The sequence below is a fragment of the Streptomyces sp. NPDC031100 genome, assembly GCF_055570785.1.
Genome location: NZ_JBVIGN010000011.1, coordinates 192,419 through 247,576, shown reverse-complemented (window position 1 = coordinate 247,576; position 55,158 = coordinate 192,419). Strand labels below are relative to the sequence as shown.

Sequence of the window (55,158 nt, the reverse complement as noted above, 5' to 3'; positions counted from 1 at the left end):
GTCTTCGACGTGGTGAGCGCCCCCGCGATCTTCGGGCGCCGGATGCTGGACCGGTTATGGGGCGAGGGGCCGGGATCCGGTCCGGTCGCGATGTTCCGTGGCCGGATGCTGCTGTTCGCCGCCCCGGGCACGGCCCAGCGCCTGCCCTCGCTGCTGGCCTGGGAGGAGTGGGGGTCCCACCGCGCGGAGGCGGTACCGCCCCTGCTCTGCCACGGCACCGGGGACGCGGTGACCGTCCCGGCACCGTCCAGCGGCGACCCCTCGATCCCCGGTGGCTCCCGCTGGCTGGTCGCCCCCGACACCCGTCACCCCTGGCTGCCGGGCCCCGAGGTGGTGCTCTGGGCGGCGGTACGGGCGGCCCGAGCGGCCGTGCGGATATCGATTTTTCCTCCCGCCGACCAGGATGCTAAGGTCTACGACGTCAGCAGGCGCCGCTAGCTCAGTTGGTTAGAGCAGCTGACTCTTAATCAGCGGGTCCGGGGTTCGAGTCCCTGGCGGCGCACGATGACGATGGCGAGGCGTGTTCGCGGAAAGCGCGAACCTCCTCGCCATCTCTGTTTTTGCGCGGCTTCGCCGCGCCCCGTGGGGGCTCCGCCACCCACACCCCCGCACGACGGCGGGTCGATTCGAAAGAATCCGGCCCGCCGTTTTCGTATACCTGGCCGTTTTGTATACCTGGCCGTTTTCGAATACCTCGCCGTTTTCGTGTACCCGGAGCCTGCGCCGCGCGCTCAGCCGGCCGTCCCTGGCGTGATCTTCACGGTCCACGCCCCGGACACCGTCCGGTCCTCCACCTCCACCTTCACGCCCTCCCCGGGCACCGTGAAACTCTCCCCGAGGGCGACGGGAGCATCGGCCAGGGGCGGGTAGACCGAGTTCTCCCAGCACGCCTCGGCGTGCGGGTGGGCGTCCACCACCTCGACCGGGCCGGCGCCGGACTCCGCGCTGCCGCGCACCCGGTACACCAGGATCCCCTGCCGGCAGCCCGCGCGGTCGTTGCCCGCCGGGCCGCGCGCCTCGAAGGCCAGGACGCTGTCGGTGCCGGTGCGCACCACCGCCAGCTTCGCGCCATGGCCGAGGCCGAAGGCCGGGGCGCCGGCCGTGCCCTGCGCCGGGATGCCCGGCCCGGCGGCCAGCGGTTCCAGGGTCAGCCGGGTCGGGCCGGCGCCCCGTACGCACACCACCTGGCGCGGGTCCAGCCAGCCCAGCTTCCACTTGTGCCAGGCGAACAGGTCCGGGGACAGCCCGAACTGGCTGCCCATCAGGTCCCAGTCGCCGACGTAGGTGTCCCAGTCGCCCTTGCCGTCGACCGGACGGTGGTAGAGGTCGGGCAGATCGAAGACATGGCCGGTCTCATGGGCGAGAACCAGCCGGTCCGGCGGATGCCGCTCGAAGACCGTGACGACCCGCTGCACATCGGTGCCGTCCACGTGCACGGGGGTGTCGAGGTTGACGACCTTCGTCGCGTCCGAGTCGACGCCGGGCGCGTCCGGGTCGGCGACGAAGTAGACGACGTCGTAGCGGGAGAAGTCGACCTCCCTGTCGGCCACGGCGAACGCGTCGCGCAGATAGGCGGCGCGGTCGTCGGCGCTCCAGTCGCGCCTCATGGCGTACGAGGCCGACGACCGGGGCATGCGCAGCCAGTGCGCGAGCGGGTGCGGGCGCAGCCTGAACCGGCCGTAGGAGGCCTGTTCGAAGAAGCGGCTGGTGGCCGGGAAGTGGTCGGCGGCCAGCTCGGCGGGGGTGGTGTGCGGGGTGGCGTCCGGGAAGGACAGGAAGATCATGACGGCGTCGCGGGTGCCGGTCGGGCGGGTGTAGTCGGGGTTCCAGGTGTCCACGCCCTCCGAGTGGTGGGCCTCGCTGCGGTGCAGGGCGCAGGGGACCGGCGAGAAGGGCTCGGCGACCGACGGGCCGGTGAGGATCGAGGTCGCGGCGAGCGCCGACATCGTGGTGAACACGGCGGCGGTGCTGCGCAGCTTGGGCACGGAAGGACCTCCGGATGCGGTTCGCGGGACACCGCATCCAGATTGTGGTAGTTCATTACCGTTCGTCCTGTTTGCCTGAACCAGAAGGGTGAGTACGCCCGTTTGGGCGCCGGCGTGCACCAATGGCCGACACCCCGAAACACTCACGGAACGTCACAACTGGTCGGGGGCCTGAAGAAGCCGCCCAGGTGCGGGCAGAAACGATCTGTCAGAACCTGTGGTCTGTCCGGGACACTGGAGAGTGGCTGGAAGGCCTCCGGGCCAGCCTCTATGATCGGCACACTTTCCGGCACGGACAGAGATCGAGTGCACTGCGGGAGCGAGCGGTGAGCGGAACGTCCGAAGGGCCGACGCCCGCGGCAGACCTCGACCGGTCAGCCGTCACAGACAGTGATCACAACACCTATCACCGTGTCTTCGCGGCTGCCCCGCTCGCCATGGCCGTCGTGGACCGCGAGGGTCTCTGTGTCAGCGCCAACGCCGCCTTCGGCGAGCTGCTCGGCGCCGCCCCGGACAGGCTGACCGGACGGGTCGCCGCCGATCTGGTGGACCTGGCCTCGGACGCTCGCACCTGGCACGCCTACTGCGAGGTCCTGCGCGGCCGGCAGGCGCGGCTGCGCTGCACCCGCCGGCTCAAGCACCCCGACGGGCACTCGGTGTGGGTGCAGGTGAGCGTCGGCCCCCTGTCAGGCGGCGGACCCGGGGTCCTGCTCTCGGTCGCGGACATCAGCGCCCGCCGCGAACTGCAGGCCCGGCTGCGGCACTTGCAGATGCACGACCCGGTGACCCGGCTGCCCAACCGCACCCTGTTCTTCGAGCGCCTGACGGCCGCGCTGGAGGCGGAGTCGTACGAGCAGAGCGGTACCGGCCGGATCGGCCTGTGCTATCTGGACCTGGACGGCTTCAAGGCCGTCAACGACACCCTCGGGCACCGGGTCGGCGACCGGCTGCTCGCGGCCGTCGCCGAGCGGCTGACCCGGGTGGCCGACGAGGCCGGGTACGCCCGCGCCGGCACGCCCCTGGTGGCCCGGCTCGGCGGCGACGAATTCGCGCTGCTGGTCGAGGACTCCACCGGCACCGAGCAGCTCGCCGACCTCGCCGAGTCCGCGCTGCAGGCCCTGGAGGCACCCTTCGACCTGGCCGGGCAGCGGCTGTCGCTGACCGCGTCCATCGGTGTCGTGGAACGGCATGCGTCCGGTACGACCGCCACGGGCCTGATGCAGGCGGCCGACACCACGCTGTACTGGGCGAAGGCGGACGGCAAGGCCCGCTGGACCCTGTTCGACCCCGAGCGCAACGCGCATCTGATGACCCGCCAGGCCCTCTCCTCCACCCTCCGCCCCGCCATCGAGCGGGGCGAGTTCGCGCTCGAGTACCAGCCGTTGGTGGGCATGGAGGACGGCCGGCTGAGCGGGGTCGAGGCGTTGATCCGCTGGAATCATCCTCAGTTCGGCACACTGACGCCGAATCGGTTCATCGGACTGGCCGAGGAGGACGGCTCGATCGTGCAGCTCGGCCGCTGGATCCTGGCGACCGCCTGCCGGCAGGCCCGCCGCTGGCAGCTGGACCACCCGGGCGAGCCGCCCATCTTCGTCAGCGTGAACGTGGCCGTACGCCAGGTGTGGGACTCCGACCTGGTGGCGGACGTGGCGGAGACCCTGGCCGAGACGGGGCTCGCCCCGCATCTGCTCCAGCTGGAGCTGACCGAGTCCGCCGTGATGGGCTCCGCGGGCCGCCCGCTCCAGGCCCTGCAGGCCCTCAGCGACATGGGCGTGCGCATCGCGATCGACGACTTCGGCACCGGCTACTCGAACCTGGCCTATCTGAGCCGGCTGCCGGTGTCGGTGCTGAAGCTGGACGGCGCCTTCGTGCGCGGCTTCCAGTACGAGGTGGACACGAGCACGGTGGCCGCGCCGCCCAACCCGGCCGACGAGGTGATCGTGGAGGCGATGATCCAGCTGGCCCACCGGCTCGGCCTGACGGTCACCGCGGAGTGCGTGGAGACCTCGGCGCAGGCCACGCGGCTGCGCCGGATCGGCTGCGACACCGGGCAGGGCTGGCTGTACTCCCGTCCGGTGCCGCCGGATCGTATCTCCGAGCTGCTGGGCGAGCAGGAGGCCTACGCGGTGGGCAAGCCGTAGGCGTCGGCGATCAGTTCGTAGGAGCGCAGCCGTAGCTCGCCGCGGTGGGCGTGCGAGGTGAGCATCAACTCGTCGGCGCCGGTGCGCTTGTGCAGGTCGTCCAAGCCGGAGCGGACCTCGTCCGCCGTGCCGTGCACGATGTTGCCGGTCCAGGAGGCGACGAAGTCCTCCTCCGTCGGGCCGAACGCGTAGCTCTCGGCGTCGGCCGGGTCCGGGAACAGGCCCGGGCGGCCGGTGCGCAGCCGGAGCATGTTCAGCGCGGCGGCCCGCACCTGGCGGCGGGCCTCTCGTTCGTCGTCCGTGGCGAGGGCGGACACGCCGATGAGGGCGTACGGCTCGGCCAGCACCTTTGAGGGCCGGAAGGTCTGCCGGTACAGGTCGAGGGCCGGGATGGTGTTCTGCGCGGAGAAGTGGTGCGCGAAGGCGAAGGGCAGCCCGAGCAGGCCGGCCAGGCGGGCGCTGAAGCCGGAGGAGCCGAGCAGCCAGATCGGCGGGCGGTGCGGGGACTGGACGCCGCCCGGCGTGCCGGCCTGCACCGGTCCGGGAATCGCGTGGATCCGCCGGTACGGGTGCCCGTCGGGGAAGTCGTCGTCCAGGAAGCGGGTGAGTTCGGCCAGCTGCTGCGGGAAGTCGTCGGCGCCCTCGTTCAGGGTGTCGGTGCGGCGCAGGGCGGCGGCGGTGGCCCCGTCCGTGCCGGGCGCCCGCCCGAGCCCCAGGTCGATCCGCCCCGGCGCCATCGCCTCCAGCGTGCCGAACTGCTCGGCGATCACCAGGGGCGCGTGGTTGGGCAGCATGACACCGCCCGAGCCGAGCCGGATGCGGTCGGTGTGGGCGGCGAGGTGGGCGAGGATGACGGCGGGCGAGGAGGAGGCGACGCCGGGCATGGAGTGGTGCTCGGCCACCCAGTACCGGTGGAAGCCGCGCGACTCGGCGAACCGGGACAGCTGCACGCTGGTCCGCAGCGCGTCGGTGGCGGTACTGCCCGCGCCGACGGTCACCAGGTCCAGTACGGAGAGGGGGGCGGGGGCGGTGCCCTGCGCCGTGCCCCGGATCTCGTCTGCCGACACGGTGTGTGCCTCCTGTTTTCGGCCGTGAGCTGTCGTTCCCGGCGATAACAGGAGGCTGTCTCCGCTTATTCCGGCCGCCCCTCAGACCTGCACGATCGGCTCACGGGTGAACAACACGCCCAGTGCAGGAGCGTTCACCCGCCGGTCGGCGAGCCTGAGGCCCTCCCACACCGACACCTGGTTCGCCGTGAGCACCGGCTTGGACAGCGCCCTCTCCAGCAGGAGGATGTGCGCGGCCGTGTGCAACGCCGTGTCCGGCAGCAGCACGGCCTCCGCGCCGGAGACGTCCGCGGCCCTGGCCAGCGTCAGCACCTCCTCCTCGCCCCACGTCCCGACCTCCGCCGCCGTGATGATCCCGGACGACCGCACCGCGACCACCTCCAGACCCCCGGCCCGCAGGAAGTCCGCGAACAGGTCGGCCACGTCCTGCGGGTAGGTCGCGCCCACGGCGACCCGTCGTACCCCGATCTCCCGGGCCGCGTGCACGAAGGCGAACGACGTCGAGGAGGCCGGCATCCCGGCCACCCGGGCCAGCGCCCGCACCTGCTCCTGGGCACCCTCCCAGCCGTACACGAAGCTGCCGCTGGTGCACGCCCACACCACCGTCTCGGCGCCGGTCAGCCGCAGCTCCTCCACGCCGGCGGCGAGCCGCTCGACCGAGCCCATCTCGCGCAGCGCGTCCACCCGGTGTGCGTCCACGCCGATGTCGGTGTGCACCAGGTCCACCCGGATGTCGCTGCCCAGGAGCTGCTCGATGCGCGGATAGTCGTCCTCGCCGGAGTGGCCGGGGTAGAGGAGTCCGAGTGCAGTCATGTCAGCCCTTCTCCGTGTCCCTGGTGGTCCTTCGTCTCTTCCGGCATCGCGGGCCAGCCACGCGCGGCCTCGTCCAGCAGCGCCTGATAAGGCCCCACGGCTCGGGTACCCAGCCGGCGCAGCGCAGCCCACATCGTGACCTGGTTGGCCGACAGGACGGGGATGCGCAGCTCGGCCTCCAGCTGGGGGATGACGTCGTACGTCGGCAGGTTGGTGCAGGAGATGAAGAGCGCGTCGGCGCTGCCGGGGCGGACCGCCTCGCGGGCCATCGTGACCACGTCCCGGTACGGCACCTGCCAGATGTGCCGGGTCAGCCCCATGAAGGCGCGGCCGGTGACCCGTACGCCGGCCTCGGCGACGTACTCCTCCAGGGCCCGGGTGACGGACACCGTGTACGGGGTGACGAGGGCGACGCGGCGGACCCGCAGCTCCGCCAGGGCCTCCAGCAGGGCGCCGGAGGTGGTCACGGACGGCAGGGCGCCGGCGCTGCCCATCGCCTCGCACATCGCCCGCTCGCCCGCGATCCCGCCGACGAAGCTGCCGGAGGTGCAGGCGTAGGCGACGACCTCGGGGGAGACGGCGGTCAGCGCGCGCACCGCCTCGCCGAGGGTCTCGTGCTCGCTGACCAGCCGGGCCAGGTCCAGGCTCACCTCGACCGGCACGAACGGGGTCCGGGTCAGGTGCAGCGACACCTCGTCGGGCACCCAGCGCCACAGCTCGCGGTCGAGGGCGAAGTCGAAGGGAGCCACGACGCCGACACCGCGCTGCGGGCGGGGGCCGCCGAGAAAGGAGATGTCCATGGCAAGACACCCGCCCTCATGCTGGGAGGATACGAACGGCAACGGTCGGTGGGGACGCCCGTGTTGACGAAGGTAGATTCGGGTGCGAGCGTGGTCAATCCGCGCATGTCAGACGCCCGGAGCGGCCCGAATGACGCTGACCCTGCCCACTCTCCTGGTCCTCGACGCCGACCCGCCGCCGCGGCTGGGCCGCCTCACCGGCCGGGCCCGGATCGTGCGCACCGACGCGGCCGGCCTCGCCGAGCGGCTGCCGGAGGCGGACGTGCTGCTGGTGTGGGACTTCACCTCGCACGCCGTACGGGAGGCCTGGCCCGGGGCGGGGCCGCGGCCGCGCTGGGTGCACACGGCGAGCGCGGGCGTGGACCATCTGATGTGCCCGGAGCTCGCGGCGTCGGACACGGTGGTGACCAACGCGCGCGGGATCTTCGACCAGCCGATCGCCGAGTACGTGGCCGCCCTGGTGCTGGCGGTCGCCAAGGATCTGCCGCGCACACTGCAGCTGCAGCGGGAGCGGACCTGGCGGCACCGGGAGACCCGGCGGGTGGCGGGCACGCGCGCGTGCGTGGTCGGCTCCGGGCCGATCGGCCGGGCGATCGCGCGCACGCTGAAGGCCCTGGACGTGACGACGGCGCTGGTCGGGCGGGTCCCGAGGACCGGAGTGCACGGCCCGGGCGATCTCGACCGGCTGATCGCCCGCGCGGACTGGGTGATCGCCGCCGCCCCGCTGACCGAGCAGACGAACGGCATGTTCGACGCGCACCGGTTCGGCGTGATGCAGCCCTCGGCGGTCTTCGTGAACGTCGGCCGCGGGCAGCTGGTCGACGAGGCCGCGCTCGCCCGGGCGCTCGACCGGCGCTGGATCGCGGGCGCGGCCCTGGACGTGTTCGCCGCCGAACCGCTGCCCGAGGACAGCCCGTTGTGGGGAGTTCCGGGACTGATCGTTTCTCCGCACATGAGCGGTGACACGGTCGGATGGCGGGATGAACTCGGCCTCCAGTTCGTGGAGTTGTACGAGCGGTGGGCGGCGGGCAGATCCCTGGTGAACGTGGTCGACAAGAAACGCGGCTACGTCCCCGGTCACTGATCCACCAGGAGGGTGCATGCAGCTCACCGACCTGACCGCCGTACAGCTCCTCGACGGCTACCGCAAGGGCGAGTTCAGTCCTGTGGAGGCGACCGAACAGGCCCTGGAGCGGGCGCGGCGGATCCAGCCGGAGGTGAACGCGTTCGTGCGGTTCACCGAGGAGGACGCGCTCGCGCGGGCGCGGGAGTCGACGGAGCGCTGGCGGCGCGGCGAGCCGGCCGGGCTGCTGGACGGGGTGCCGGTGACGGTGAAGGACATCCTGCTGCTGCGCGGCCACCCCACCCTGCGCGGCTCGAAGACCGTCTCCGAGCAGGGCGGTTGGGACGAGGACGCGCCGTCCGTGGCCCGGCTGCGCGAGCACGGCGCGGTCTTCGTCGGCAAGACCACGACACCCGAATTCGGCTGGAAGGGCGTCACCGACTCCCCGTTGACCGGCGTGACCCGCAATCCCTACGACCCCTCGCGCACCGCGGGCGGCTCCAGCGGCGGCAGCGCGGCGGCCGTCGCGCTCGGGGCGGGCCCGCTGTCGCTGGGCTCGGACGGCGGCGGCAGCATCCGCATCCCGGCCGCGTTCTGCGGGATCTTCGGGCTGAAGCCGACGTACGGCAGGGTGCCCTTGTACCCGGCGAGCCCGTTCGGCACGCTGGCGCACGTCGGCCCGATGACCCGGGACGCGGCGGACGCGGCGCTGATGCTGGACGTCATCGCCGGCCCCGACGCCCGCGACTGGTCGGCGCTGGCCCCGCCGCAGGAGTCGTTCACCGCGGGCCTGGACCAGGGCGTGCGCGGGCTCCGGGTGGCGTACTCGCCGTCCCTGGGCGGGCAGGTGGCCGTCCGCCCGGCGGTCGCGGCGGCCGTACGGCGGGCGGTGGCCCACCTCGCCGACCTCGGCGCCTACGTCGAGGAGACCGACCCGGACTTCAGCGACCCGGTGGACGCCTTCCACACCCTGTGGTTCAGCGGCGCCGCCCGGCTCACCCAGAGCTTCTCGCCGCGCCGGCGGCAGCTGCTCGACCCCGGCCTGCGGGAGATCTGCGCCCAGGGCGCGAGGTCGAGCGCGCTGGACTATCTGGCCGCGGCGGACGTCCGCATGGACCTCGGCCGCCGGATGGGCCGCTTCCACGAGCGGTACGACCTGCTGGTCACGCCCACCGTGCCGGTCACCGCGTTCGAGGCGGGCGAGGAGGTGCCCAAGGGGTCCGGACTGCGGCGCTGGACCGGCTGGACGCCCTTCACCTACCCGTTCAACCTCACCCAGCAGCCCGCGGCAACGGTCCCCGTGGGCACCGACGGCGACGGACTGCCGGTCGGCATGCAGATCGTCGCGGCCCGGCACCGGGACGATCTCGTGCTGCGCGCGGCGCATGCGTTGTACGAGGCCGAGGTGGTCTAGTCACCGCTCGCAGTGCTTCCTTTGCTTCTTCCCGCCCCCCTCGTTGCGCTGGCCCCACCCTCCGGTCGTGCGAACAATCCCCTTGGTTGGCTTTTGAGTAGGGGAGGTACGTCATCGTGCGGCATGGGATGAATCGACAGAGACGCGCTGGTCTCGGAGCACGGATCGGTGTAGGCGTGGCCGTGCTGGTCGGCGGACTGCTGCCACCGATCGTGGGCGCTGACAGCGCGGCTGCGCAGCCGGACCCGCAGTTCACGTTCACGACTCCCGGCAGGTTCACCTTCACGGTTCCCGGCAACCCGGCCGTGGACCCGGTCAAGCTCCTGACCATCCGCGTCTGGGGCGCCGGGGCCGGCGGAGGCGGGGGAGCCGGTGCCGGCGGCGGGGGCGGCGGAGGGGGCGGTGGCAACGCCCTTCTGGCGGCGGGCGGCGGAGGCGGGGGCGGGGGCGGCGGAGGAGGCGGCGGTGCCGGCGGCGGGGGAGGCGGCTCCGGCAGCTTCGTGGAGTGCACCGAGGTGGCTCTCGCGGGCGAGACCCTGACGGTCGTGGTGGGAGCGGGGGGAGGTGCCGGCGGCGGGGGCGGCGGCGGCAGCGGTGGGGCCGGTGGCAGCGGCGGCAGCCCGTTCGGCGGCAGTCCCGGGGGCGCAGGCACCTCCGCCTCCCTCGGCGGAAGCGGCGCGGACAGCAGGGTGGCCCTCGCCACCGCGGTGGACCTGGCCTTCGCCTCGGGCGGCTCAGCCGGCAGCAGGGCCGCGACCGGCGGCAGCGGCGGCAGGGGCGGCGCTCCCGGCCTGCTCGGCGGGGCCGGCGGGACCGGCGGCGGCGGTGGTGCCGGCGGTGCCCTCACCGGTTCCGGCGGTACCGGTGGCCGAGTATCACGGTGCCTGGGTGTCCCCATCGACGCAGCCAACGGCAATGACGGCAGCGCCGGCAGCACGGGCAGCCCCGGTGCGGCCGGCGGCAGCGGCGCGAGCCAACAGAGCGGCACGGGTGGGGCCGGCGGCAACGGTGGGTCCGGCGGCAGCGGCGGCGGTGGCGGGGCCGGCGGTGCCGCCGTCACAGCCGCCGGGTTCACCTTCGGCGCCGGCGGTGGTGGCGGCAGCGGTGGCACGGGTGGGTCGGGCGGCAATGGTGGCGCCGGTGCCACCAGCGGCGGCTCCGCAAGCGCCAACGGGTCGGCCGGCAGCCCCGGAGGGAACGGCGCGACCGGAAACACCGGCGGAAACGGGGGCGTCGTCATCGACGTGACGCCCGTTCCCTGACAGCGACGAGCCCCAGGTCGTCACGGATCCGGGGCTCAATTCAGCTGTGGCCCACGGGTCCTCACGCCCTCCGGAAACTGAGCCTCTCCCCCGCCGCACCCGTCCGCCACAGGTCGTTGCACGCCTCGGCCATCGCCTCCAGCCCCTCCACCACCTGACCCCAGACGATCCCGGGCACCCAGCCGACATCGCCGTTGAGCAGCAGGTTGTTGCGCTCGTAGAACAGGGCCAGGTCGACGACGGTGGCATCGGGGCGGACCTCGCGGTCGTAGCCGTAGGCCTTCGTGCCCAGTTCGGTGCCGGCGAAGGAGAAGTAGCAGAGGTCGCCGGGGATCGGGGTGACCGTCGGGTGCTCCAGTGGGGGTTCCGTGGAGGCGAAGGGCGGAAAGAGCGCGTAGATCTCGTTGCGCGCGTACTTGGCGTGGAAGACGTCCCCGGCGAGCGGCAGCGCCTCCCACACTGCCGCGCAGGTCAGGGGCGCGCGGTCGTCCAGCAGTCGTGCCGTGCAGTGCACGTTCCGCTTGTCGAGCGAGACGGTGACGAGTCGATCGGCCATGGAATCCAGGGTGCATACGACGGGTGCGCTTGGGTAGCCGCGCCGCCATGGCTCCACCAACTGGGAACGACGTAGACACATTCCGGTCGGAACACAGACACAGCAGACGCTCGGTGCTCGCGGGCGCCGCGGCACTGGGTGCCGTGGGCGCGCTGGGCGCCGCGGGCTGTACGCGGGTGGCCTCGGCGTCCGGCAAGAAGGGCGGCGACCTGCTCGAGCGGCTGCGCGCACAGGGTGTCGTACGGCTCGGGATCGCCGGTGAGATCCCCTTCGGGTACATCGACAAGGACGGCCACCTCACCGGGGAGGCGCCCGAGCTGGCCAAAGTGATCTTCAAACGGCTCGGGGTGGGCCGGGTGCAGCCGGTGCCGACCGAGTTCGGCTCGCTCATCCCCGGGCTGAACTCCCAGCAGTTCGACGTCGTGGCCGCCGGGATGTACGTCAATCCCGAGCGCTGCCAGCAGGTGATCTTCGCGGATCCGGACTACCAGATGCTGGACTCGTTCATCGTCCGGAAGGGGAATCCGAAGGGGCTGCACTCCTACAAGGACGTGGTGGCGAAGAAGGCGAGGTTCGCCACCGGCACCGGGTACGCCGAGATCCAGTACGCGGTGGAGGCCGGGTACAAGGAGAGCGACATCCTGATCGTCCCCGACCAGGTCGCCGGGCTGAACGCGGTCGAGGCCGGGCGTGTCGACGTCTTCGCCGGTACGGCGCTGACCACCCGCGAGGTGGTGAAGAAGTCCGCTAAGGCGGAGGCCACCAAGCCGTTCGCACCGCTGGTCAAGGGCAAACCGCACGTCGACGGTGGCGCGTTCGCGTTCCGGCCCACCGAGACGAGGCTGCGCGACGCCTTCAACGTCGAGCTGCGCAGGCTGAAGCAGAGCGGGGAGCTGTTCCGGATCCTGCGGCCCTTCGGCTTCACCAAGGCCGAGCTGACGGACCTCACCGCGAAGGAGCTGTGCGGCGGATGACCTCGGGGCTCTGGGAACTCGTACTGAAAGGCGTCTGGACCACCGTCCAGCTGCTGGTGTTCAGCGCGCTGCTGGCCACGGCGGTGTCCTTCGTCGTCGGTGTCGCGCGCACCCACCGGCTGTGGATCGTGCGTTTCCTCGCCGGCTTCTACACCGAGGTGTTCCGCGGCACCTCGGCACTGGTGATGATCTTCTGGGTGTTCTTCGTGCTGCCGGTCGCCTTCGGCTGGCAGCTGGTGCCGATGTGGGCGGGCACGCTGGCGCTCGGGCTGACGTACGGCGCATACGGCTCGGAGATCGTGCGCGGCGCGCTGAACGCGGTCGACCCGGCGCAGCGGGAGGGCGGGATCGCGCTCGGCTTCACGCCCTGGCAGCGGCTGAGGCTGATCGTGCTGCCGCAGGCGGTGCCGGAGATGATCCCGTCCTTCTGCAACCTGCTGGTCGAGCTGCTCAAGGGCACCGCGCTGGTGTCGGTCATGGGCATGGGCGACCTGACGTTCAGCGCCAACCTGGTGCGGCTGGCGCTGCAGCAGAGCGCGGAGATCTACACGTACGTGCTGCTGATCTATTTCGTGATCGCCTTCGCCATCACCCGCCTCATGCGCGGTCTGGAGAAGCGGCTGAAGGCCGGAGTGGGCACGGAGGCCGGCACGTTCTCGGCGGCGCGTGAGCTCAAGCGCGCGCAGACGACCGGCGTCGGCGGGGGTGGCATCGCATGACATGGGACTGGAACGCCGTCAGCGACTTCATGCCGCGCTTCTGGGACGGACTGCTGGTCACCCTGGAGGCCCTGGCCCTCGGCTCGCTGCTGTCCTTCACCCTCGGCCTGGTGTGGACGCTGCTGATGCGGACGCCGACCCGGTTCGTGCGCTGGCCGGTCGGGGTGGTCACGGAGTTCGTGCGCAACACCCCGCTGCTGGTACAGCTGTTCTTCCTGTTCTACGTGCTGCCCGAGTGGGGCCTGACCTTCTCGGCCCTGGCCACCGGCGTCTTCGCGATCGGCCTGCACTACTCGACGTACACGATGCAGGTCTACCGGGCCGGTATCGAGGCGGTGCCGGTCGGCCAGTGGGAGGCGGCGACGGCGCTGAACCTGCCCCGGCGGCGGACCTGGACCGCGGTGATCCTGCCGCAGGCGATCCGCCGGGTGATCCCCGCCCTCGGCAACTACGTGATCGCCATGCTCAAGGACACGCCGATGCTGATGGTGATCACCGTGCTGGAGATGCTCGGGCGGGCCCGGCTCTTCTCCCAGCAGCACTTCCAGTTCACCGAGCCCCTGACCGTGATCGGGGTGGCCTTCATCCTCATCTCCTACCTGGCCTCCCTTCTTCTGCGAGCCCTGGAGCGACGCCTTGTCCGTTGAGACCCGTACGAAGTCGTCCGTCCCCGACGCCCCGTCCTCCGAGCTGATCCGTCTGGCCGGCGTCACCAAGCGCTTCGGCACGAACACCGTGCTCGACCAGCTGGACTTCGCCGTCCAGCCCGGCAAGCACGTGACCCTGATCGGCCCCTCCGGCTCCGGCAAGACCACGATCCTCAGGCTGCTGATGACGCTCACCAAGCCGGACGAGGGCACGATCACCGTCGACGGGCAACAGCTCTTCCCGGCGCCGGAGAAGCAGGTCCGGGAGGTCCGCAAGAAGATCGGGATGGTGTTCCAGCAGTTCAACCTGTTCCCGAACATGTCCGTGCTGCGGAACATCACCGAGGCGCCGGTGCAGGTGCTCGGCATGTCCAAGGACGAGGCCGAGGCGCGGGCGCGGGAGCTGCTGGACCTGGTGGGGCTGGCCGACAAGTGCGACGCGCGGCCCACCCGGCTCTCCGGCGGCCAGCAGCAGCGGGTGGCGATCGCCCGGGCGCTGGCGATGCGGCCGCGGGTGCTGCTGCTGGACGAGGTGACCTCGGCGCTCGACCCCGAGTTGGTCGCGGGCGTGCTCGATCTGCTCAGGGACATCGCGCGCAGCACCGACATCACCATGCTGTGCGTGACCCACGAGATGGGTTTCGCCCGGGACATCTCCGACCAGGTCCTGATGTTCGACTCGGGACGGGTGATCGAGTCGGGTACGCCGGAGAAGATCTTCAGCGATCCGGAGCAGGACCGCACCCGGGAATTCCTCAGCGCGGTTCTCTGACTACAGGGTGTGAAGACGGGAACGGTCGAGGTCCGAGCGATGGGTGGTGCCCCTGGCATATGCCAGGGGGTCTGCGCCGCAGTTGGGAGAGGGGAGGTGGGCACCACAATCTCGCCAACACCCTCTCCCCAACGGCCCATTGCCCGATATCGTGGTAGCGATCCGCCGACCGGATTTCGCGGCCACAGACAGGCGAGCGCAGGGGGACCACCGTGGCGCTGATGCACGAGCCGACCGCCCCGAACCACTCCGCCCAGGACGCCCTTCGCGTCCTGGAGACCGTCGCCCGTCACCCCGCCGGCATCACCGACACCGAGCTGGCCCGCCGCACCCGCCTCAGGCCCGAGCGGCTGACCGCCCTTCTGCGCATGCTGCGCCGCGAGGGCTACGTCGAGCAGATCACCGACGGGGCGTACGTCACGGGCGACACCCTGCGCCGCCTCACCTCGGCACACGACCACGAGCGCGCCCTGCGCGACAAGCTCCAGCACACCCTGGACCGGCTGCGGGACTCGGTCGGCGCGGCCGTCTACCTGAGCCGGTACGTGGACGGCGAGGTCAGGGTCACCCAGTACGCCGCCGGGCCGGCCACCCCGGCGGTCAACGAGTGGGTCGACTTCCGCTACTCCGCCCACGCCACCGCCGCGGGCAAGAGCCTGCTGACCCAGCTCGACCACAACGGCCGCCGCGACCACCTCTCCCGGCACAAGATGGCCCGCCTCACCTCGCGCACCATCACCAGCGACAAGCTGCTGCTCTCCTGCCTGGAGTCCCAGCCGCCGACCGTGCCGGTGCTGGACCTCCAGGAGTACGCGATCGGCACGGTCTGCGCGGCCGTTCCGATCACCGCGGGCGCGTCGGTCGGCTGCCTGGCGCTGTCCCTCCCGGTGGAGCACGCGCACCGGCTGAAGCAGGCCGCGGACACGCTGAACCGCAATGCGGCACCGGTACTGCTCTCGCTCACGATCTAGGTGGTCACGAGCACCCGTCAGGACCAGGTAGTATTTTCTTCGTCGCCGGCCGCGGGAACAAAAACCGCGGAAGGCGAGAGTCATGCGCCGCTAGCTCAGTTGGTTAGAGCAGCTGACTCTTAATCAGCGGGTCCGGGGTTCGAGTCCCTGGCGGCGCACAGATGACGATGGCGAGCCACGTCCGCAGAAAGCGCGGACCTGGCTCGCCATCTCTGTTATTGCGCGGCTGCGCCGCGCGCAGTGGGGGCTCCGCCACCCACACCCCCTACTGACGGGCCCTTCGCGCAAGCGAGGGGCCCTTCGACGTCTTCCCTGCTCAGACGCCTGTAGGTGGATTCCCCGGGCGGCCGCCACCACACCGGGTCGGCGCACCGGAACCCCTCACGCCTGAGCTGCGCCCGATGGATCTTGTTGGTGGCCGTCACGGGCATCCGCTCCACCACCCGCACGAACCGGGGCGCCATCTTCGTGCCCAGGTCGGGCTGGGCCGCGAGGAACTCCGCGAAGCAGGCCGGATCGAAGGACCCGGCGATCGTCGCCATCACCTGATCGCCGGTGACCGGATCCGGCACCCCGTACACCGCAACGGCCACCGCCCCCTCGTACCGGGCGACGATGTTCTCGATCATCGCGGCGGCCAGGTTCTCCCCGTCGACCCGGATCCGGTCGTCGGTACGACCGGCGAAGTACAGGTACCCCTCGGCATCCCGGTAGAAGAGATCGCCGGTCCAGTAGGCCCCGCCCCGCCGCCGCTCGGCTTCAGCCGCGGGGTTCCGCCAGTACCCCTCGAAGGGACTGGGCCCCTGGTTCACAAGCTCCCTGATGGCCTCGTCACCGTCGAGGAGCTGCCCGGCGGCATCGGACTCGGCCACCGGACACTCCAGCCCCGTACCAGGACCGAGCACCACCAGGCCGGGCCCCGCAGGCCCCACCACCCCCGCCGGAGTCCCCGGCGCCCACTGGATCGCCGCCCCGCCCTCGGAGGAGCCGTACCCCTCCACCAGCCGCACCCCGAACCGCCGCTCGAAGGCCGCCGCGTCCACCGCCCCGGCCTCCGTCCCGAAACCGACCCGCAGCGGGTTGTCCCGGTCGTCGGGCCGCGCCTCGGTGGCGAGGAGGTACTGGATCGCCCGGCCCACATAGGTGAAGTACGTCGCCCGATAGCGGCGCACGTCCGCCAGGAACCCGGACGCCGAGAACCGCCGCCGCAGCGCCACCCCGGCCCCGGCGGCCAGCGCGGGCGCCCAGTCCGCGATCACCGCGTTGCCGTGGAACATCGGCATGCAGACGTAGTGCACGTCGTCCGGCCGCACCCCGAACTGCCCCACCAGCGCATACCCGGCGGCGGCCAGCCGCCCTTGGGAGCAGAGGGCGGCCTTGGGCGCACCGGTGGACCCGGAGGTGAAGTAGAGCAGCAACCGGTCGGCCGGGGCGGCCCGGGCGGGGTCGGGTACGACGCCGGCGTACGGGGCGAGCAGGTCGCCGTAGTCCGGGGTGTCCGTCACGAGGATCCGCACCCCCGGCAGGTCCAGCCCGGCCAGCAGCGGCAGGTGCGCCCGCTCGGTGACGAGCACCGGCACTCGGTGTGCCGGATGTCCCGGGCCGGCTCGGCGCCTGGGGGTCCCCCCGCGCGAGCGAAGCCGAGCGTAGGGGAGGGTGGGGTTGTCCCGGCGACGGCCGCTCCGGCCAGGGCGGCCGCCCCGAGCCACAGCGGGAACTCCTCGGTGTTGTCGAGCAGCACGCCGATGTGCGGTACGGCACCGGCGGGCAGCAGGTCGGCCAACGCCCCATCAGATGTGGATGGCTAGGGCAGGACCTCGTCCACTGCCGAGAACGTCAGGTGGGCGACGACCATGAAGGTGACGCAGCCCGCGATGAACACGCCGAAGAACGCCATCGCGCAGCCCGATTCGGCCGCGAGCCTGCCACGCGCCGGGGCGTGCGCCGTCGCCCGCTCGGGGCGATCGGCCGCGTAGTGCACGATGACGATGTCACCCTCGATCGTCGTCCCCGGCCCGTTGCTCTCCTCGAAGCGGACGGTACGACCCTCGCGGGTGGTGAACTCGTACACGTGGTGCAGCGTCGTGCTCACGGAGGTCTCACCACCGCCGCTCGTCGTGGTGTACGAGCGCAGACACCGCGCCTCGGCCGTCAGCCCACCGTTCCAGGCGCTGCGCACCTCCCGGGAGCGGCCGAGGATCCTGACCAGAGCGAAGACCGCAAAAGCGATCATGAGCGTCGGCACGATGTAGAAGAAGGCTTCCATGGGTCCCCCGGTGGTCGGTACGCCGCCCCGACGGATCGGCGTGGCGGAAACGTACCCCCACCGGGGGCCGGACTAGCTCAAGGGGGGCTCAGAAAGTGACGTCCGAGCAGGCGTAGAAGGCGTTGCCCGTGTCGGCGATCGTCCACACGGCGAGGATGACGTGGTGACCGCTCAGCCCGGACGGCAGGGTGCCGCTGTGGCTGAGGGTGGCCGGCGGGCGCTGGCCGTTGTACGGCACCGTCAGGAACGGGGTGGTGTTGAGGTCCGAGCGGGCGAGGGCGTGGTTCTGGTTCCAGCCCTGCTTGGTGACGTAGTACTTGAAGTCCGTCGTGGCGTGCATGGCGGTGAACTGCCAGCGGAAGGTGTACGACTGACCGCCGGTCACCTTGGTGGTGGGCCAGGCGGCGCCGGACGGTGTCTTCGGGGAGCTGAGCTGGGCGAAGCGGCTCAGGCCGCCGTTGCAGATCTGGCCGTCGGCGGGACCGGCGGCCGGGAAGCCCTTCGGCCCCTCGACGCTCTGCGGCTCCCACTGGATGTCGCCGCAGTTCGCCACGGTGCCGTTCTGGCAGAGCTTCTGCCTGCTGATGGGGAGGTCGGTGTAGCCGTGCCCGCTGGCGCCGCCGGTGGAGAGCGCGAAGGCTCCGGCGGTCACCACGCCCAGCACTAATGCGGATGATGCGGACAATCTGGTCTTGGTGCGCATGCTGCCGCTCCTGGAGAACGTGGGGGAGGTTCACTGAGCCGAGCCGTGCAGTAGGTCTAGACCAAGTCTCAGATTATTGCCGTGAGTTGGCCGTGTCCATATCAAGACGTGTCCATACCAATCGCGAGGCTGTCCCGAGCTGCCGGGCCGTCACACCGGCTCCCCGCGGCCCGAGCAGAACGCGACCGTCAGATCCCGGACGAGCACCTTGCGCTCGTAGTCGTCCAGTTCGACCAGGCCGCGCATGGTCAGCCGGGTCACCGTGTCCTCCACCGAGTCCACGACCGAGTTGAGCATCGTGGCCCGCTGCCGGGCGTCCAGCGCGGCCATCCGGCGCCGGTGCATCGCGGCGGCGACCTCGGGCGCGTACTCCACCCGGACCGGCTGCACCGAGAACACCTCCAGGCCGATCGGCCCTGCGTCCGCCGCCACCAGCCGGGTCAGCGTCTCCCCTGCCGCCGTCACCCCGCCCGGCGCCCCGCCCGGCGGATCCACCGGCACCCGGACGAGGGCCGCCTCCACGCACTCCCGCAGATAGCTCTCGTGGTCGTCGATGCCGAGCACGGCCCGCGCGGTGTCCCGCACCCGCCACACCACCAGCACCACCACCCGCAGCGCCACCCCGTTGGCGTCCGTCGCCGGCATCGCCTCGCTGCGCCAGTGCCGCAGCCGCACGTTCACCTTGCGGCGCACCAGCAGCGGGTTCACCCAGAGCAGGCCGGTGCGCCGGACCGTGCCCCGGTAGCGGCCGAACAGCCCCAGCAGCTTGGCCTGTCCGGTCCGGCCCCGGGCGAGCCCGCCGAAGCCGAGCACACCGAGCGCCCCGGCCCCGGCGTACGCCGCCCACTGCGCCGGGCCCACCCCTGCGCCCGTGTACGACGGCAGGCGCAGCGCCTGGGCCGCGAGCGGCGGCAGCACACCCGCCCACCACGAGGTGGCCAGGCACCCCGCGATGCCGCCCGCGCCGGCCAGCACTCCGGCGAGGCCGGGCAGCACCCGCGCCGGACGCTCCGCCAGTTCGGGGTCGACCTGCGGCACCGCGCGGCCGCGGGCCGGGGCCGGGCGCCTGAGGCGGGGCTGCTCTCCGGTGCCCTGCCGGCGGCCCACCACGGCGGGTTTCAGCGGCACCGACAGCGGCTCGGTGTCGTCACGGAAGAGCAGATGGACGGGGATCTCGGTGGTCGCCTCGTTCTGGATCAGCCGGGCCGGGCGGGCGGCCGTACCCGCCGTGCCCCCCGGGACTCCCGGACCCCCCAGGCCGACGTCCGGGCCCTCCGAGCCCGCCGGGCCCTCCGGCTGCTCCTCCGACTCGGACGTGTGCGACGTGGTCGTGCTCATGGGTGCCTCCAGCCTCCGCGCCAGATGCGTCATGACAGTGGGAGTGGGATCAGGGGGCCCGCCGCCTGCACGGACAGGCGGCGGGCCTACGCGAACGGACGGCGGGCCTGCGCGAACAGGCGGCACGCCCGTGTGCGCAGGCGGCGCGCCTACGCGAACAGCCGGCGCCAGGTCTCCGGGCCCGGATAGCCGTCCGCCGCGCCGCCCCGCCAGCCCTGGCTGCGCTGGAACGCCTCCACGGCCCGCCGGTCCGCTTCGCCCCAGCCGGGCCCCGGGCCGGTGTCGTAGAACCTGCCGAACCCTTTCTTCACGAGCTGCTTCCTCAGCTGGGTGACGTACTCGTTCTCCGCGCCCGGGCGGAAGAGGTTCCGGCCGGGATAGCCGGGGACGCCGTGCGAGGCGGGCCTGCCGGGCCGGGCGGGTCCCGCCGCCGCGGGCTTGCCGTGCTCCGCCTTGCCGTCGGCCGCGGTGGCTGCGGTCACGCCCTTGTAGCGGTAGGGGACGTACTTGTCGGCGTTGGTCCAGTAGGGGTACGGGGTGGCCTGGCTGCGGGCGTGCGGGGGTGTCTGTTCGTAGACCGTGTAGGTCTTGTGCGTGTAGTCCGTCCAGCCGCCGAAGATCACGACGTGGGAGCCCTTCTCGGGGTTGTCCGGGTTGTGGAAGAGGAGGATGTCGCCGGGCTGCAGCTCCTCCTTGGTGATCTTCACCCCGAACTCGCCGAGGCTGCCGGTCCACTCGTTGGTGCCCAGCCCCCAGGCCATGGAGACATAGCCCGAGCAGTCCTGCCGGTACCCGTCGCTCCAGTAGGAGGTCATGCTGTACGGCACCTTCGCGGCGACCCAGACCTTGGCCCGATTGATGATCTGGGCCCGGGTTGCGGCGGGGACATGGGCGGTCGAGGGGTCGGCCGGCTTGCCGCCCCGGCCGTGCAGCGGAGCCCGGGGGCCCTGCGGGGTGGCCGGTGCGCCGTCCGCCGCAGGGGCGCCGGGGCGGGGCGTGGCGTGGGGGGCGGCGAAGGCGGCGGCCGGGGAGACCGCGCCGAGGACGGCGGACGCGGCGGCGGCCACGACCACGACTCCTCGGGTCGCCGGGGGGCCGCCGAGGCGGCCGGACAGCGGCCGGGAGCTCGTCCGCCGTCCATGGACGCAGCCGGGGCAGCCGCAGTCGCTCACTGGATCGAACTCCTCGAACATCGGGGCGGTCATGCGATCTGCCTCACATTCGGGATGGATTTGTCCGCTCATGTGCACGTTGATCAGTTTCACAACTGTCGTCGGGGCGCGCATGTTGACGGTCCGAATGATGTACAGCGCCCCGCGACCCCTCCCCCGGCACCCGGACGTGGTCCGGAGCACCCTTCCCCGTCAGGTAGAGTTCTCTTTGTCAGCAGGCGCCGCTAGCTCAGTTGGTTAGAGCAGCTGACTCTTAATCAGCGGGTCCGGGGTTCGAGTCCCTGGCGGCGCACGATGACGATGGCGAGCCACGTCCGCAGAAAGCGCGGACCTGGCTCGCCATCTCTGTTATTGCGCGGCTGCGCCGCGCGCAGTGGGGGCTCCGCCACCCACACCCCCATCGAAGAAGGTCCCCCGTGCGAGCGGGGGACCTTCTTGCTGTTTGGCCGGATACCCTCTGGCCATGGCAGCTCGTGACCTCCAGGAGCGGATCAAGAGGCTCATCATCGACCGCAGGCTGCCCTCGGGCGCCCCGCTACCGACCGAGCCCGAGCTGATGGAGTTCCTCGGGGCGAGCCGGAACTCGGTGCGGGAGGCGCTGAAGGCGCTCCAGGCGATGGGGATCGTGGAGATCCGGCACGGGTTCGGGACGTACGTCGGCCCGATGTCGCTCGCCCCGATGATCGAGGGGCTCGCCTTCCGCACGGTCGCCGGGCACTACCGCGGCGAGGACTCCCTGCTCCAGCTGCTGGAACTGCGCGAGGCCGTGGAGACGGGACTGGTCTCGCGGCTGGCCGGCCGGCTGCCGGAGGCCGACCTCGTCGCGCTGGACGACCTCGTGACCCGGATGGACCGGGAGGCCGCCGGGGGACGCAGCCTCGCCGACACCGACCGCGCGTTTCACGCCACCTTGTACCGGGGGCTGGACAACGTGTTGCTGAGCGAGGTGCTGGAGGCGTTCTGGGACGCCTTTCACCGCGTCCAGCAGGACCTGGTGGACGTGCCGCAGGATCCGCGGGTCACCTGCCGCCAGCATCGCGAGATCCTCGACGCCGTGCGCTCCGGTGATTCCATACGGGCGGAGAAGGCCATAAGAGATCACTTCGGCAACATCCGTGCCCGGCTGTCCCCTGCAGCCGTGTTTGACCGGTAAACATCGCGTTGCGCGACTTGCGATCACACTGGACGCCGTAGAACCCTTGATGTGCAACGTGCCGCCGATTGGCGGTGGTTGGGGGGCAAGTAACCGGTTGCGGATTCTTTGGGACGGGGGGTCCCGTTTCGTGACCGGATGCCGAGGGGAGCAGTCCGTAACCGGAACGGCACGGTTCCATGTCGCCGAGGCGTGGAAGACATGGGGACGGTGACCACCAGGACCGCAGCAGACACGCGCTGAGCCGCGTGTGGGGGGATGAGTCATGACGTCGACGCCGAGGGGCGCCGGGCATAGCCCTGGCACGTCACAGAACGCGCACGATCGATCACAAACGATGCATCTTCGGCCGTCCGGGTACCGGACCGGCACCACGGGGGCGTTCCGCAGGATCAAGAAGAGCCTGCCGAGATACGACTACGAGCACTACAGCCGGCTCGCCGGCCCCCTCACCCAGCCCGACCCGGGCAAGCCGTACAAGGTGCAGTACCGGTCGCTGCTCTCGCAGGAGCCGCACCGCATACGCGCCGCCCTCATGCTGAGTGCGGCCCCGCTGCTGTCGCTGGTCCTGCTGGCCTGGCTGCTCCAGCCCGAGCACTGGACCGAACGGGACTACCCGGCCTACGACTTCCTGCCGGCGCTGGACGTCGTCATGCTGGTGTCGATCGGTCTGATCGAGTTCTTCCGCTGTATGAACGTGCTGTCGAACGCGCACGCCACCCTCGTCGCCCGCGACCCGATACCGGTCGTGCCCGAGAGCGGCACCCGCGTCGCCTTCCTCACCTCCTTCGTGCCCGGCAAGGAGCCGCTGGAGATGGTGACGAAGACCCTGGAGGCGGCGGTCCGGCTGCGTCACCGGGGCCTGCTGCACGTCTGGCTGCTGGACGAGGGCGACGACCCGGCCGTCAAGCAGGTCTGCGCACGGCTCGGCGTGCACCACTTCTCCCGCAAGGGCGTCGCCAGGTGGAACCAGCCCAAGGGCCCGCACCGCGCCAGGACCAAGCACGGCAACTACAACGCCTGGCTGGAGGCGCACGGCGAGGCGTACGACTTCTTCGCCTCCGTCGACACCGACCACGTACCGCTGCCCAACTACCTGGAGCGGATGCTCGGCTACTTCCGCGACCCGGACGTCGGCTTCGTCATCGGCCCGCAGGTCTACGGCAACTACGACACGTTCGTCACCAAGGCCGCCGAGTCGCAGCAGTTCCTCTTCCACGCCCTCATCCAGCGCGCCGGCAACCGCTACGGCGCCCCGATGTTCGTGGGTACGTCGAACGCCGTACGCATCCGGGCCATCAAGCAGATCGGCGGCCTGTACGACTCCATCACGGAGGACATGGCCACCGGGTTCGAGATGCACCGCGCCAAGAACCCGGCGACGGGCCGCAAGTGGCGGTCCGTGTACACCCCGGACGTCCTCGCCGTCGGGGAGGGGCCGAACGCCTGGACCGACTTCTTCACCCAGCAGCTGCGCTGGTCCCGGGGCACGTACGAGACGATCCTCAAGCAGTACTGGAAGGGCTTCTTCTCGCTGCCGCCCGGCAAGCTCTTCAACTACACGATGATGATCATCTTCTATCCGATGTCCGCCCTCAACTGGATCCTCGCGGCACTGAGCTGCGCGCTGTTCCTGGGCCTCGGCGCATCGGGTGTGAACATCGACCCGACTGTCTGGCTGATGCTGTACGGCAACGCCTCCGCACTCCAGATCGGCCTGTACATCTGGAACCGGCGGCACAACGTCTCCCCGCACGAGCCGGAGGGCTCCGGCGGTGTCGCGGGCATGGTGATGTCCGCCCTGTCCGCGCCGATCTACGCGCGCTCCCTCATGGACGCCGTACTGCGCCGCAAGAGCAAGTTCGTGGTGACGCCCAAGGGCGAATCGGCCAGCCCCGACACGCTGTTCGGGACCTTCCGGATCCACTGGTTCTTCATCCTGGTCTTCGCCGGCTCGCTCGCCGCCGGCTTCGCGTTCGGGCACTCCCACCCGGCGATGACCGTCTGGGCGGCCTTCGCCCTGCTGATCACCGCCTCACCGATCGTCGCCTGGCGGCACGCGCTGCGGCAGGAGAAGAAGAAGTCCCGGCAGGCGGCGGCCGTGGCCGCGGGCGCACCTGCGTCGGCACCGGCGCTGCCGGAGCCGCAGGACGCGGTGCCCGCGCACTACGCGGCCCGTGCGCCGCACGCCCCGCAGCGGCGGCCCACCTGGGCGGCCTCGCCGCGGGGAGCGGGCGGGGGCCCTGGGGAGGACGAACAGACCATGCAGATCGCTCTGGGTGGACTGGGGGGACGTAAGGAATGAAGGACCAGGCCGGCCGCCGCCGTGCGCGTCGATTCGCCGTAGGCACGGCGGTGGTCCTCGCGCTGGCCGGGATGAACGGGCCGTGGCTGTACCGCTTCGGAACCGAGCAGTACCACCAGTACAAGATCAACAAGCCGGAGTACAAGGCCGCCAACGGCCACTGGGACATCATCGAGTTCCCCGAGGAGTACCGCCAGGACACCATCCATGCGGCGCTCCTGCACACCGGCAAGGTGCTGCTCGTCGCCGGCTCGGGCAACAACCAGGACAACTTCGACGCGAAGAAGTTCGACACCCGGATCTGGGACCCGGTCAAGGGCACGATCAAGAGGATTCCCACGCCCAGCGACCTGTTCTGCACCGGTCACACCCAGCTGGCCAACGGCAATCTGCTGATCGCGGGCGGCACCAGGCGGTACGAGAAGCTCAAGGGCGACGTCACCAAGGCCGGCGGCCTGATGATCGTCCACAACGAGAACCCGGACAAACCGGTCACGCTGCCCGCGGGCACGACGTTCACCGGCAAGAGCAACGGCAAGACGTTCGTCTCCAAGGACCCGGTGCTCGTACCGCGCGCGAAGAAGGTCTTCGACCCGAAGACGGGGGCGTGGCTGCGCAACGACCCGGGGCTCGGCCGTATCTACGTCGAGGCGCAGCGCAGCGGCACCAGATACGAGACCGGCACCCAGGACAACTACCGGATCCAGGGCCTGACCGGCGTCGACGCGCGCAACACGTACGGCATCGCGCAGAAGCTCGCCCTCGACAAGAAGGACTTCCAGGGCATCCGCGACGCCTACGAGTTCGACCCGGTCGCCGAGCGGTACATCAAGGTCGACCCGATGAACGAGGCCCGCTGGTACCCGACGCTCACGACGCTGTCGGACGGGAAGATCCTCAGCGTCTCCGGGCTCGACGACATCGGCCAGCTGGTCCCGGGCAAGAACGAGATATTCGACCCCGAGACCAGGAAGTGGACGTACACAAGGACGATCCGGCAGTTCCCGACCTATCCGGCGCTGTTCCTGATGCAGAACGGGAAGATCTTCTACTCGGGGTCCAACGCGGGGTACGGACCGGACGACGTGGGCCGCGATCCCGGGATCTGGGACGTCGACACCAACAGGTTCACCAAGCTGCCCGGGCTCAGTGACCCCACCATGATGGAGACGTCCGGGACCGTGCTGCTGCCTCCGGCCCAGGACGAGAAGTACCTGGTGGTCGGCGGGGGCGGGGTCGGTGAGTCGAAGCTGTCGAGCAGGAGGACGCGGCTGATCGACCTGAAGGCGAGGAATCCGCGCTTCACCGACGGGCCCGAGCTGGCGCAGGGGACGCGGTATCCGCAGTCCTCGATCCTGCCCGACGACTCCGTGCTGGTGTCCGGCGGCTCTCAGGACTACCGGGGGCGCAGCGACTCCAACATCCTGCAGGCCCGGCTGTACCACCCGGACGGCAACCGTTTCACGCGGGTCGCCGATCCGCTGGTGGGGCGCAACTACCACTCCGGGTCGATCCTGCTGCCGGACGGGCGGGTGATGTTCTTCGGCTCCGACTCGCTCTACGGCGACAAGGCGAACACCAAGCCGGGGAAGTTCGAGCAGCGGATCGAGATCTACACACCGCCGTATCTGTACCGGAACGCGCGGCCGACCTTGAGCGGAGGGCCGCGGACGATCGCCCGCGGCGCCTCCGGGACGTTCACCTCTCGGCATGCGTCGAGCATCAAGAAGGTGCGGTTGATCCGGCCGAGCGCCTCGACGCATGTGACGGATGTGGATCAGCGGTCGATCGCCCTGGACTTCAGGACCTCCGGCGACAAGATCACAGTGACCGTCCCCACGAACCGGAACCTGGTGCAGTCCGGGTGGTACATGCTGTTCGTGGACGACGACCAGGGGACGCCGTCGAAGGCCCAGTGGGTCAGGGTTCCGTAGCTACTTGCTGTTCCTGGCCAGGGCGAGTGCATAACTCGCCCACCATTCCCCCGCCTTCGGGCCTCCCTTGCAGGTGCCGTCGGACTCGCCGGGTCGTTTGACCCACAGGTAGGCGTCCACCAGCGGGTCCGCCGTCTTCGTCGTCGGGGGCTCCCCCAGCGCCCTGCCCGGCGGGTTGCACCACCGCTCGGCCGGGTTGCCCTGTGCGTACGGGCCGTTGCCGTTGCGGCTGGTGTCGATGACGAAGTGCCGGTTGCCGACCTTCGCCGAGAGCTGCCTGCCGTAGGCGAGGGAGTCCTCGGTGGAGTAGAAGTTGGAGACGTTGACGGCGAAGCCGTCGGCCTGGTCGACGCCTGCCTGCCGGAGCGGCTGGAAGATCTGGTCGGGGTGGCCCCAGCCGGCGTTGCCCGCGTCCAGGTAGACCTTGGTGTTCTTCAGGGACTTGAGCTTGGCGACGGCGCCCTTGAGGAGGTCGTAGCGCTCCTCGTGGAACCGAGCCGGGGTGCAGCCGTCGACGAGGTGGAGTACGGCGTCCGGTTCGAGGACGACGGTGGCGGGGCGGTCGCCGATGCCCCGGGCGACGGCGTCGATCCAGGCGCGGTAGGCGTTGCCGTCGGCCGCGCCGCCCTGCGAGTACTGGCCGCAGTCGCGGTGCGGGATGTTGTAGAGGACGAGCAGGGCCGTGCGGTCGGACTTCTGGGCGGCCTCGGTGAAGCCGCGGGCCTCCGCCTGCGGGTTCTCCGAGCCGATCCACTCCCCCGTCGGCTGCTCGGCGATCTTCCGGATCTGCTCGGCCGCGCTCTTCTTCCCGGCCTTCTCGTAGGCGGCGAGCTGGCGGGCCGCGGTGCCGTCCGGGTTGACCCAGAACGGGTCGGCGGACTTGGGTTGTTGGGTGATCGCGGCGCCGGGATCGGCCGGCTTGCCCCCGTCTCCGGACGAGCATCCGGCGAGCAGCAGTGCCGCCCCCAGCACCGCCGCGGACGCCCGTGCCCGTGCCGAAGTCCGGACCCCCCTGGTCTCGTACATGCGATTCCCCCCTGGGCGCATTGTTCCGGGTGCCAATCGTGGCATACCGCCCGTGCCGGACACGAGGTCGCGCGGGCGGTCACTGGGTCGCGCAAGTTCTAGGGTCCGGTGCCGGTGAGGTAGGCCGAGACCACCACGTTCGCCGTGTAACTGCGGCTCGTCCGGTCGAAGGTGCCGCCGCAGGTGATGAGGCGGAGTTCGGCGCGGCCCGGCTTGCGGGGGCCGTAGGCCTGCTGGGCGTCGAAGTCGTCGCGGGCCAAAACGCGGATGTCGTCGATGGTGAAGCGGGCGATCCGGCCGTCCGCGCGGAACACGCGGACCGTCTCGCCGGGCTTGAGGGTGCTGAGCTTGTAGAAGACGGCGGGCCGGGTCTCGGTGTCGACGTGGCCGACCATCAGCGCGGCCCCGGCCGCGCCGGGCGCGGTCCCGGAGGCGTACCAGCCGACCACCCCGGGCCGGTTGAGCGGCGGCGGATCGACGGCGCCCCGGTTGTCCAGACCCCGGGCCATCACGGGGGCCTGCACGCCCAGTTCGGGGATGTCGATGCGCTGCGGGGCCGCGGCGCCGAGCGGCTTGGCCGGGGGCGGCAGCGGGGCCGTCGCGGTGCCGAGCCCGGCCACGTCGCCCGTGCCGGGCCCGGCCGGGCTCTGCGGTACGCCGGTCACGCTGCGGCCCCACAGCCACAGCCCGGCCAGCAGGACCGCCCAGGCCAGGACGGTGACCAGGCGCCCGGTGCCGGAGCTGCGCCCGTCGTCGGACATGGCGGCGGCGCGCCTTTAGTCCGTGCCGGGGCTCCGGCGGGCTTTGAGCAGCCCGACGGCGGCCGCGGCGACCCCGGCGAGGGTCAGGCCGGTCACCGCCTGGGCGGTGTCGGGGCCGGACTCGTCGGTGGCCACCGTGGCGAAGTGCGCGGTGCCGCCGCCACCGGCGTGGACCGGGGCGACGGGCGAGGCGGACGCGCCGTACGGCTGCCCGGCCGGGCCGGAGGACTTGTCCACGACGGTGACCGTGCCGGTCATGACGGAGTCGGAGCAGCTGATCCGCACGGTGTAGGCGCCCGGTTCCAGCGCGGAGCGGATGCGGGTCTCGCCGGTCAGCGTGCCCTGGCCACCCGTCAGCCGTGCGTCGGAGACGAAGGCGGACGAGGCGGCGGTGCCCTGCGCTCCGGTGCAGCCGCTGACCCGCAGCGAGACATCGCCGCCGGGGACCGGGGAGGCCGGGGTCACGGCGACTCCGTGGCCGTCGTCGGCCGCGTGCGCCGCCGGGGTGAGGGCGGCGACGGCCAGGAGTCCTGTACAAAGAGTGAGGCGTAGTGAGCCCATCGTGAACCTCCAGATACTGGGAGGCTCCCCCGTACGGCGCGCCTCCGCATCCTCGGGAGGCGCGCGATTGCTCCGTTCGGGTGGTACGGGGCGCGCGCAGGGTTTGAAGTGCCTGCTCAGACGAGGTCGACGAGGTCCGCGATGGAATCGACGACCTGGGAGGGGCGGAAGGGGTGGCGGTCGACGTCCTCGGGCTGGGTGACGCCGGTCAGCACCAGGAAGGTGCGCATCCCTGCCTCCAGGCCCGCGAGGACGTCGGTGTCCATGCGGTCGCCGATCATCGCGGAGGTCTCGGAGTGGGCGCCGATCGCGTTGAGTCCGGCCCGCATCATCAGCGGGTTGGGCTTGCCGACGAAGTACGGCTGCTTGCCGGTCGCGGCGGTGATCAGCGCGGCGACCGAGCCGGTGGCGGGCAGGTCGCCCTCGGTGGAGGGGCCGACGTTGTCGGGGTTGGTGGCGATGAACCGGGCACCGTTGTTGATCAGGCGTACGGCCTTGGTCAGGGCCTCGAAGGAGTAGGTGCGGGTCTCGCCGAGGATCACGAAGTCGGGGTCGTGGTCGGTGAGGATGTAGCCGATGTCGTGCAGTGCGGTGGTCAGGCCCGCCTCGCCGATGACGTAGGCGCTGCCGCCGGGCCGCTGGTCGTCCAGGAACTGGGCGGTGGCCAGGGCGGAGGTCCAGATGTTCTCCACCGGCACGTCCAGGCCCATCCGGCGCAGCCGGGCGTGCAGGTCACGGGCGGTATAGATGGAGTTGTTGGTGAGCACCAGGAAGGGCCGCCCGGACTCGCGCAGCTTCTTCAGGAAGGCGTCGGCGCCGGGGATCGGAACCCCCTCGTGGATCAGGACGCCGTCCATGTCGGTGAGCCACGACTCGATGGGCTTGCGGTCTGCCATGTGCTTGGGTCTCCTGCGTGCGTACGGACCAAGAAGCGGGGGCGCCGGAACCACGGCGTACCGACGCCCCCCAGCCTAATCAGAACGACTGATCCTGACCCTGGTCAGGACTGGGTGATCCGTACTCCGTCGATCACCCAGTACCAGTTGTTCCCGCCGGTGTAACGGAAGCGGACGCGGACCGAGGTGGCACCCGCCGGGACCTGGAGCGTGACGGTCTCCGTGCGGGAGGGGACGTCGGCGGTGTAGGTGCGGACGGAGACGGGGGCGGCGCCGTCGTAGGAGACGAGGACCTCGCCCTTCTGCGGGGACTCCTGCCGGTAGTAGGTGATGTAGCCGAGGGTGGCGGTGCGGCCGCCGGTGACCGGGTAGGCGGGGCTGACGAGGGTGGAGTCGAAGGTGCCGGTGAGGGCCTTGTCGTTCCACTCGTCGCCGTCGGCGACCGCGAAGACGTTCCGGGCGCGGACGTTGCACTCGCGGTTCTGGTCGCGCTGGGCCTGGGTCCAGAACTCGTCGGTGGTGAAGGACCAGCCGCGCCACTCGGTGACCCCGCCGGTGCCCATCGCGGAGTTGTCGACCGACCAGCCGGCGGGCGGGGTGTGGGTGAAGCCGAGGATGCTCGCCGGGATGCCGGTCTCGTCCACGCGGGACTGCAACTGGCCGCGCAGGGCGTCGAAGTCGTCGGGGGCGGGCTGCTGGACCGGGCGGCCGTCCAGGCCCCAGGCGGGGTCGATCGCGATGCCCAGGTGGGCGAGCGCGGAGGCGGCGACGTCCGGCATCTTCACGTCGTAGCGGACCGAACCGGCCGCCAGGGTGGGCCCGGTGGCGATCAGGAAGGTCTGGCGCTCCTGCAGGGTGGAGCCGCCGTGGCCGCCGGCGTCGGTGTGACCGTGGTCGGCGGTGACCATGATCAGCCAGTCCTCGGTGGCGTAGGTCGCCCGGGACCGGACGGCGGCCACCATCTGCCCGACCTGGGCGTCGGCGCCGTGGATGGCGTCCAGGTACTGCTGGGAGGCGGCGCCGTAGCTGTGGCCGGCGTGGTCGATGTTGTCGAGCTGGACGAAGACCGCGTCCGGGTTGCCGTCCCGCAGCTGGGCGACCGCGCGGGAGGTGGTGCCGGTGTCGTACTCGGCACTCGGGGTGGAGACCCGGGTGTCGACCTTGGACGAGAAGACCGTGTCGGTGATCGGCGCCCAGGAGGAGACGGCGTACGTGGACAGGGAGGGCTTCGCCGTCTCGACGCGGGTGAGGAAGTCCGGGTACTGCGCGAACTTGGCGCCGGTGAAGGTGTTGTCCTTGACGTTGTGCTTGTCGGGCCAGACGCCGGTGATGATGGTCGACCAGCCGGGGCCGGACATGGTGGGCGCGAGCGGGTTGGCGTAGATGCTGCTGGGCGCGGTGAGACCGGCGGCCATCAGGGCGTCGAGGTTCGGGGCGTCGGCGTCCTTGATGCGGGTCAGCAGGGCGCCGTCCAGGCCGATCACCAGGACCTTGGGGGTCGTGGCGGCGGCTCGGGCGAGTGCGGTGAGCGGGCCGGCGGTGGCGGCGACCGCGGCGGCGGAGACGAGGAAGGTACGGCGGGACAGGCTGGGCACGGAGTCCTCCGGAGGAGAGGGTGGACGTGCAGGGCGGTGGTCATGACACCGCCCCCGGTGGTTCCAGGGGCGGTGCGGAACAGCCGACGGGCCGGGCGACTCCCTCAGGGGCGCGGGGCTGTGTCGATATGCGGCTCCGCCGCGTGGGCGCGACCAGCCACGACGGCGGAGGTGAACACGTACGGCGGGACGGAGTCGGGCGGCTGAACCCCCGGAGGGCTCAGCTGCCGGTGGCGGACTTCCAGTCCTCGACGTACGACGCGAGGTTGTGGTCGATGTCGTTCCAGTCCGGCGTGAAGATGTCCACGCCGTCCATCAGCTTGGCGAGCGCGATGGCGTTGGCATCGACGGCCTTGACGTCCGAGCGGGCGCTGAAGCCGCCGCCGATCTCGCTGACCTCCTGCTGCTGCTTCTGGGCGAGCATGAAGTCGAGGAGCTTCTTGCCGTTCTCGCCGTGCGGGGCCTTGCTGACCAGGCCGGCCGCGTAGGGCAGGGCGAACGTGGTGGGCTTGCCGCCCTGCTTCGCCGGGAACCAGATGCCGAGGTTCGGCATGTCCTTGGACTGGGCGTAGTTCATCTGCACGTCGCCGTTGGCGACCAGCAGTTCGCCCTTGTCGACCTTCGGGGCGAGCTTGCCGGTGGAGGCGGACGGGCCGACGTTGTTGGCCTGGAGCTTCTTCAGGTAGGCGAGGGCCTGGTCCTTGCCGCCGAAGTCGTTGACCGCCTTGATCAGGACGGCGGTGCCGTCACCGGCGACGCCCGGGGTGGAGTACTGGAGCTTGTTCTTGTACTTGGCGTCCAGCAGCTCCTCCCAGGTCTTCGGCGCCTGCTTCAGCTCCTTCTTGTTGTAGACGAAGCCGAAGTAGTTGTTGACGACGGAGGTCCAGGTGCCGTCGGAGGACTTGTCGCCGCCGCTGACCATCACGGCGTCCTTCGGCTCGTACTTCTGCAGCAGGCCCTTGCTGCCGGCCTGCTGGATGAACGGCGGGAGGGTGACCAGCACGTCGGCCTGCGGGTTGTTCTTCTCGCGGACGGCGCGCTGCACCATCTCGCCGGAGCCGCCCTCGACGTACTTGACCTTGATGCCGGTCTGCTTCGTGAAGTCGGCGAAGACCTTGTCGTACCAGCCGTCGTTGTTCTCGCCCTTGAGTCCGTCGGCGCTGTAGACGGTGACGACCTTCTCGTCGGAGGCGGCGGAGGAGCCGCCGCAGGCGGACAGCAGCGGGGTGGCCACGAGGGAGACGGCTATGGCGAGCTTGAGGGTGTTTCTGGGCATGGCGGGATGAACTCCTTGCGGGGAAAGGCGTTTTGGGAGGTTCGGAGCGGTCAGCGGTAGGAGGCTCTGGTGCGGATCCGGGAGACGGCGAACAGGGCGAGCAGGGTCGCGGCCATCAGGACCACCGCGACGGCGGAACCCGTGAACAGGGCGCCGCGGTCGGTGGCCGCGTAGATCAGGACGGGAAGCGGGGTCCAGTCGGGCGGATAGAGCATCATCGTGGCGCTCAGCTCGCCCATGGACAGGGCGAAGCAGAGGCCGGCGGCGGCGGTGAGCGAGGGCAGCAGGAGCGGCAGCCGCACCCGCCACAGGACGTACGCGGGCCGGGCGCCGAGAGAGGCGGCGGCCTGCTCGTACGCCGGGTCGAGGCGGGTGATCGCCGCCGACACGGACTGGTGGGCGAAGGCGGTCACCAGCACGGTCTGGGCGAGGATCACGATCCACCGGGTGCCGTTGAGCAGCATCGGCGGCTTGGAGAAGGCCACCAGGACCGACAGTCCGACCACCACGGACGGCACGGCGACCGGCAGCACGAACAGCGCGTCGAGGACCCGGCGGTGGCGCTTGTTCAGGGCCGCCCCGGCCAGCGCGGCCCAGGTGCCGGCGGCCAGCGCGAGCAGGCTCGCCGTGACGGCCGTGACCAGGCTGGTGGTCAGCGCCTGCAGGGCCTCGCCGCGGGTGGCGGTGCGGTAGTGGGCGGTGGTCAGGCCCGAGGGCAGGACGCCGGACCAGTGGGTGGCGAAGGAGGCGCCGAGGACGACGAGGAGGGGCAGGGCGAACAGGGGCAGGAAGAGGAGGAGGAACACCGCCCACACGGCCCACTTGGCCTTACGGCTATGCACCAGCACGACGGCTCACCACCCGGTAGAGGCCGTACAGCCCCACGGAGATCAGGACGTTGACGACGGCGACGACGCACGCGCCCGGATAGTCGGACTCGAGGATCGCCTTGCTGTAGACGAGCATCGGAAGGGTGGTGACCCCTTTCGCGCCGGTGAAGAGCACGATGCCGAACTCGTTGAGGCACAGCACCAGGACGAGGCTCCCGCCGGCGGCGAGCGCGGGCAGCGCCTCCGGCAGGATCACCTGCCGGACGATGCGGGGCGCGCGGGCACCGAGCGAACTGGCCGCCTCCAGCGACGCGGTGTCGAGCTGGGAGAAGGCGGCGAGCAGCGGCCGCATCACGAACGGCGTGAAGTACGTGACTTCGGCCAGCAGCACTCCCCAGGGTGTGGTGAGGAACTGGAAGGAACCGATGATGCCGGTGGTGCCGTAGATGAACAGCAGCGCCAGCGTGATGAGGAAGGACGGGAAGGACAGGTACACATCGATGAACCGCGCCACCGCCTTCGCCCCGGGAAACGGCACGAACGCGATGACCAGCGCCAGCAGGAAGCCGAGGACCAGGCACCCGGCCGTGGAAGCCAGTGCCAGCCACACGGTGGTCCACAGCGCGTGCCGGAACGCTTCGGAGGCGAAGACGTCGGCGTACGGCTGGAGCGAGGTCCCGCCGCTGTCGGGCTGGAAGGACTGCTGGACGACGAGGGCGAGGGGGTAGAGGAAGAAGAGGGCGAGGAGGGCCACCGGGGGCAGGGCCCACAACAGGCGCCTACTCATGGGTGACTCCGGCGGGCAGCAGCACCGCGTCCTCGGACGCGAAGTGCAGGGTCACCTGGTCCCCGTACGCCGGCGGATCCCTCAGCTCACGCAGGTCGGCCGTGACCGTGTGCCCGTCGACCTCCACGTACAGCCGGTGCGTGGCTCCCCGCCACTGGATCTCCCGTACGACGCCGGCGAGTTGGTTGGGACCCTGTCCCAGCCCGACCAGGTGCGGCCGTACACACAGCGTGGCCCGCGCCCCCGCGACCACATCCCCCGTGTCGACCTTCAGCTCCGTGCCCGCGAAGGCGACACCCCCGGCGCCCACGGTCACCGGCACCAGATTCGCGCCGCCCACGAAAGACGCCGTGAACGCGTCGGTGGGCGCCCGGTACAGCTCCCTCGGCGTCCCGCATGCGCGCAGCCTCGCCTTGTCCATCACCGCGATCCGGTCGGCCAGGGTCAGCGCCTCGACCTGGTCGTGGGTGACGTACAGCATCGAGACGTCCGGCAACTCCCGGTGCAGCCGGGCGAGTTCGGCGAGCATCCCGGACCGCAGCTGGGCGTCCAGCGCGGACAGCGGCTCGTCCAGGAGCAGCACGTCCGGGCGGATGGCGAGCGCGCGGGCGATGGCGACGCGCTGCTGCTGTCCGCCGGACAGCTCCCGCGGGTAGCGGCGGGCGTAGGCGGCCATGCCGGTCATCTCCAGCGCCTCGGCGACCCGTCCCCGTATCTCGCCCTTGGGGGCCTTGCGGGCCTTCAGACCAAAGGCCACATTGGCGTCCACCCGCAGGTGCGGGAAGAGGGCGTAACTCTGGACGACCATGCCGATGCCGCGCCGGTGGGGCGGCAGGTCCGTCACGTCCCGGTCGCCGAGGAACACGCGCCCGGAGGCGGGCCGTACGAACCCGGCGACCGCCCGCAGTGCGGTGGTCTTGCCGGAGCCGGACGGCCCGAGGAGCGCCATCACCTCGCCGGGCTCGACGGTCAGGTCGAGCGAGTCGAGAACGACGTTGCCGTCGTAGGCGACCGTGACGGAGTCGAAGCGGATACCCATCTCACCGGGCTCCCGTGAGCAGCGCGGGCAGGCCGGCGACGGAGTCGAGGACGTGGGTGGCACCGGCCGCGCGGAACGCGTCGTCGCCGTGGGCGCCGGTGCGGACGCCGACGACGAGGCCCGCTCCGGCCCGTACGCCGCTGAGCACGTCGTACGACGTGTCGCCGGCGACGGCGACCTGCCGGACGTCTTCGGCGGCCTTGGTCCGCACGAAGGCCTCCAGGACCATGTCCGGGAAGGGCCGCCCGCGCCCGCCGGCATCGGCCGGGCAGAGGGTGAGCGGGACGAGGTCCTGCCAGCCGAGGGCGGCGAGGATGGCGTCCTGGGTGACGCGGGCGAAGCCGGTGGTCAGGACGACGGTACGGCCGCTGCCGGCGAGTTCCTCGATGGCCTCGCGGGCTCCGAGGACCGGGGCGATGAGGCCCGCGTCGACCAGGTCGCCGTACGCCTTCTCGAAGGCGGTGTTGGCGCGCTGGGCGAGGTCCTCGGCGCCGAACAGGTGCCGGAAGACGGAGATCTTGGACTCGCCCATGGTGGCGCGGACGTAGTCCAGCTTCTCTGCGTGGTCGGCCGAGCCGGGCTCGACGCCCAGTTCGGCGGCGGCGGCCGCGAAGGCGCGCTCGACCAGGCCGCCGTCGGCGACGGTGGTGCCGGCCATGTCGAGGACGACGAGACGGATGTCGCGGATATCGGTCGTCAACTGACTCACCAGCCCAGTTCGTTCGCGGTGGTTTCGGCGATCGCGGGCGAGCAGGTCATGCCGCGCCCGCCGGGCCCGGTGACCAGCCACACTCCGTCGCTCACCTGCTGCCGGTGCACGACCCGGCTGGTGTCGGTGCACTGCGCGTACACGCCGGCCCAGCGGCGGCGGATCTTCGGCAGCGGCCGGCCGAGGAGGGACTCGACGACCTCGGTGAGGTGGTCGTAGGGGTCCTCGAGGGTGTCGAAGGCGAAGGGGTGCTCGTACTCGTGGGTGTCGCCGATGGTCAGGCCGCCGTCGGCGCGCTGCACCATGAGCAGTTGCATCTTGTGCTCGGCGGCGGTCTCGGGCTGCGGCTGGCCGGCGTTGAGTGCGTCCAGGGCCGGGGAGGCGTAGGCCGGGTAGTACCGGAAGCTGTCGGCGTCCGCGACCGAGGTGGTGAGTTTCTCGCCCAGCGGGTCGGTCTGCATCATCTGGAGGCGGACCCGGCGCACGGGCAGCTCGGGCCCGGCGAGTTCCCGTACCAGTCCGCCGAGCCAGGCGCCGGTGCACAGCACGACGGCGTCCGCGTGGTGGACGTCGCCGTGGTCGTCGCGGACGGCCCCGGCACCGACCACCTCGCGGACCTCGCGGCCCGGCAGGAAGGTGTAGTCCGGGGACTTCAGCAGTTCTTCGCGCAGGGCGAGCTGGGCGGTGCGCGGCTCGACGGCGGCGTCGCGCTCGCAGTAGAGGGCCGCGGTGAACTCGCCGCGCAGGGCGGGGTTCAGGGCGCGTGCCTCGCCAGGGGTCAGCAGCTTGTAGCCGCGGGCGGCGGCGTCGGGGCGGGCCACGGCGGCCTCGGCGACGGCGAGTTCGAGGTCCCCGCGCACCGGGGTCAGCGACCCGTTGGCCCGGAAGCCGAGCCCGGGCACGCGCCCGCCGATCTCCTCCCACAACTCCCGCGCCCGCAGCGCGGTCTCCAGCTCTTCTCCACCGGCGCGCCCGCTCACCCAGATCTGCCCGAAGTTGCGCAGCGAGGCGCCGCGCGCCTGAGTCTCACGCTCGATCTGGACGACCTGGTGGCCGCGTTCCACTGCATGCAGGGCGTGCATGGTGCCCACCACGCCTGCTCCGACGACTGTCACTCTCACGACGGCAACGCTCCTCGCGCACGGGGAACCGGAAAGGTCCGGCTGACAACGAGAGCGTGAACGACCCATCACGTTTGGGCTAGACCCGTTATCTTCTCGTGATATTCAAGGAGGGTGCCGATGGATGGTTTCAGGCCGTTTTGATCCCTTGAAGTGGGCCGTATCAGCCCTTGAGGTGGGCGGTGAAGGAGAACCGGTCGCCGCGGTACAGGGTGCGCACGCGCTCCAGCGGCCGCCCCTCCGTGTCCCGGGACACCCGGTGGATCAGCAGCATCGGCAGGGCGGGCGGGGTACCGATGAGCAGGGCCTCGCGGGGGGTGGCCAGCACGGTCTCGATGCGCTCGTCGGCGTCGCCGAAGGTGATGCCCTGGGCCTTCAGATAGGCGTAGAAGGAGGAGTCGGGATCGAAGTCGAGGTCGAGACGCGGCACCCGGTCGACGGCGACGTAGGTGCTCTCCAGACCGACCCGCTCGTCGTCGGCGAGCAGCACGCGCTCCAGATGCCAGACGGGTTCGCCCCGGGTGAGCCCGGCCTCGGCGGCGAGGGGCTCCGGGCACGGGAAGCGGTCGAGGGTGACGAGCGTACGACCGGGCGTACGGCCCTGTCTGCGCACGCCCTCGGTGTAGCTCGCGAGGGACAGCGGCTGGGCCAGTTTGGGCCCGGCGACGACGGTCCCGCGGCCCCGGCGTCTGAGCCGCCCCTCCAGCACCAGTTCCCGTACGGCCTGCCGCACGGTCTCGCGGGCGACGTCGTACCGCTCGGCGAGATCGCGCTCGGTGGGGATGAGGCTGCCCTCCCCCAGCTCGTCGAGCAGTCCGGCGATGCGTGCCTTGACCGCGTAGTACTTGGGGATGCGCCCGTGCTCGGGAATGCCGGAGCGGACGGGGGCGCCGGGTGCCTGGTCGTTCGGGTAGTCCACGCAGGGATCGTCGCAGACGGGGGGTGGTTCGCCGTACGGCGGCCTGCGGGTCGGCGGCGCGGGGCATACCTCTGGCCGGCCTCTGGTCGACCCCCGGGCCGGCCCGTGTCGTACGACGGCGCTCGCGCCTCAGCGGCGTCGGCGGGCCAGCAGGAACGCGCCCGCGCCGACGGCGAGGAGCGTGAGGGTGGCCGCGACGAGCCCGTGGGCGAGCCCGAGGCCGGTCCGGGCGAGTTCCCGGGCCCGCTCTCCCGCTTCCTCGGCCTCCTCGGCCAGGTAGAGAGAGCTGTCGCCGTCCGGGGCGGCACTGCTCGGGGTGGCCTGCGGAGTACCGGCCGGGCTCGCCTCCGTGCCCCCGGGGTCCTTCACCCCCGCCCCGCCGTCCCCGTCTTCCGGGTACTCCCCGATCCCGAAGCGGTAGTCGTTGGACTCCCCGACCCAGTCCCCGTCCCCGCCCCGGCGCTGGACGACGGCCGCGTTGGCGGTGACCTGGTCGGGGGCGGCGTCGGAGGTGAGCGAGAGCCTGACCTTGACCGTCACGGTCTTGCCGGGCGCCACGGTGAACCCGTCGAACCCCTCCGCGTCCAGCACGCCGACCAGCTCCTGCTCGTCGGTGCTCTCGAAGGTGACGGGCCGGGCACGGGAGCCGTCGTAGAAGTCCAGCTTGGGCTGGGACGGCTTCAGCGCGCGCTTGTCGTCGGCGAGGACGACGACCGGGTGGATGCGGGTACAGGTCCGGCGGGTGCCGTTGGTGAGATCGATGTACCAGGTGCCGTAGCCGCCGCCCGCCTCGTACGAGCCGGGCCCGCCGTGGATCCGGGTGGCCAGCGGAAACGCACGCGCGCCGGACGCCGCACAGGAAGCGGCGTCCGCGTGGGCGACGCCGGACGACAGGGGGACGAGAACGGCGGCCGCGGCGAGGCACAGGGGGGACAGGGACGTGCACAGTCGCATAAGCACATGAGATGCCTGGTGGGGGCGGGGGGATCGGGGTGCCACTCCGGGGGCGGGGGCAAGTCCGCTCGATCAGCGGACTGCCAACGGGTGATCAGGAGGCCCCGCTCCCGGTAGGCCGGACGCACACCGTCGCGCCGGTGACCGTGCAGCCGGCCCGGGGCGGGGAGGATCTGACCTGCCAGCCCGGCACAGACATACCGGGGAGCCGACTCGGCAGTGGGGAGCCGCCCGTGTTCTATTACGTGCTCAAGTACGTCCTTCTGGGGCCGTTGCTGCGGCTGCTGTTCCGTCCGCGGGCCGAGGGGGTCGAGCACGTTCCGGCCAAGGGCGCGGCGATCGTTGCCGGGAATCACCTGTCCTTCGCGGACCCCCTCCTGATGCCCGCGGTTCTGAAACGGCGCATCACGTTCCTGGCCAAGGCCGAGTACTTCACAGCGCCGGGTCTCAGGGGCCGGCTGACCGCGCTGGTCCTCCGCGGTGCCGGGCAGATTTCGGTGGACAGGTCAGGCAGGGCCGCGGGGCAGGCGGCGATCCAGGAGGGGCTGGGGCTGCTGGCGAAGGGAGAGGTACTCGCGATCTACCCGGAGGGCACGCGTTCCCCCGACGGCCGGCTGTACAAGGGCAAGGTCGGGGTGGCCATGATGGCGCTGGCTGCGCAGGTTCCGGTGATTCCGTGCGCGATGGTGGGGACGTTCGAGATCTGGCCTGCGGGACGTGTCCTGCCGAGACTCCGGCCGGTCGCGATCCGTTTCGGGGAACCACTGGACTTCTCGCGCTGTGCGGGGATGGAGCACCAGGAGGCGGTGCTGCGGGCCGTCACCGACGAGATCATGTACGCGATCTTGCGGCTGTCGGGCCAGGAGTACGTGGATCGGTACGCGGCCGACGTGAAGGCCGAGGAGGCGAAGGGGCGGCGGGGGTGAGGTTCCAGAGACAATCGGCCGGCCTCGCGTTCGTAGGGTCTGCCCTACCCCCGTTTCGGGGGCTCACCGGAGTGCCTGAGGCTTGAGCCGCATGATCCGCTGGCTCGTACGAGATTCGTGCGACAGAAGGTGGACAGGTGAGGGCTCGGATCGGATATTCCGCATGGATCGCGGGTGTGGTGCAGTTCTTTGTGATCCACGGGATCGTGGAATCAGCCTGGGCGAGACCGTACAGTTGGGCGCGGAACAACATCAGTGATTTGGGTAATGCTCACTGCGCTGTGCAGCAGGAACCTGAGCCACGGTATGTCTGTTCGCCCGAACACGGCCTTATGAACGTCTCGTTCGTCGCCTTGGGGATGCTCATCGTTGTCGGCGCTGTCCTGACCGGTCCCATGTGGCGCCGAGGCGCGACTGCCGCTGTGGCCCGGATTCTCCTGGCCGGTGCCGGCCTGGGATTTGTGCTCGCCGGGCTGGCGCCTGCGGACGTCCACGAGAACCAGCACGTCCTGGGTGCCCTGCTCATCATGGGAACGGGCAGCATCGGCCTTCTGCTTGCGGGAAGCGGTCTGTCGAACGATGTGCCGAGTCCACTGCGTTGGGCCGCCGGCCTGCTGGGAACAACGGCGCTCACGGCCTTGGGGCTTTTCTTTTCCCACCACTACCTGGGACTGGGCATGGGAGGAATGGAGCGGGTTGCGGCATTCCCCCTCCTGCTCTGGACGCTGGCTGTCGGCGCACGCGGTCTGTTCCGTCAGCCGACCCGTGATCAGGATGCGAGCAGTTCCGTGACACTCATGGCTCGGTGACGATGCAGCTCCCTGTTCAGGCGACCCAGCCATTGGTGACGGCGAGGACCGCGGAGCCGTCCAGGTCGGTGAGCTTGGTGCCCACGAAGCCGCGGGCCCAGTCGGAGGTCTGGAGGCGGAAGGGAGGCCGGTCCGCCGTCAGCGCCTCGATCACCGAGTCGGCGGCCCCCTGGGCGCTCTGCGCACCGTCGAGGAACTGCGCGACCGTGCGGTTCAGGTAGGCGTTCAGCTGAGGCGCGTACACCCCGGCGTCGGCGACGGCTCCTTCGAGGTCGACGCCGACGTTGGCGACGAACTCCGTGGCCACGGCGCCGGGCTCGATCACGGAGACGGCCACGCCGTGCGCCGCGGCCACGGGGGCCAGGCTCTCCATGTATCCCTCGACGGCGAACTTGGCCGCGCAGTAGGCCTCGTTGAAGGGCTGTCCGATGACACCGCCGACGCTGGTGACGGTGATCAGACGGCCACCGGAGGCACGCAGGTGGGGCATGGCCGCCTTCGAGACGTTCAGTACGCCGAAGAAGTTGACCTCCATGACCTTGCGGACCTCGGCCACGGACTCGTTCTCCAGGGTGCCGAGGTGTCCGGCGCCCGCGTTGTTGACGACGGCGTCCAGGCGCCCGTAGTCGGCGAGCACGCCGTCGATCGCGGCCGTGATCGAGGCCTCGTCGGTGACGTCGAGCCGACGGACGTCGAGCTGCACGCCCGCCTCGGCGGCGGCCTTGCGCAGGGCGTCCGAGCGGCTGGGGTCACGCAGCGTGGCGACCGTGGTCCAGCCGGCACGCGCGGCGGAGACGGCGGCGGCGAGGCCGATGCCGGAGGAGGTACCGGTGATGAGGACGACCTTGGGGGAGCGGGAAGACATGGGGAGCCTTTCGTGGCGAGTGGCGAGAGGATGTCGCACATTTGAGTGCGTGTACACACACCATCATGCACATGCGTGTGTGTACACGCAACCGCTAGACTCGGGACATGCCGAAGAAGAAGCTCACACAGGCGGAGATGCCGGTGGCCGACCATGCCTTCTACGGGCTGGTCTGGGCCGGGACCGTCCTGACGGACCGCGTGGACCGTGCCCTGAGCAAGGCGCACGACCTGCCGGTCTCCTGGTTCGAGGTCCTGCTCTGGCTGGCCTCCAGCCCCGACCCCGTTCCGGCCTCGGTCCTGGGCAACAGCACCATGCTCAGCCGCAGCCAGGTCTCGCGCGTCGTCGACGCCCTCCAGAGCCGCGGTCTGGTCACCCGTACCCCCTCGTCGCGCGACGCCCGTTCCGTCGAGGTCTCGCTCACCCCCGAGGGCCACCGGCTCTTCGAGGCGGCGGACGCCACCCGCCGCGCCTGCCTCGCCCCCGTCTTCACGGATCTCCTCGACGAGGACGACCTGCAAGCGCTCAGCACGGTGTGGCAGAAGCTCAAGGCCAACAAGGACGCCTAGCGTTCCCAAGGGGGGCCCGCCGGCCGGGCCTGTCAGCCGTCCGCCCGGCCGAACAGGGGTGCCAGGAGGAGTTGCGCGGCGCCTTCCGCCACGGCCCGTTCGCCGCCAGGAGCAAGCCGGACCGGTACCGACACCCCGAGGGCCCCCTCGCGCCGGGCCCGGGCGTCGAGCACCTTCGCCACACCGCCGACGAACGCCTCCGGCGCCGCCGCGATCGTCCGCCCTCCGAGCAGCACCAGGTCGATGTCCAGCAACGCCACCAGATTCCCGGCCCCCACTCCCAGCGCCCGCGCCGCCTCCGCCGTCTCTCCCCGCCGCACGGCCGCCAGGCACAGCGCCTCCACGCACCCCCGGTCCCCGCACTCGCACGCAGGCCCGTCCAGCTGAAGGACCTGGTGGCCGAACTCCCCCGCCCCGGTCCGCACCCCCCGGTGCACGCTCCCGCCGATCACCAGCCCGGCACCCAGCCCGGTACCGAGGTGCAGATACGCGAAGGACCCGCCCTCGCTCCCGACCGCCAGTCCGAGCGCGGCGGCGTTCGTGTCCTTGTCGACCACGACCGGCACCCCCAGCCGCTCGGCCAGCGCTTCTCGCAGCGGAAACCCCTCCCACTCGGGAAACCCGGTCACCCGATGCAGCACCCCCCGCGCATGATCGAGCGGCCCGGGAAGAGCGACCCCCACACCGAGCAGCGACCCGACAGCAGCAAGCTCCCGCCCCCCGAGGACCCCCTCCACCAGCCCCTCGACCACGCCGGCCACCACCCCCAGCACCGCCTCCGCCCCGGCCCCCAGGCCGACCACCCCGCGCCGCTCGCCGACCACGGTCCCGTCGAGATCCACCAGCACGGCCCGCAGCTCGTCCCGGTCCAGGTGCACGCCCGCCGCGTGCCCGGCCTCCGGCACCAGCCGCAGCACGGTGCGCGGCTTGCCCCCGGTGGACGCCCGCCGCCCGGCCTCCGCCGCGAGCCCCTCCTCCCGCAGCCGCGCGGTGATCTTGCTGACGGCCTGCGGGGTCAGCCCGGTCCGCTCGGCCAGCTCCAGCCGGCTGATGCCCTCCGCCCCGGCCGACCGCAGCAGATCCAGCACCAGCGCGGTGTTGTGGCTGCGCACCGCGAGCAGATTCGCTCCCACCGGCCCGTCGCCGCTCTTCGTCCTGTTCACGCCACCCATTCTCCCCACCGCTTGCACTTTGGCAACAGCGTTGCGAAAGTAGCACGCATGACTGGTACCCCCCTCCGCGTCGGCCTGATCGGCTACGGCCTCGCAGGCTCCGTCTTCCACGCCCCGCTGATCGCCGCGACCGAGGGCCTCGCCCTGGACACGGTGGTCACCTCGAACGCCGAGCGGCAGGAGCACGCCCGCGCCGAGTTCCCGGACGTCCGCGTCGCCCGCACCCCCGACGAGCTGTTCGACCGCGCCGACGAGCTGGACCTGATCGTCATCGCCTCCCCGAACAGGACGCACGTACCGCTCGCCACCGCCGCCCTCAAGGCGGGCCTGCCGGTGGTCGTGGACAAGCCGGTGGCGGGTACGGCAGCCGAGGCCCGCGAGCTGGCCGCCCTCGCCGAGGAGCGCGGCCTGCTGCTCTCGGTGTTCCAGAACCGCCGGTGGGACAACGACTTCCTGACCCTGAGCCGGCTGATCACCGAGGGCCGACTGGGCGACGTCTGGCGCTTCGAGTCCCGCTTCGAGCGCTGGCGCCCCCAGCCCAAGGGCGGCTGGCGCGAGTCCGGCGACCCGGCAGAGATCGGAGGTCTGCTCTACGACCTCGGCAGCCATGTCGTCGACCAGGCCCTGGTCCTCTTCGGCCCGGCCACCGAGGTGTACGCCGAGACGGACCTCCGCCGCCCCGGCGCCGAGACCGACGACGACACGTTCATCGCGCTCACCCACGCCGGCGGCGTCCGCTCCCACCTCTACGTCTCCGCCACGACGGCCCAGCTCGGCCCGCGCTTCCGGGTGCTCGGCTCGCAGGCGGGCTACGTGAAGTACGGCCTGGACCCGCAGGAGGCCGCCCTCAGGGAAGGCCTGCGCCCCGGCCCCCGCTGGGGAGCCGAACCCGAGTCCCTGTGGGGCCGTATCGGCTCCGGCGAGTCCCCGCTGACCGGCGGCGGCCGCCCCGTACCGACCCTCCCCGGCGACTACCCGGCCTACTACGCGGCCGTGGCGGCGGCCCTGACCGGCGCCGGCCCCAACCCGGTGACCGCCCTCGAGGCGGCCGCCGCACTCGACGTACTGGAGGCCGCCCGGCGCTCCGCCCGCGACAAGGTGACGGTGACCCTCTGATGCACCACCCGCAGATCACCCCGAAGTTCGCCCCCGAGATCACCCCGAGCGTGGCGGAGCTGGAGGCACAGGAACGCCGCCTGGTCTTCCGGCAGTTCACGTACGACGACGCCTGGGCCCTCGGCTCCCTCCTGGTCGAGCTGGCCCGGGAGCGCCAGGCGCCGGTGGCCATCGACATCCACCGCGCCGGCCAGCAGCTCTTCCATGCGGCGCTGCCCGGCTCCACCCCCGACAACGACGCCTGGATCGACCGCAAGCGCCGGGTGGTGGAGCGCTACGGCGCCTCCTCCTATCTGGTCGGCGCCCGCTTCCGCGCCAAGGGCACGACGTTCGAGGAGTCCTCCCGACTGGACCCGGACACCTACGCGGCACACGGCGGTTCGTTCCCGGTCAACGTCGAGAACGTGGGCATCATCGGCACGGTGACCGTCTCCGGTCTGCCCCAGCTGCAGGACCACCGCTTCGTGGTGGAGGCGCTGGAGCAGTTCCTGGAACGCTGACCGGGGATTACCCGGAGGCTCCCTCCGGTTGGCACTGACGTCACACCCGTCACGGCAGCGCACCCGACCGGAGGGAACCACACCCATGAGCGACACCCCGAACCTGCTGAAGGAGTCCGTCGGGCGGTACGGCATCTGGAGCCACGGCCTGCGCGACGAGGACCCCGCCCGCCGTGCCGAGATCGGCGAGGCCGCGGCCGAGCTGGAACACCTCGGCTACGGCGCCGTCTGGCTGGGCGGCAGCAGCGCCGCCCGGCACGCCGTCCCTCTCCTGGAGACGACGTCGACGCTCACCGTCGGCACCAGCATCCAGAGCATCTGGCAGTACGACGCCGCCGAGAGCGCCGCGGCCTTCGCCGAGGTCGAGGCGGCCCACCCCGGCCGCTTCGTCCTGGGCCTCGGGATCAGCCACGCCAAGCTCCACGACCAGTACCGCCGCCCGTACTCGGCCCTGGTCACCTACCTCGACGCCCTGGACGCGGCCGGGGTGCCCGCGCACCGCCGCGTGCTGGCCGCGCTCGGCCCGAAGACCCTCGAGCTCGCCGGCACCCGCACGGCCGGCGCGATCCCGTACCTGGTCACCCCCGAGCACACGGCCGAGGCCCGCGAGATCCTCGGCGACAGCGCGCTGCTGGCCCCGGAGTTCAAGGTCGTCCTGGAGACCGACTCGGACAAGGCCCGTGCCCTGGCCCGCGACACCCTCGCCCTGTATCTCACCCTCCCCAACTACACCAACACCTGGCTCCGCCTGGGCTTCACCGAGGACGACTTCAAGGACGGCGGCAGCGACCGCCTGATCGACACCTTCTTCGCCTGGGGCGACGAGACGAGGATCCGCTCCCGCGTCGAGGCGTTCCACGAGGCGGGTGCGGACCACGTGGCGATCCAGGTGATCGACGGCGGGGCACGGGGCACCCTGCCGCGCATGGCATGGCGCCGCCTGGCCTCTCTCCTGGCCTGAGAAGCGTGGCTCAGACCGCGGTCTGACCGCCGCGCCGCGCCGGGCAGTCGCGCAGCAGCTTCCTGATCTGCCCGGCGCGGTCGTTACCCGGGGGCAGCTGGTTCATGCGGCGTTGAAGCAGGTCCCTCGTCTCCTCGTCCAGGAACTCGCAGTGCCCCCTGAACACCTCGCGCAGTGCCTTGAGCGCCCAGTACTCGTTGAACGGTTTGTCCTCGGACACCGCCGCCTCGGCGAGTGCGCGTCCCCACGCCGGGTCCGGATTGGCGTACACGTATGCGGCAGCAGTCAGTCGCAACCCGGGGTCGCTGCTGTGGAGATGGCTCTCGACGTCGAAATTCCGGGCGCCTCGCAGCAGAGCGACCATCTCGTCCGCCACGTCGGACATCGCCTGTGTCCTGGCCTGCCCACTGGACATGGTCCACCGGATCTCGTTGTAGCGTGCCGCGAGCCGGTCGACAGGGCCGGCCGGCGCCGGTACGGCGGCCTGGCCGCCCGGCTGCGCTCTGCTGAGCGCCTCCCTCACCCCGTCGGCCAGGTCCTCCGCCGTCTCCTGATGCCTCGCCTCGACCTCCCGCGTCTCGCGGATGGCCTCCTGCGCGGCACTCCGGGCTTCCTCCACCTGGCGCTTCAGCGTGATGCCGAATCCGGAGATCTCGGAGAAGAACACACCCAGGAGCACCAGGATCACGAGGCCGAGGACGACCATCGGAGGATCCGTCATCTGCGGGTGCCTGCACACCCTGACGACGTGCCCGTTCGCAGCCATCTGCTGGTCGCACACGTCGGTGGTGAAGAACAGGACGACGGCCGCGCACGCGGCGAGTGCCACCAGCGCAGCCGCCGCCCACTGGAACGGCCTGACTCCTCTCCGACCGGTCGTCGAGGTCTGCTCAGCTCCCGTCGCGGCCATCCCCCACCCTTCGGCACTGCCGGCAACGGCGCCATGCTTGCCTCCGCAAGCGTCACTTGGCAAGCACGGCGCCTCAGTGCCTCAGGCGTCCTTGAGCTCCTGGCGCTGACGTCCGAGTCCGGCGATCTCCAGCTCCACGACGTCCCCGGCCCGCAGGAACGGCTTCGGCTCGGGCTGCCCCATGGCAACCCCCGCCGGTGTCCCGGTGTTGATGACGTCACCGGGGTACAGGGTCATGAACTGGCTGACGTAGCGGACCACTTCACCCACCGGGAAGATCTGGTCGGCGGTGGTCCCGTCCTGCTTCAGCTCCCCGTTGACCCACAGCTTGAGCGGCAGATCCTGCGGGTCGGCGATCTCGTCGGCGGTCACCAGCCACGGCCCCAGCGGGTTGAACGTCTCGCAGTTCTTCCCCTTGTCCCAGGTGCCGCCCCGCTCGATCTGGAACTCCCGCTCGGACACGTCGTGCGCGACGGCGTACCCGGCGACGTGCGCGAGCGCCTCCTCGGCCGACTCCAGGTAGCGGGCCGTACGCCCGATGACGACGGCCAGCTCCACCTCCCAGTCGGTCTTGGTGGACCGGCGCGGCACGAGCACGGTGTCGTTCGGGCCGACGACCGTGTCCGCGGCCTTGAAGAAGATCACGGGCTCGGCGGGCGGCTCGGCCCCTGTCTCGCGGGCGTGGTCGTGGTAGTTGAGCCCGATGCACACGACCTTGCCGATGCGTCCGAGCGGGGGCCCGATCCGCAGGCCCGCCGCGTCCAGCGCGGGCAGCTCGCCGGCCTCGGCCGCCGCCCGTACCCGGCCGAGCGCGCCGGCGTCCGCGAGCAGCGCCCCGTCGATGTCGTCCACGATCCCCGACAGGTCCCGCAGGGTCCCCTCGGCGTCCAGCAGCGCGGGTCGCTCCGCACCGGCCGTACCGACTCGCAGCAGCTTCATGGTCACAATCTCCCTCGATCGCGGGCGCCCGGCCGATGGGTGCAGCCATCGGAGGACTGGTCGATCGTCCAATCAGCTGGTCCAGTCCGCAAGACCCTGTTCACGTACTGGACCGTAACCGCGGCCCTCCGGCACAGGGCTCACCTGTAGAGCGCTGCCCGTTCCACCGCGCTCCATGTCGTACCGGTGACGACGTACAGTGCGGCCGCGAGCGGCACCACCGCCACGGTGACGAGGGTGAAGAAGGACATGAACGGCATGACCTTGTTGACCGCCCCGAGTCCCGGCACCTGCCCCCCGGCGCCTGCCGCGACCGTGGCCGGGTTCTTCGCCATCATCAGCTTGGTGCGCCGGTAGTTGAACGCGGCGACGGCCGCGACGAGGACGAAGAGCCCCAGGTAGACGAGCCCGGCCGCCCCGAAGACCCCGCCGCCGGCGAGGGCGTCGGCCCAGCGTCCGCCGAGCGGCGCGGCCAGCAGCGAGTGCGTGAGCAGCTCATTGGCCTCGCCGCCGATCGAGGAGCTGGAGAAGAGGTGGTAGAGGAGGAAGAACGCGGGCAGCTGGAGCAGGCTGGGCAGACAGCCGGAGAGCGGCGAGACCTTCTCCTGGGCGTGCAGTTCCAGCACCGCCTTCTGCAGCCGCTCGGGGTCCTTGGCGTGCTTCTTGCGCAGCTCGGCGATTCTCGGCTGGAGCTCGGCCCGGGCGCGCTGACCGCGGGCGGCGGCCCGGGACAGAGGATGCACGAGCAGTCGTACGAGCGCGGTGAACAGGACGATCGCGGCGGCGGCCGCCGAGGCGTGGAAGAGCGGCTGGAGCAGGTCGGCGAGCTGCTCGACCAGACGGGCGAAAACGGACATGGGTGGACCCTCCGTGACGGGGTGTGTCGTCGTGCCGGGATGACCGGTGATGGCCGGGGATGGCATGGCGGCATGACGAACCCGCGCGGGGGTCGGCTGTGACGGGGTGGTGCCCTACGCGCAGGTCGTCGCGAGGGCGTGTCCGGGTGCCCGGGGTCGGCGGCGCCCCGGGGCGTCGGGGTCGCGCTGGGGCAGGAAGGCCGTACGGCGGGCCCGGTCGCGTATCGCCGTACGGACCCGGGTGGGTGGGACGGCGGGTGCGCTGCGGGCGGCCATGAGCGAGCAGACGGCGAGCGCGGACCCGGCGGCGGCGGTCGCGGCGAGCGCGACGGTGGCGGAGAGGCTGCCGGTGTCGAGGAGCGCGGCCTGGAGCAGAAGCACGCTCACCAGGACGAGCAGCAGGGCGACGGGGCGCACGGCGCCGACACGACTGCGGACCACGGCCTTCCCCTCCCCCTGACCTGCGCTTCTGTTCCCTGCGTTTATACCTGATCGAACTCCAGGGGCTCCAACAGCCTCTTCGGCTTGAGCAGCGCCCTGCTGACCGGATCCGCCGGGTCGGGATCGAGTCCCGGGCCCGGCACGATGACAACGTCCGCGACGGGCACGAAGGTTCCGCAGGCGGGACATTCGCCGTGCGGCCCGAGTTCCGTGCCGCACTCCGCGTGCCGGAAGGACCGCAGCTGGGCCTCCTGGAAGTGCTCGCGCCCCCACCGGCCGAGGGCCCGCAGCGCCGGCCACAGCGCGATGCCGCGCTCGGTGACGACGTACTCGTCGCGCGGCGGCGACTCCTGGTACCGGCGCTTTTCGAGGATCCCCTCCTCGGTGAGCGTCTTGAGCCGGGCGGAGAGGACCGCGCGCGGGATGCCGAGGTGGACGAGGAAGTCGTTGTAGCGCCGGACGCCGTAGAGCGCGTCGCGGACGACGAGGAGCGTCCACCGCTCGCCGACGATCTCCAGCGCGCGGGCGATCGAGCATTCCTGCGTCGCGTAGTCCTTGCCCAGTGCCATGGCATCCACCTTAGCCACTTTCCGAACTGTTGGTTCAGTGACCGAACCGACGGTGTTACGGTACACCCATGAGTGAGTTCAATGAAAGAACCCTGCAGGCGGTCGACGTGACCACCCAGGCCGGCGCGCCCCGCACGGCATCCGGCGCGGAAGCACCCCCGCGCCCACGGGCCACGCTCGCCCTGACCAGCGCCGCGACCGCGGTGGCCCTGATGACGTACACGGCCCCGGTGGTCACGCTCCCCGACACGGTGGCGGCCCTGCACACCCCCGCCTCCGCCCAGGCCTGGCTGCTGAACGGCACCCCGCTGGGCCTGGCCGCCCTCCTGCTGGTGGCCGGCAGCCTGGCCGACGACTACGGCCGACGGCGGATCTTCCTCTACGGCACCCTGGCCCTGGGCCTGACCACCGCGCTCGGCGGGCTGTCGACGTCCACCTGGCAGTTCACCCTGGCCCGCATCGCCCAGGGCGCGGCCAGCGCGGCGATCCTCGCCAGCAGCCTCGGCCTGCTGGTGGCCGCCTTCCCGAGCCCGCGGGGCCGGCTGCACGCGACGGGCGTGTGGGGCGCCTTCGTCAGCGGCGGCATAGCGGTCGGCCCACTGGTCGCCGGGTCGCTCCCCGACTGGCGGGTGGCGTACGGCGTGCTGGGCGCGGCGGCGCTGGTCGTGGCCGGACTGGCCGTCCGTCCCCTCGCCGAGTCCCGCTCGCCGCGGGGCGGCCGCCCCGACATCCTGGGCGCACTGACCTTCGGACCGGCACTGGTGGCCCTGGTCGCGGCCCTGACCCTGGGCCGGGACGGCTGGCTGCGGGCACCGGTCGGACTGCTGCTCGCGGCCGCCGTGCTGCTGCTCGCACTGTTCACGCTGGTCGAACGGCGCGTCCGCACCCCCATGATCGACCTGGAGCTGCTGCGCCACCGCCGCTTCCTCGCCTCGTCCGCGGCCGGCCTGTTCACCGGCCTGACGGTGATCGGCCTGTTCAGCTTCCTCCCCGCGGTCCTGCAGCAGGCGCTCCACATGTCCGCGATGAACACGGCCTGGCTGTTCCTGCTGTGGTCCGGCCTGTCCTTCGGCGTGGCCCTGCAGGCCAAGCGGCTGGCGGGCCGCGTGCCCCCGCGCCGGCAACTGGCCATCGGCTTCCTGCTGCACGCCGCCGGCGCGCTGACCATGCTGGGCGCGATCGACGCGGGCTCGTGGGCCCGGATGCTGCCCGGCCTGGTGCTCGGCGGCATCGGCAGCGGCCTGCTCAACGCGGCGCTCCCGCTGCTCGCGGTGGAATCCGTGCCGGTGGCGCGCGCGGCCATGGGCTCGGGCGCCCAGCAGACCTTCCGCTACATCGGCTCCTGCGCGGGCGTGGCCCTGACGATCGCCCTCGTGACGTCCTCCTCCGGCGGCCTCGCCCGGGGCACGGACGTGGCGATCGTGGTGTCGGCGGCGCTGGCCGTGGTGGGAGCGGCGAGCGTGCTGGCGCTGCGCGAGCGGGCGTGAGCCGGCTCGCGGCTCTCACCTCACCGAGGCCGCATGGACACCAGCTTCCCCCACACCACCATCCGGTACCGCGAGGTGAACTCGGGGGTGCAGGTGGTCAGGGTGATGTAGTACCCCGGCTCGCCGTACCCGTAGGCGGGCCGGACGAGCGAGCGCGGCACCGGCCGTACGACCCCCGAGTCCCGGGACGACGTCTGCGGGAGGATCTTGTCGACCGCGTACGTGTACACAGCCGTCTGCGTCTCGACCTGGAGGGTGTCCTCGGGCCGGAGCCTCGGCAGATACCGGAAGGGCTCACCATGGGTGTTCCGGTGCCCGGCGACCGCGAAGTTGCCCGCCTGGCCGGGCTGTTGGGTGCCGCGGTAGTGACCGACGTACCCCTTGTTGAGGACGCCCGGCTTGCTCACGCCCTCGGCGACGGGGACGCGGAGGTGCAGCCGGGGGATGGTGAGGATGGCGTAGGCCTGGGAGGCGCGGGGGCGGCCGGAGACGAGGACGGGGGTGTACGACGGCTGCTGCCGCGGACTTCCGGGAGCCGGGATCGCCGCCGGCGGGGATGAGCTGGAGGGCGTACCCCCCGAAGCGGAGCTGCCCGTGCCGCCGCTCCCCCATTCCTTCTCCAGGGCCTCCACCTTCCGCTCGGCTCCCTGTCGGGCCTCCCGGTTGGTCCACCACAGCTGATGCACGACGAGCAGCATCAGTACGGCCCCGACGGTGACGAGCACCTCACCTCCGCCCCACAGCCCCCGCCGCCACCTCGCCCGCCTCCGCCGATCACGGTGCTGCACGACACGCATCCGCACACCCACCTCCCCAGGAGCCGCCCGCACGATAGGACGGGCCCCGCCAACTCACCAGAGGTACAAGGCTTCCGGCCCCTGACGTCGACTTCTTCAACGGGTTTTAGAAAGGGCCGTCACAACCCTCGACAACCTCACACGCCACACCCGATGCTTCCTGTTGGCATGCGGGTGGGACGAGTCAACGCCGGTCCGGGTACCGGCGCTCGAGCCGCACGGAGAGGCGGAGAAGAAGCCATGATCCGACGCAGAACGCTGCTGGCCGCCGCGGGCGGCGGCCTCCTGGGCAGCGCCCTGGCCACGGGCACGGCCCGAGCCGACGCCACGATCGCCGTCAACCCCTCGGCCACCTACGGCACGTGGGAGGGCTGGGGCACGTCCCTGGCCTGGTGGGCCAACGTCTTCGGCGCCCGGGACGACTTCGCGGACCTCTTCTTCACCACCAGGACGACCACGTACAACGGCACGTCACTGCCCGGCCTCGGCCTGAACATCGCCCGCTACAACCTCGGCGCCTGCAGCTGGAACAGCGTCGGCGGCGAATCCATGGTCGCCTCGCCCAACATCCCGGCCTTCAAGCAGATCGAGGGCTACTGGCAGGACTGGAACAACGAGGACCCCACGTCCGCGGCCTGGAAGTGGACGGCGGACGCGACGCAACGGGCGATGCTGGTGAAGGCGACGGCACGCGGGGCGACGACCGAACTGTTCGCCAACTCCCCCATGTGGTGGATGTGTCTCAACCACAACCCCTCCGGCGCCTCCGGCGGCGGCAACAACCTCCAGTCCTGGAACTACCGCCGGCACGCCTCGCACCTGGCGGCGGTGGCCCTCCACGCGAAGCAGAACTGGGGGGTGGACTTCGCGACGGTGGAGGCCTTCAACGAGCCGTCGTCGTCCTGGTGGACGGCGACCGGCACCCAGGAGGGCTGCCACATCGACGCGGCGGTCCAGTCGGCCGTACTTGCGTATGTGAGAAGCGAGTTGGACAAGCGAGGCCTGACGAGCACGAAGATCTCGGCCTCGGACGAGACGAGCTACGACCTGGCCCGTACGACCTGGAACTCCTTCTCCTCGACGGCGAAGGGGTACGTGAACCGGGTCAACGTCCACGGCTACCAGGGCTCGGGCGGCCGCAGGGACCTGCTCTACACGGACGTGGTGACGACGGCCGGCAAGGCCCTGTGGAACTCGGAGACGGGGGACAGCGACGGCACAGGGATGACCCTCGCGAGCAACCTCCTCTACGACTTCCGCTGGCTGCACCCCACGGCCTGGGTCTACTGGCAGGTGATGGACCCCAGCTCGGGCTGGGCGATGATCGCGTACGACGCGAGCACGCTCCAGCCCGGCGCAGTCCAGACGAAGTACTACGTCATGGCGCAGTTCAGCCGCCACATCCGCCCGGGGATGACGATCCTGGACACGGGCGTGAGCTACGCGGCGGCAGCCCTGGACAAGTCGGCGAAACGCCTGGTGATCGTGGCGGCGAACACCTCATCCTCCGCCCAGACCCTCACCTTCGACCTGTCGAGGTTCACGACGGTGACCGGCGGCTCGGGCGGCCTGGTCCCGCGCTGGAACACGGTGACGACGGGCGGCGCCGACCTCTACACCCCCCACTCGGACACCTACCTGTCCGGCACATCGCTCTCCGTCCCCTTCGCGGCGAAGTCGGTGCAGACGCTGCAGGTGGACGGGGTCACCGTGTAGCGCGGCGGCTCAGGGCAGCAGCGGAAGGGCGTCCTGGTACCCGTTCACCGGCCGGGCGACCTTCTCGACCGTACGGGCGTCGAGCGCGACCGGCGCGGAGCTGGTGCCCAGCTTCCCGCCGGCGTGCCAGGTCCCGGTCACCGTCACCCAGGTGTTGGCGGGCAGCACGGGACCGCCGTGGATCCGCACCTTCACGGACTGGGCATCCGCCGCACAGCAGTTGAGGATGATCCGCGTCAGGTCCCAGCTCCCGCCCGGACCCCCAGGTGTGACGAACCCGGTCATCCGGATGCTGCGCCCCTTGACGGACTGCGCCCGGTCCTGCGTGACCCGGCTGGTGAAGTCGGAGAGGGTCATGGGGACGGGCGAGCCGGCGGGCAGCGGATCGAAGTCGCTGCGCTCGGCGACGGCCTTGGGCGGCTGCCGGGAGGCGGTGTACGCGCCGAGGGCGGGTGGGGCGTAGAAGAGCAGGCTCAACGCCGGGAGGAGGAGCAGCCAGGCGACGCGGGGCAGGGAGGAGTGATCATGCCCCCCATGCCCCTCCCCCTCTTGCTCTTGCCCCTCCCCCTCTTGCTCTTGTTTGTCGAGCACGGCGCTCGCCAGGCCCAGCAGGAGCAGCACCACGCCGGAGGCGATCAGCAGGGGCCGCATCCCCTCCTTGACGTACCGCAGGCACAGGTCGGTGAAGAGGGAGACGTGCAGCAGCCCGAGCCCGCAGAGCACGAGCAGAACCGCCTGAAGGAATCGCTTCACAGGAGCACCCCACCGGTCAACGAGCTGCACGCGACGGCGACGACGACCGTGGCGGCGGAGAACCGTACCGCGAAGGCCCGCCCGAAGGTCCCCGCCTGCAGGGCGATGAGCTTCAGGTCCACCATGGGCCCCACCACCATGAACACGAGCCGCGCGACCGGCGGGAACCCGGTCAGCGAGGCGGCGAGAAAGGCGTCGGCCTCGGAACACACGGCGAGGATGACGGCGAGCCCGGCCAGAAACAGCACGGACAGCCAGGGCGCCCCGGCGAAGGTGTCGAGCACGGACCGCGGAACGGCGACGTTGAAGGTGGCGGCGGCCATGGCCCCGAGCACGAGAAACCCACCGGCGTGCAGGAAGTCGTGCTGAAACCCGAGCCGGAACTCGTCCCACCGACTACGACCCTCTTGATGCCCGGTGTGCCGTACAGCGGGCCGCAACCACTCCGCCCGCCCGAACCGCAGCCACAACCACCCCATGACGACGGCGGTGACGAGCGAGGCGACCAACCGGGCCAGCACCATGGCGGGATTCCCGGGGAACGCGATCGCGGTGGCGGTGAGCACGACCGGATTGATGGCCGGCGCGGACAGCAGGAAGGCGAAGGCGGCGGCCGGGGCGACCCCCCGCCCGATCAGACTGCCGGCAACGGGCACGGAAGCACACTCACACCCGGGCAGAACGGCTCCGGCGACCCCGGCGACGGGCACGGCCAGCACGGCCCGCCGCGGCAGGATGCGACTGAACACCCGCTCCGGCACGAACGCGTTGATCGCGCCGGAAAGGGCCGTACCGAGGAGCAGGAAGGGCAGGGCCTGCACCGTGACGGCCAGGCACACGGTCCGCCATGCCTGGACGGCAGGAGCGTCCCCCCAGCGCCCAAGAAGAAGCACGGCCGTACCGGGCACGACGGCGGCGCCCACGAGGAGCAGCGGCCAGTACCGGGGCGGCTCGGGCCGCGCGTCACTGTGGTGGTGCTCCGCGTCCGCTACGGCACCGCCCGCCGCCTGGCCCTCGTCGACCAGGGCACCTGTCTTCTCCATGCCGACTCCGTGTATCGATGTCCGCGTCGAAGATAGCGGTACGCACCGACAGCCCCGCCATCTCCCGCGGCCGGGCACCCACTTCCGCCCTCCCCTTCCTCACCTCCTTCCCTCACCTCCTTCCCTCCCCTTTGCGCCTCACGTTTGTCACCGCCCGGCAGTACGGTGTCACCCATGCGCCCCGACACGCCTGCCGAGA

Annotated in this window: 54 protein-coding genes, 3 tRNA genes and 1 pseudogene (2 of these 58 only partly in view); 25 read left to right on the top strand and 33 right to left on the bottom strand. The window is 71.3% G+C overall.

The genetic code is table 11. The features are described 5' to 3' along the window. Together ACZ5DS_RS29550 and ACZ5DS_RS29545 are read left to right on the top strand one after the other, a co-directional pair. Positions 1–438, top strand: partial view of a bifunctional DNA primase/polymerase gene (locus ACZ5DS_RS29550; protein ID WP_468244382.1) — the 3' portion only. The gene continues 138 nt to the left of window position 1, outside the view; the window shows 438 of its 576 coding nt (coding positions 139–576); its start codon lies beyond the left edge, outside the window; it ends in the stop codon at positions 436–438. After that, positions 429–502: transfer RNA gene (locus ACZ5DS_RS29545), tRNA-Lys, on the top strand. The genes ACZ5DS_RS29550 and ACZ5DS_RS29545 overlap by 10 nt, the downstream gene beginning before the upstream one ends. Positions 503–731: 229 nt before the next feature. Here the strand turns inward: ACZ5DS_RS29545 and ACZ5DS_RS29540 are convergent. Then, positions 732–1,946: a M6 family metalloprotease domain-containing protein gene (locus ACZ5DS_RS29540; protein ID WP_468244625.1), complete on the bottom strand. Its 1,215-nt coding sequence runs from the start codon at positions 1,944–1,946 to the stop codon at positions 732–734. A gap of 365 nt (positions 1,947–2,311) precedes the next feature. Between ACZ5DS_RS29540 and ACZ5DS_RS29535 the strand changes: the two genes are divergently transcribed. Then, the gene (locus ACZ5DS_RS29535) at positions 2,312–4,126 is read left to right on the top strand and encodes a putative bifunctional diguanylate cyclase/phosphodiesterase (protein ID WP_468244379.1); all 1,815 of its coding nucleotides are present in this window, start codon (positions 2,312–2,314) and stop codon (positions 4,124–4,126) included. On the opposite strand, the gene ACZ5DS_RS29530 is transcribed toward ACZ5DS_RS29535, so the two are convergent. The 3 genes from ACZ5DS_RS29530 to ACZ5DS_RS29520 all read right to left on the bottom strand — a co-directional run bounded on the left by ACZ5DS_RS29530 (position 4,105) and on the right by ACZ5DS_RS29520 (position 6,806). Further along, entirely contained in the window at positions 4,105–5,193 is a 1,089-nt protein-coding gene (locus tag ACZ5DS_RS29530) for an LLM class flavin-dependent oxidoreductase (protein WP_468244377.1), read from the bottom strand. The genes ACZ5DS_RS29535 and ACZ5DS_RS29530 overlap by 22 nt on opposite strands. An 81-nt stretch (positions 5,194–5,274) precedes the next feature. Next, positions 5,275–6,006, bottom strand: coding sequence for a maleate cis-trans isomerase family protein (locus ACZ5DS_RS29525; protein WP_468244374.1), 732 nt, complete (start codon positions 6,004–6,006; stop codon positions 5,275–5,277). Beyond that, positions 6,003–6,806: a maleate cis-trans isomerase family protein gene (locus ACZ5DS_RS29520; protein ID WP_468244372.1), complete on the bottom strand. Its 804-nt coding sequence runs from the start codon at positions 6,804–6,806 to the stop codon at positions 6,003–6,005. The genes ACZ5DS_RS29525 and ACZ5DS_RS29520 overlap by 4 nt, the downstream gene beginning before the upstream one ends. A 130-nt stretch (positions 6,807–6,936) precedes the next feature. On the opposite strand from ACZ5DS_RS29520, the gene ACZ5DS_RS29515 reads away from it, so the two are divergent. The 3 genes from ACZ5DS_RS29515 (at position 6,937) to ACZ5DS_RS29505 (ending at position 10,545) form a co-directional block, all read left to right on the top strand. Next, positions 6,937–7,890 (top strand): D-2-hydroxyacid dehydrogenase, encoded by a 954-nt coding sequence (locus ACZ5DS_RS29515; protein WP_468244369.1) that lies wholly within the window; start codon positions 6,937–6,939, stop codon positions 7,888–7,890. Positions 7,891–7,906: 16 nt separating this feature from the next. After that, positions 7,907–9,283 (top strand): amidase, encoded by a 1,377-nt coding sequence (locus tag ACZ5DS_RS29510; protein WP_468244366.1) that lies wholly within the window; start codon positions 7,907–7,909, stop codon positions 9,281–9,283. A 176-nt stretch (positions 9,284–9,459) separates the two neighbouring features. Continuing rightward, entirely contained in the window at positions 9,460–10,545 is a 1,086-nt protein-coding gene (locus ACZ5DS_RS29505; protein ID WP_468244364.1) for a hypothetical protein, read from the top strand. A 61-nt stretch (positions 10,546–10,606) separates the two neighbouring features. Here ACZ5DS_RS29505 and ACZ5DS_RS29500 read toward each other — a convergent pair whose 3' ends face one another. Continuing rightward, positions 10,607–11,101 carry a DUF3830 family protein gene (locus tag ACZ5DS_RS29500; RefSeq protein WP_468244362.1) on the bottom strand — a complete coding sequence of 165 codons (495 nt, stop codon included), beginning with the start codon at positions 11,099–11,101 and terminating at the stop codon, positions 10,607–10,609. A gap of 47 nt (positions 11,102–11,148) precedes the next feature. Between ACZ5DS_RS29500 and ehuB the strand changes: the two genes are divergently transcribed. From ehuB to ACZ5DS_RS29470, 6 genes are all read left to right on the top strand, one after another. After that, positions 11,149–12,075: an ectoine/hydroxyectoine ABC transporter substrate-binding protein EhuB gene (ehuB, locus tag ACZ5DS_RS29495; RefSeq protein WP_468244359.1), complete on the top strand. Its 927-nt coding sequence runs from the start codon at positions 11,149–11,151 to the stop codon at positions 12,073–12,075. Further along, positions 12,072–12,794: an ectoine/hydroxyectoine ABC transporter permease subunit EhuC gene (ehuC, locus tag ACZ5DS_RS29490; protein WP_468244356.1), complete on the top strand. Its 723-nt coding sequence runs from the start codon at positions 12,072–12,074 to the stop codon at positions 12,792–12,794. Before ehuB ends, ehuC begins: the two co-directional genes overlap by 4 nt. Then, positions 12,791–13,441, top strand: a complete 651-nt coding sequence (gene ehuD, locus ACZ5DS_RS29485; RefSeq protein ID WP_468244354.1) for an ectoine/hydroxyectoine ABC transporter permease subunit EhuD — start codon at positions 12,791–12,793, stop codon at positions 13,439–13,441. The genes ehuC and ehuD overlap by 4 nt, the downstream gene beginning before the upstream one ends. Continuing rightward, positions 13,431–14,213: an ectoine/hydroxyectoine ABC transporter ATP-binding protein EhuA gene (ehuA, locus tag ACZ5DS_RS29480; RefSeq protein WP_468244351.1), complete on the top strand. Its 783-nt coding sequence runs from the start codon at positions 13,431–13,433 to the stop codon at positions 14,211–14,213. The genes ehuD and ehuA overlap by 11 nt, the downstream gene beginning before the upstream one ends. A 212-nt stretch (positions 14,214–14,425) precedes the next feature. Next, positions 14,426–15,184, top strand: coding sequence for an IclR family transcriptional regulator (locus ACZ5DS_RS29475; RefSeq protein WP_468244348.1), 759 nt, complete (start codon positions 14,426–14,428; stop codon positions 15,182–15,184). A gap of 84 nt (positions 15,185–15,268) precedes the next feature. Next, positions 15,269–15,342 (top strand) — tRNA-Lys (locus tag ACZ5DS_RS29470). Positions 15,343–15,399: 57 nt separating this feature from the next. On the opposite strand, the pseudogene ACZ5DS_RS29465 reads toward ACZ5DS_RS29470, so the two are convergent. The 5 genes and pseudogenes from ACZ5DS_RS29465 to ACZ5DS_RS29445 all read right to left on the bottom strand — a co-directional run. Beyond that, positions 15,400–16,967, bottom strand: a pseudogene (locus ACZ5DS_RS29465) (AMP-binding protein); the annotation flags it as partial. A 21-nt stretch (positions 16,968–16,988) separates the two neighbouring features. Next, on the bottom strand, positions 16,989–17,450 hold the full coding sequence (locus ACZ5DS_RS29460; RefSeq protein WP_468244346.1) for a DUF3592 domain-containing protein: 462 nt from the start codon (positions 17,448–17,450) through the stop codon (positions 16,989–16,991). 88 nt (positions 17,451–17,538) lie between these two features. Continuing rightward, on the bottom strand, positions 17,539–18,153 hold the full coding sequence (locus ACZ5DS_RS29455; RefSeq protein ID WP_468244343.1) for a lytic polysaccharide monooxygenase auxiliary activity family 9 protein: 615 nt from the start codon (positions 18,151–18,153) through the stop codon (positions 17,539–17,541). 150 nt (positions 18,154–18,303) lie between these two features. Further along, positions 18,304–19,491 carry an SPFH domain-containing protein gene (locus ACZ5DS_RS29450; RefSeq protein WP_468244341.1) on the bottom strand — a complete coding sequence of 396 codons (1,188 nt, stop codon included), beginning with the start codon at positions 19,489–19,491 and terminating at the stop codon, positions 18,304–18,306. A gap of 149 nt (positions 19,492–19,640) precedes the next feature. Continuing rightward, positions 19,641–20,696 (bottom strand): peptidoglycan-binding protein, encoded by a 1,056-nt coding sequence (locus tag ACZ5DS_RS29445; protein ID WP_468244338.1) that lies wholly within the window; start codon positions 20,694–20,696, stop codon positions 19,641–19,643. 185 nt (positions 20,697–20,881) lie between these two features. Between ACZ5DS_RS29445 and ACZ5DS_RS29440 the strand changes: the two genes are divergently transcribed. From ACZ5DS_RS29440 to glxA, 4 genes are all read left to right on the top strand, one after another. Beyond that, positions 20,882–20,955 (top strand) — tRNA-Lys (locus ACZ5DS_RS29440). A 171-nt stretch (positions 20,956–21,126) separates the two neighbouring features. Next, positions 21,127–21,816, top strand: coding sequence for a FadR/GntR family transcriptional regulator (locus ACZ5DS_RS29435; protein WP_468244335.1), 690 nt, complete (start codon positions 21,127–21,129; stop codon positions 21,814–21,816). Between the two features lie 265 nt (positions 21,817–22,081). Beyond that, on the top strand, positions 22,082–24,121 hold the full coding sequence (locus tag ACZ5DS_RS29430) for a glycosyltransferase family 2 protein (protein WP_468244333.1): 2,040 nt from the start codon (positions 22,082–22,084) through the stop codon (positions 24,119–24,121). Beyond that, complete coding sequence (gene glxA / locus ACZ5DS_RS29425) at positions 24,118–26,055, top strand: radical copper oxidase GlxA (RefSeq protein WP_468244331.1); 1,938 nt, start codon at positions 24,118–24,120, stop codon at positions 26,053–26,055. Before ACZ5DS_RS29430 ends, glxA begins: the two co-directional genes overlap by 4 nt. Here glxA and ACZ5DS_RS29420 read toward each other — a convergent pair whose 3' ends face one another. The 13 genes from ACZ5DS_RS29420 to ACZ5DS_RS29360 form a co-directional block, all read right to left on the bottom strand. Then, the gene (locus ACZ5DS_RS29420; RefSeq protein WP_468244329.1) at positions 26,056–27,081 is read right to left on the bottom strand and encodes a glycoside hydrolase family 6 protein; all 1,026 of its coding nucleotides are present in this window, start codon (positions 27,079–27,081) and stop codon (positions 26,056–26,058) included. It abuts the gene before it with no gap. Between the two features lie 98 nt (positions 27,082–27,179). Next, positions 27,180–27,842, bottom strand: coding sequence for a class F sortase (locus ACZ5DS_RS29415; RefSeq protein ID WP_468244327.1), 663 nt, complete (start codon positions 27,840–27,842; stop codon positions 27,180–27,182). A 15-nt stretch (positions 27,843–27,857) separates the two neighbouring features. After that, a complete protein-coding gene (locus ACZ5DS_RS29410) occupies positions 27,858–28,403 on the bottom strand; it encodes a hypothetical protein (RefSeq protein WP_468244324.1) in 546 nt (181 codons plus the stop codon). A 116-nt stretch (positions 28,404–28,519) separates the two neighbouring features. Then, positions 28,520–29,299, bottom strand: a complete 780-nt coding sequence (locus ACZ5DS_RS29405) for an HAD-IIA family hydrolase (RefSeq protein ID WP_468244321.1) — start codon at positions 29,297–29,299, stop codon at positions 28,520–28,522. A 104-nt stretch (positions 29,300–29,403) separates the two neighbouring features. After that, complete coding sequence (locus ACZ5DS_RS29400; protein WP_468244318.1) at positions 29,404–30,894, bottom strand: alkaline phosphatase family protein; 1,491 nt, start codon at positions 30,892–30,894, stop codon at positions 29,404–29,406. A 220-nt stretch (positions 30,895–31,114) separates the two neighbouring features. Continuing rightward, positions 31,115–32,170, bottom strand: coding sequence for a 2-aminoethylphosphonate ABC transporter substrate-binding protein (locus ACZ5DS_RS29395; protein ID WP_468244315.1), 1,056 nt, complete (start codon positions 32,168–32,170; stop codon positions 31,115–31,117). 50 nt (positions 32,171–32,220) lie between these two features. After that, positions 32,221–33,018 (bottom strand): ABC transporter permease, encoded by a 798-nt coding sequence (locus tag ACZ5DS_RS29390; protein WP_468244312.1) that lies wholly within the window; start codon positions 33,016–33,018, stop codon positions 32,221–32,223. Further along, positions 33,005–33,787, bottom strand: coding sequence for a 2-aminoethylphosphonate ABC transporter permease subunit (locus ACZ5DS_RS29385; RefSeq protein ID WP_468244310.1), 783 nt, complete (start codon positions 33,785–33,787; stop codon positions 33,005–33,007). The genes ACZ5DS_RS29390 and ACZ5DS_RS29385 overlap by 14 nt, the downstream gene beginning before the upstream one ends. Next, the gene (locus ACZ5DS_RS29380; protein ID WP_468244307.1) at positions 33,780–34,826 is read right to left on the bottom strand and encodes an ABC transporter ATP-binding protein; all 1,047 of its coding nucleotides are present in this window, start codon (positions 34,824–34,826) and stop codon (positions 33,780–33,782) included. Before ACZ5DS_RS29380 ends, ACZ5DS_RS29385 begins: the two co-directional genes overlap by 8 nt. 1 nt (position 34,827) lies before the next feature. Continuing rightward, positions 34,828–35,535 carry an HAD family hydrolase gene (locus ACZ5DS_RS29375; protein WP_468244304.1) on the bottom strand — a complete coding sequence of 236 codons (708 nt, stop codon included), beginning with the start codon at positions 35,533–35,535 and terminating at the stop codon, positions 34,828–34,830. Continuing rightward, positions 35,532–36,656, bottom strand: coding sequence for a TIGR03364 family FAD-dependent oxidoreductase (locus ACZ5DS_RS29370; protein WP_468244301.1), 1,125 nt, complete (start codon positions 36,654–36,656; stop codon positions 35,532–35,534). Before ACZ5DS_RS29370 ends, ACZ5DS_RS29375 begins: the two co-directional genes overlap by 4 nt. A 163-nt stretch (positions 36,657–36,819) precedes the next feature. Continuing rightward, a complete protein-coding gene (locus ACZ5DS_RS29365; protein ID WP_468244298.1) occupies positions 36,820–37,575 on the bottom strand; it encodes a GntR family transcriptional regulator in 756 nt (251 codons plus the stop codon). Positions 37,576–37,704: 129 nt separating this feature from the next. Continuing rightward, positions 37,705–38,535, bottom strand: a complete 831-nt coding sequence (locus ACZ5DS_RS29360) for a hypothetical protein (RefSeq protein WP_468244295.1) — start codon at positions 38,533–38,535, stop codon at positions 37,705–37,707. A gap of 227 nt (positions 38,536–38,762) precedes the next feature. Between ACZ5DS_RS29360 and ACZ5DS_RS29355 the strand changes: the two genes are divergently transcribed. Together ACZ5DS_RS29355 and ACZ5DS_RS29350 are read left to right on the top strand one after the other, a co-directional pair. Further along, a complete protein-coding gene (locus ACZ5DS_RS29355; RefSeq protein WP_468244622.1) occupies positions 38,763–39,455 on the top strand; it encodes a lysophospholipid acyltransferase family protein in 693 nt (230 codons plus the stop codon). 176 nt (positions 39,456–39,631) lie between these two features. Next, positions 39,632–40,264, top strand: coding sequence for a DUF998 domain-containing protein (locus ACZ5DS_RS29350; protein ID WP_468244292.1), 633 nt, complete (start codon positions 39,632–39,634; stop codon positions 40,262–40,264). A 16-nt stretch (positions 40,265–40,280) separates the two neighbouring features. On the opposite strand, the gene ACZ5DS_RS29345 is transcribed toward ACZ5DS_RS29350, so the two are convergent. Continuing rightward, positions 40,281–41,129, bottom strand: coding sequence for an SDR family oxidoreductase (locus ACZ5DS_RS29345; RefSeq protein WP_468244289.1), 849 nt, complete (start codon positions 41,127–41,129; stop codon positions 40,281–40,283). A 107-nt stretch (positions 41,130–41,236) separates the two neighbouring features. Here ACZ5DS_RS29345 and ACZ5DS_RS29340 point away from each other — a divergent pair, with 107 nt between their 5' ends. Next, the gene (locus ACZ5DS_RS29340; protein ID WP_468244286.1) at positions 41,237–41,698 is read left to right on the top strand and encodes a MarR family winged helix-turn-helix transcriptional regulator; all 462 of its coding nucleotides are present in this window, start codon (positions 41,237–41,239) and stop codon (positions 41,696–41,698) included. Positions 41,699–41,730: 32 nt separating this feature from the next. Here ACZ5DS_RS29340 and ACZ5DS_RS29335 read toward each other — a convergent pair whose 3' ends face one another. Continuing rightward, positions 41,731–42,870, bottom strand: coding sequence for an ROK family transcriptional regulator (locus ACZ5DS_RS29335; protein ID WP_468244284.1), 1,140 nt, complete (start codon positions 42,868–42,870; stop codon positions 41,731–41,733). 48 nt (positions 42,871–42,918) lie between these two features. On the opposite strand from ACZ5DS_RS29335, the gene ACZ5DS_RS29330 reads away from it, so the two are divergent. The 3 genes from ACZ5DS_RS29330 (at position 42,919) to ACZ5DS_RS29320 (ending at position 45,447) form a co-directional block, all read left to right on the top strand. Continuing rightward, on the top strand, positions 42,919–43,986 hold the full coding sequence (locus ACZ5DS_RS29330) for a Gfo/Idh/MocA family protein (protein ID WP_468244281.1): 1,068 nt from the start codon (positions 42,919–42,921) through the stop codon (positions 43,984–43,986). Then, positions 43,986–44,486 carry a heme-degrading domain-containing protein gene (locus ACZ5DS_RS29325; RefSeq protein ID WP_468244279.1) on the top strand — a complete coding sequence of 167 codons (501 nt, stop codon included), beginning with the start codon at positions 43,986–43,988 and terminating at the stop codon, positions 44,484–44,486. Before ACZ5DS_RS29330 ends, ACZ5DS_RS29325 begins: the two co-directional genes overlap by 1 nt. An 85-nt stretch (positions 44,487–44,571) precedes the next feature. Next, on the top strand, positions 44,572–45,447 hold the full coding sequence (locus ACZ5DS_RS29320) for an LLM class F420-dependent oxidoreductase (RefSeq protein WP_468244276.1): 876 nt from the start codon (positions 44,572–44,574) through the stop codon (positions 45,445–45,447). A 10-nt stretch (positions 45,448–45,457) separates the two neighbouring features. On the opposite strand, the gene ACZ5DS_RS29315 is transcribed toward ACZ5DS_RS29320, so the two are convergent. The 5 genes from ACZ5DS_RS29315 to ACZ5DS_RS29295 all read right to left on the bottom strand — a co-directional run bounded on the left by ACZ5DS_RS29315 (position 45,458) and on the right by ACZ5DS_RS29295 (position 49,163). Further along, positions 45,458–46,357, bottom strand: a complete 900-nt coding sequence (locus ACZ5DS_RS29315; protein WP_468244273.1) for a hypothetical protein — start codon at positions 46,355–46,357, stop codon at positions 45,458–45,460. An 81-nt stretch (positions 46,358–46,438) separates the two neighbouring features. Next, a complete protein-coding gene (locus ACZ5DS_RS29310) occupies positions 46,439–47,296 on the bottom strand; it encodes a fumarylacetoacetate hydrolase family protein (protein WP_468244271.1) in 858 nt (285 codons plus the stop codon). 140 nt (positions 47,297–47,436) lie between these two features. Next, a complete protein-coding gene (locus ACZ5DS_RS29305; RefSeq protein WP_468244268.1) occupies positions 47,437–48,153 on the bottom strand; it encodes a YidC/Oxa1 family membrane protein insertase in 717 nt (238 codons plus the stop codon). A gap of 114 nt (positions 48,154–48,267) precedes the next feature. Continuing rightward, positions 48,268–48,594 carry a DUF6412 domain-containing protein gene (locus ACZ5DS_RS29300; RefSeq protein WP_468244265.1) on the bottom strand — a complete coding sequence of 109 codons (327 nt, stop codon included), beginning with the start codon at positions 48,592–48,594 and terminating at the stop codon, positions 48,268–48,270. Positions 48,595–48,635: 41 nt separating this feature from the next. Then, complete coding sequence (locus ACZ5DS_RS29295; RefSeq protein ID WP_468244263.1) at positions 48,636–49,163, bottom strand: winged helix-turn-helix transcriptional regulator; 528 nt, start codon at positions 49,161–49,163, stop codon at positions 48,636–48,638. 68 nt (positions 49,164–49,231) lie between these two features. Here ACZ5DS_RS29295 and ACZ5DS_RS29290 point away from each other — a divergent pair, with 68 nt between their 5' ends. Further along, positions 49,232–50,650, top strand: a complete 1,419-nt coding sequence (locus ACZ5DS_RS29290; protein WP_468244260.1) for an MFS transporter — start codon at positions 49,232–49,234, stop codon at positions 50,648–50,650. Between the two features lie 20 nt (positions 50,651–50,670). Here the strand turns inward: ACZ5DS_RS29290 and ACZ5DS_RS29285 are convergent, their stop codons facing one another. Continuing rightward, complete coding sequence (locus tag ACZ5DS_RS29285; protein ID WP_468244257.1) at positions 50,671–51,453, bottom strand: class E sortase; 783 nt, start codon at positions 51,451–51,453, stop codon at positions 50,671–50,673. 234 nt (positions 51,454–51,687) lie between these two features. Between ACZ5DS_RS29285 and ACZ5DS_RS29280 the strand changes: the two genes are divergently transcribed. Next, on the top strand, positions 51,688–53,163 hold the full coding sequence (locus tag ACZ5DS_RS29280; RefSeq protein WP_468244254.1) for a glycoside hydrolase: 1,476 nt from the start codon (positions 51,688–51,690) through the stop codon (positions 53,161–53,163). 9 nt (positions 53,164–53,172) lie between these two features. Here the strand turns inward: ACZ5DS_RS29280 and ACZ5DS_RS29275 are convergent, their stop codons facing one another. Together ACZ5DS_RS29275 and ACZ5DS_RS29270 are read right to left on the bottom strand one after the other, a co-directional pair. Then, positions 53,173–53,916 (bottom strand): TIGR03943 family putative permease subunit, encoded by a 744-nt coding sequence (locus ACZ5DS_RS29275; protein WP_468244251.1) that lies wholly within the window; start codon positions 53,914–53,916, stop codon positions 53,173–53,175. Then, on the bottom strand, positions 53,913–54,959 hold the full coding sequence (locus tag ACZ5DS_RS29270) for a permease (protein ID WP_468244249.1): 1,047 nt from the start codon (positions 54,957–54,959) through the stop codon (positions 53,913–53,915). Before ACZ5DS_RS29270 ends, ACZ5DS_RS29275 begins: the two co-directional genes overlap by 4 nt. A 174-nt stretch (positions 54,960–55,133) precedes the next feature. On the opposite strand from ACZ5DS_RS29270, the gene ACZ5DS_RS29265 reads away from it, so the two are divergent. Further along, positions 55,134–55,158, top strand: partial view of an SEC-C domain-containing protein gene (locus ACZ5DS_RS29265; RefSeq protein ID WP_468244246.1) — the beginning only. The gene runs 992 nt beyond the window's last position; only the first 25 of its 1,017 coding nucleotides appear in the window; it begins with the start codon at positions 55,134–55,136; the stop codon falls past the right edge of the window.

Excerpts from the sequence above, each read along its gene's own strand:
- ehuB (WP_468244359.1), top strand. The coding sequence starts at position 11,149 with ATGGCTCCACCAACTGGGAACGACGTAGACACATTCCGGTCGGAACAC.
- ACZ5DS_RS29540 (WP_468244625.1), bottom strand. The coding sequence starts at position 1,946 with ATGTCGGCGCTCGCCGCGACCTCGATCCTCACCGGCCCGTCGGTCGCC.
- ACZ5DS_RS29290 (WP_468244260.1), top strand. The coding sequence starts at position 49,232 with ATGAGTGAGTTCAATGAAAGAACCCTGCAGGCGGTCGACGTGACCACC.
- ACZ5DS_RS29410 (WP_468244324.1), bottom strand. The coding sequence starts at position 28,403 with ATGGGCTCACTACGCCTCACTCTTTGTACAGGACTCCTGGCCGTCGCC.
- ACZ5DS_RS29520 (WP_468244372.1), bottom strand. The coding sequence starts at position 6,806 with ATGGACATCTCCTTTCTCGGCGGCCCCCGCCCGCAGCGCGGTGTCGGC.
- ACZ5DS_RS29460 (WP_468244346.1), bottom strand. The coding sequence starts at position 17,450 with ATGGAAGCCTTCTTCTACATCGTGCCGACGCTCATGATCGCTTTTGCG.
- ACZ5DS_RS29515 (WP_468244369.1), top strand. The coding sequence starts at position 6,937 with ATGACGCTGACCCTGCCCACTCTCCTGGTCCTCGACGCCGACCCGCCG.
- ACZ5DS_RS29305 (WP_468244268.1), bottom strand. The coding sequence starts at position 48,153 with ATGTCCGTTTTCGCCCGTCTGGTCGAGCAGCTCGCCGACCTGCTCCAG.
- ACZ5DS_RS29455 (WP_468244343.1), bottom strand. The coding sequence starts at position 18,153 with ATGCGCACCAAGACCAGATTGTCCGCATCATCCGCATTAGTGCTGGGC.
- ACZ5DS_RS29420 (WP_468244329.1), bottom strand. The coding sequence starts at position 27,081 with ATGTACGAGACCAGGGGGGTCCGGACTTCGGCACGGGCACGGGCGTCC.
- ACZ5DS_RS29405 (WP_468244321.1), bottom strand. The coding sequence starts at position 29,299 with ATGGCAGACCGCAAGCCCATCGAGTCGTGGCTCACCGACATGGACGGC.
- ACZ5DS_RS29510 (WP_468244366.1), top strand. The coding sequence starts at position 7,907 with ATGCAGCTCACCGACCTGACCGCCGTACAGCTCCTCGACGGCTACCGC.
- ACZ5DS_RS29325 (WP_468244279.1), top strand. The coding sequence starts at position 43,986 with ATGCACCACCCGCAGATCACCCCGAAGTTCGCCCCCGAGATCACCCCG.
- ACZ5DS_RS29335 (WP_468244284.1), bottom strand. The coding sequence starts at position 42,870 with ATGGGTGGCGTGAACAGGACGAAGAGCGGCGACGGGCCGGTGGGAGCG.
- ACZ5DS_RS29435 (WP_468244335.1), top strand. The coding sequence starts at position 21,127 with ATGGCAGCTCGTGACCTCCAGGAGCGGATCAAGAGGCTCATCATCGAC.
- ACZ5DS_RS29395 (WP_468244315.1), bottom strand. The coding sequence starts at position 32,170 with ATGCCCAGAAACACCCTCAAGCTCGCCATAGCCGTCTCCCTCGTGGCC.
- ACZ5DS_RS29280 (WP_468244254.1), top strand. The coding sequence starts at position 51,688 with ATGATCCGACGCAGAACGCTGCTGGCCGCCGCGGGCGGCGGCCTCCTG.
- ACZ5DS_RS29500 (WP_468244362.1), bottom strand. The coding sequence starts at position 11,101 with ATGGCCGATCGACTCGTCACCGTCTCGCTCGACAAGCGGAACGTGCAC.
- ACZ5DS_RS29310 (WP_468244271.1), bottom strand. The coding sequence starts at position 47,296 with ATGAAGCTGCTGCGAGTCGGTACGGCCGGTGCGGAGCGACCCGCGCTG.
- ACZ5DS_RS29430 (WP_468244333.1), top strand. The coding sequence starts at position 22,082 with ATGACGTCGACGCCGAGGGGCGCCGGGCATAGCCCTGGCACGTCACAG.
- ehuC (WP_468244356.1), top strand. The coding sequence starts at position 12,072 with ATGACCTCGGGGCTCTGGGAACTCGTACTGAAAGGCGTCTGGACCACC.
- ACZ5DS_RS29445 (WP_468244338.1), bottom strand. The coding sequence starts at position 20,696 with ATGACCGCCCCGATGTTCGAGGAGTTCGATCCAGTGAGCGACTGCGGC.
- ACZ5DS_RS29385 (WP_468244310.1), bottom strand. The coding sequence starts at position 33,787 with ATGAGTAGGCGCCTGTTGTGGGCCCTGCCCCCGGTGGCCCTCCTCGCC.
- ACZ5DS_RS29415 (WP_468244327.1), bottom strand. The coding sequence starts at position 27,842 with ATGTCCGACGACGGGCGCAGCTCCGGCACCGGGCGCCTGGTCACCGTC.
- ACZ5DS_RS29330 (WP_468244281.1), top strand. The coding sequence starts at position 42,919 with ATGACTGGTACCCCCCTCCGCGTCGGCCTGATCGGCTACGGCCTCGCA.
- ACZ5DS_RS29450 (WP_468244341.1), bottom strand. The coding sequence starts at position 19,491 with ATGAGCACGACCACGTCGCACACGTCCGAGTCGGAGGAGCAGCCGGAG.
- ACZ5DS_RS29320 (WP_468244276.1), top strand. The coding sequence starts at position 44,572 with ATGAGCGACACCCCGAACCTGCTGAAGGAGTCCGTCGGGCGGTACGGC.
- ACZ5DS_RS29525 (WP_468244374.1), bottom strand. The coding sequence starts at position 6,006 with ATGACTGCACTCGGACTCCTCTACCCCGGCCACTCCGGCGAGGACGAC.
- glxA (WP_468244331.1), top strand. The coding sequence starts at position 24,118 with ATGAAGGACCAGGCCGGCCGCCGCCGTGCGCGTCGATTCGCCGTAGGC.
- ACZ5DS_RS29295 (WP_468244263.1), bottom strand. The coding sequence starts at position 49,163 with ATGGCACTGGGCAAGGACTACGCGACGCAGGAATGCTCGATCGCCCGC.
- ACZ5DS_RS29315 (WP_468244273.1), bottom strand. The coding sequence starts at position 46,357 with ATGGCCGCGACGGGAGCTGAGCAGACCTCGACGACCGGTCGGAGAGGA.
- ehuD (WP_468244354.1), top strand. The coding sequence starts at position 12,791 with ATGACATGGGACTGGAACGCCGTCAGCGACTTCATGCCGCGCTTCTGG.
- ACZ5DS_RS29270 (WP_468244249.1), bottom strand. The coding sequence starts at position 54,959 with ATGGAGAAGACAGGTGCCCTGGTCGACGAGGGCCAGGCGGCGGGCGGT.
- ACZ5DS_RS29340 (WP_468244286.1), top strand. The coding sequence starts at position 41,237 with ATGCCGAAGAAGAAGCTCACACAGGCGGAGATGCCGGTGGCCGACCAT.
- ACZ5DS_RS29380 (WP_468244307.1), bottom strand. The coding sequence starts at position 34,826 with ATGGGTATCCGCTTCGACTCCGTCACGGTCGCCTACGACGGCAACGTC.
- ACZ5DS_RS29345 (WP_468244289.1), bottom strand. The coding sequence starts at position 41,129 with ATGTCTTCCCGCTCCCCCAAGGTCGTCCTCATCACCGGTACCTCCTCC.